The sequence below is a fragment of the Nocardia sp. No.11 genome, from assembly GCF_038752175.1.
Taxonomy (GTDB): domain Bacteria; phylum Actinomycetota; class Actinomycetes; order Mycobacteriales; family Mycobacteriaceae; genus Nocardia; species Nocardia canadensis.
Genome location: NZ_JBCGFB010000025.1, coordinates 17,364 through 67,030, shown reverse-complemented (window position 1 = coordinate 67,030; position 49,667 = coordinate 17,364). Strand labels below are relative to the sequence as shown.

General features: G+C 69.3%; 48 protein-coding genes and 2 tRNA genes. 23 read left to right on the top strand and 27 right to left on the bottom strand.

What is annotated here, in order from left to right:
- Nucleotides 1-1,656, bottom strand: a 1,656-nt coding sequence (locus V8688_RS10840; RefSeq protein WP_342800735.1) for a DAK2 domain-containing protein, incomplete at its 3' end; no start/stop codon positions are given.
- A gap of 315 nt (nucleotides 1,657-1,971) precedes the next feature.
- Between V8688_RS10840 and rpmB the strand changes: the two genes are divergently transcribed.
- From rpmB to V8688_RS10825, 3 genes are all read left to right on the top strand, one after another.
- Nucleotides 1,972-2,163 (top strand): 50S ribosomal protein L28, encoded by a 192-nt coding sequence (rpmB, locus tag V8688_RS10835; protein ID WP_011210730.1) that lies wholly within the window; start codon nucleotides 1,972-1,974, stop codon nucleotides 2,161-2,163.
- A gap of 81 nt (nucleotides 2,164-2,244) precedes the next feature.
- Entirely contained in the window at nucleotides 2,245-2,706 is a 462-nt protein-coding gene (locus V8688_RS10830) for a GNAT family N-acetyltransferase (RefSeq protein ID WP_218719248.1), read from the top strand.
- Between the two features lie 9 nt (nucleotides 2,707-2,715).
- On the top strand, nucleotides 2,716-3,504 hold the full coding sequence (locus V8688_RS10825; RefSeq protein WP_218719247.1) for an enoyl-CoA hydratase-related protein: 789 nt from the start codon (nucleotides 2,716-2,718) through the stop codon (nucleotides 3,502-3,504).
- 148 nt (nucleotides 3,505-3,652) lie between these two features.
- Here V8688_RS10825 and V8688_RS10820 read toward each other — a convergent pair whose 3' ends face one another.
- From V8688_RS10820 to V8688_RS10810, 3 genes are read right to left on the bottom strand one after another with little or no spacing between them, the layout of a single operon-like run.
- Nucleotides 3,653-3,904 carry a hypothetical protein gene (locus V8688_RS10820; protein ID WP_255587987.1) on the bottom strand — a complete coding sequence of 84 codons (252 nt, stop codon included), beginning with the start codon at nucleotides 3,902-3,904 and terminating at the stop codon, nucleotides 3,653-3,655.
- A gap of 49 nt (nucleotides 3,905-3,953) precedes the next feature.
- Nucleotides 3,954-4,637, bottom strand: coding sequence for a uracil-DNA glycosylase (locus V8688_RS10815; RefSeq protein WP_342800730.1), 684 nt, complete (start codon nucleotides 4,635-4,637; stop codon nucleotides 3,954-3,956).
- An 11-nt stretch (nucleotides 4,638-4,648) separates the two neighbouring features.
- Nucleotides 4,649-5,653 carry a thiamine-phosphate kinase gene (locus tag V8688_RS10810; RefSeq protein ID WP_342800734.1) on the bottom strand — a complete coding sequence of 335 codons (1,005 nt, stop codon included), beginning with the start codon at nucleotides 5,651-5,653 and terminating at the stop codon, nucleotides 4,649-4,651.
- 95 nt (nucleotides 5,654-5,748) lie between these two features.
- On the opposite strand from V8688_RS10810, the gene V8688_RS10805 reads away from it, so the two are divergent.
- Nucleotides 5,749-6,498: a DUF3515 family protein gene (locus V8688_RS10805; protein ID WP_255587986.1), complete on the top strand. Its 750-nt coding sequence runs from the start codon at nucleotides 5,749-5,751 to the stop codon at nucleotides 6,496-6,498.
- Nucleotides 6,499-6,644: 146 nt separating this feature from the next.
- Here the strand turns inward: V8688_RS10805 and V8688_RS10800 are convergent, their stop codons facing one another.
- Both V8688_RS10800 and V8688_RS10795 read right to left on the bottom strand, forming a co-directional pair.
- The gene (locus V8688_RS10800; RefSeq protein ID WP_218719244.1) at nucleotides 6,645-7,739 is read right to left on the bottom strand and encodes a D-alanine--D-alanine ligase family protein; all 1,095 of its coding nucleotides are present in this window, start codon (nucleotides 7,737-7,739) and stop codon (nucleotides 6,645-6,647) included.
- Nucleotides 7,740-7,782: 43 nt separating this feature from the next.
- On the bottom strand, nucleotides 7,783-8,778 hold the full coding sequence (locus V8688_RS10795; RefSeq protein WP_218719243.1) for an NAD(P)H-dependent glycerol-3-phosphate dehydrogenase: 996 nt from the start codon (nucleotides 8,776-8,778) through the stop codon (nucleotides 7,783-7,785).
- Between the two features lie 31 nt (nucleotides 8,779-8,809).
- Here V8688_RS10795 and cofC point away from each other — a divergent pair, with 31 nt between their 5' ends.
- From cofC to V8688_RS10780, 3 genes are all read left to right on the top strand, one after another.
- Nucleotides 8,810-9,490, top strand: a complete 681-nt coding sequence (gene cofC / locus V8688_RS10790; protein WP_218719242.1) for a 2-phospho-L-lactate guanylyltransferase — start codon at nucleotides 8,810-8,812, stop codon at nucleotides 9,488-9,490.
- Nucleotides 9,491-9,562: 72 nt separating this feature from the next.
- A complete protein-coding gene (locus tag V8688_RS10785; RefSeq protein WP_342800729.1) occupies nucleotides 9,563-11,731 on the top strand; it encodes an RNA degradosome polyphosphate kinase in 2,169 nt (722 codons plus the stop codon).
- Nucleotides 11,732-11,751: 20 nt separating this feature from the next.
- Nucleotides 11,752-12,672 carry a bifunctional NUDIX hydrolase/histidine phosphatase family protein gene (locus V8688_RS10780; RefSeq protein WP_342800733.1) on the top strand — a complete coding sequence of 307 codons (921 nt, stop codon included), beginning with the start codon at nucleotides 11,752-11,754 and terminating at the stop codon, nucleotides 12,670-12,672.
- Between the two features lie 120 nt (nucleotides 12,673-12,792).
- On the opposite strand, the gene V8688_RS10775 is transcribed toward V8688_RS10780, so the two are convergent.
- From V8688_RS10775 to leuC, 3 genes are all read right to left on the bottom strand, one after another.
- On the bottom strand, nucleotides 12,793-13,464 hold the full coding sequence (locus tag V8688_RS10775; protein WP_342800728.1) for an HU family DNA-binding protein: 672 nt from the start codon (nucleotides 13,462-13,464) through the stop codon (nucleotides 12,793-12,795).
- Between the two features lie 156 nt (nucleotides 13,465-13,620).
- Nucleotides 13,621-14,229 carry a 3-isopropylmalate dehydratase small subunit gene (gene leuD, locus V8688_RS10770; protein ID WP_218719239.1) on the bottom strand — a complete coding sequence of 203 codons (609 nt, stop codon included), beginning with the start codon at nucleotides 14,227-14,229 and terminating at the stop codon, nucleotides 13,621-13,623.
- A 34-nt stretch (nucleotides 14,230-14,263) separates the two neighbouring features.
- Entirely contained in the window at nucleotides 14,264-15,688 is a 1,425-nt protein-coding gene (gene leuC / locus V8688_RS10765) for a 3-isopropylmalate dehydratase large subunit (protein ID WP_342800727.1), read from the bottom strand.
- Nucleotides 15,689-15,751: 63 nt separating this feature from the next.
- Here leuC and V8688_RS10760 point away from each other — a divergent pair, with 63 nt between their 5' ends.
- Entirely contained in the window at nucleotides 15,752-16,453 is a 702-nt protein-coding gene (locus V8688_RS10760) for an IclR family transcriptional regulator (protein WP_218719237.1), read from the top strand.
- 44 nt (nucleotides 16,454-16,497) lie between these two features.
- On the opposite strand, the gene V8688_RS10755 is transcribed toward V8688_RS10760, so the two are convergent.
- The 4 genes from V8688_RS10755 to V8688_RS10740 form a co-directional block, all read right to left on the bottom strand.
- Nucleotides 16,498-16,570 (bottom strand) — tRNA-Glu (locus V8688_RS10755).
- Between the two features lie 28 nt (nucleotides 16,571-16,598).
- Nucleotides 16,599-16,670 (bottom strand) — tRNA-Gln (locus tag V8688_RS10750).
- A gap of 179 nt (nucleotides 16,671-16,849) precedes the next feature.
- Nucleotides 16,850-18,325, bottom strand: a complete 1,476-nt coding sequence (gene gltX / locus V8688_RS10745; protein ID WP_342800726.1) for a glutamate--tRNA ligase — start codon at nucleotides 18,323-18,325, stop codon at nucleotides 16,850-16,852.
- Between the two features lie 18 nt (nucleotides 18,326-18,343).
- A complete protein-coding gene (locus V8688_RS10740) occupies nucleotides 18,344-19,117 on the bottom strand; it encodes a fumarylacetoacetate hydrolase family protein (RefSeq protein WP_218719235.1) in 774 nt (257 codons plus the stop codon).
- Between the two features lie 332 nt (nucleotides 19,118-19,449).
- Between V8688_RS10740 and V8688_RS10735 the strand changes: the two genes are divergently transcribed.
- Complete coding sequence (locus V8688_RS10735; RefSeq protein WP_342800732.1) at nucleotides 19,450-20,607, top strand: MFS transporter; 1,158 nt, start codon at nucleotides 19,450-19,452, stop codon at nucleotides 20,605-20,607.
- Nucleotides 20,608-20,727: 120 nt separating this feature from the next.
- On the opposite strand, the gene V8688_RS10730 is transcribed toward V8688_RS10735, so the two are convergent.
- Nucleotides 20,728-21,735, bottom strand: a complete 1,008-nt coding sequence (locus tag V8688_RS10730) for a 3-isopropylmalate dehydrogenase (protein WP_342800725.1) — start codon at nucleotides 21,733-21,735, stop codon at nucleotides 20,728-20,730.
- A 210-nt stretch (nucleotides 21,736-21,945) separates the two neighbouring features.
- Nucleotides 21,946-23,544: a phosphoglycerate dehydrogenase gene (serA, locus tag V8688_RS10725; RefSeq protein WP_218719233.1), complete on the bottom strand. Its 1,599-nt coding sequence runs from the start codon at nucleotides 23,542-23,544 to the stop codon at nucleotides 21,946-21,948.
- Nucleotides 23,545-23,677: 133 nt separating this feature from the next.
- Between serA and V8688_RS10720 the strand changes: the two genes are divergently transcribed.
- A complete protein-coding gene (locus tag V8688_RS10720; RefSeq protein ID WP_342800724.1) occupies nucleotides 23,678-24,487 on the top strand; it encodes a nucleotidyltransferase domain-containing protein in 810 nt (269 codons plus the stop codon).
- A gap of 59 nt (nucleotides 24,488-24,546) precedes the next feature.
- Here the strand turns inward: V8688_RS10720 and V8688_RS10715 are convergent, their stop codons facing one another.
- Complete coding sequence (locus V8688_RS10715) at nucleotides 24,547-24,750, bottom strand: cold-shock protein (RefSeq protein ID WP_014987157.1); 204 nt, start codon at nucleotides 24,748-24,750, stop codon at nucleotides 24,547-24,549.
- Nucleotides 24,751-25,158: 408 nt separating this feature from the next.
- Between V8688_RS10715 and V8688_RS10710 the strand changes: the two genes are divergently transcribed.
- Nucleotides 25,159-25,941 carry an MHYT domain-containing protein gene (locus V8688_RS10710; RefSeq protein WP_218719231.1) on the top strand — a complete coding sequence of 261 codons (783 nt, stop codon included), beginning with the start codon at nucleotides 25,159-25,161 and terminating at the stop codon, nucleotides 25,939-25,941.
- 112 nt (nucleotides 25,942-26,053) lie between these two features.
- On the opposite strand, the gene V8688_RS10705 is transcribed toward V8688_RS10710, so the two are convergent.
- Complete coding sequence (locus V8688_RS10705) at nucleotides 26,054-26,257, bottom strand: cold-shock protein (RefSeq protein ID WP_218719230.1); 204 nt, start codon at nucleotides 26,255-26,257, stop codon at nucleotides 26,054-26,056.
- Nucleotides 26,258-26,542: 285 nt separating this feature from the next.
- Between V8688_RS10705 and V8688_RS10700 the strand changes: the two genes are divergently transcribed.
- Nucleotides 26,543-27,832 (top strand): hypothetical protein, encoded by a 1,290-nt coding sequence (locus V8688_RS10700; RefSeq protein WP_342800723.1) that lies wholly within the window; start codon nucleotides 26,543-26,545, stop codon nucleotides 27,830-27,832.
- Here the strand turns inward: V8688_RS10700 and V8688_RS10695 are convergent.
- Entirely contained in the window at nucleotides 27,829-28,254 is a 426-nt protein-coding gene (locus tag V8688_RS10695; RefSeq protein ID WP_342800722.1) for an NUDIX domain-containing protein, read from the bottom strand. The genes V8688_RS10700 and V8688_RS10695 overlap by 4 nt on opposite strands.
- A 65-nt stretch (nucleotides 28,255-28,319) precedes the next feature.
- Between V8688_RS10695 and V8688_RS10690 the strand changes: the two genes are divergently transcribed.
- Together V8688_RS10690 and V8688_RS10685 are read left to right on the top strand one after the other, a co-directional pair.
- Nucleotides 28,320-28,964, top strand: coding sequence for a hypothetical protein (locus tag V8688_RS10690; RefSeq protein WP_316575619.1), 645 nt, complete (start codon nucleotides 28,320-28,322; stop codon nucleotides 28,962-28,964).
- A gap of 33 nt (nucleotides 28,965-28,997) precedes the next feature.
- Nucleotides 28,998-29,969: an HNH endonuclease gene (locus V8688_RS10685; protein WP_342800721.1), complete on the top strand. Its 972-nt coding sequence runs from the start codon at nucleotides 28,998-29,000 to the stop codon at nucleotides 29,967-29,969.
- 238 nt (nucleotides 29,970-30,207) lie between these two features.
- Here V8688_RS10685 and V8688_RS10680 read toward each other — a convergent pair whose 3' ends face one another.
- Nucleotides 30,208-30,483 carry a hypothetical protein gene (locus V8688_RS10680; protein WP_218719291.1) on the bottom strand — a complete coding sequence of 92 codons (276 nt, stop codon included), beginning with the start codon at nucleotides 30,481-30,483 and terminating at the stop codon, nucleotides 30,208-30,210.
- A gap of 9 nt (nucleotides 30,484-30,492) precedes the next feature.
- Here V8688_RS10680 and V8688_RS10675 point away from each other — a divergent pair, with 9 nt between their 5' ends.
- The 4 genes from V8688_RS10675 to V8688_RS10660 all read left to right on the top strand — a co-directional run bounded on the left by V8688_RS10675 (nucleotide 30,493) and on the right by V8688_RS10660 (nucleotide 33,845).
- Nucleotides 30,493-31,698 (top strand): hypothetical protein, encoded by a 1,206-nt coding sequence (locus tag V8688_RS10675; protein WP_342800720.1) that lies wholly within the window; start codon nucleotides 30,493-30,495, stop codon nucleotides 31,696-31,698.
- A 319-nt stretch (nucleotides 31,699-32,017) separates the two neighbouring features.
- Nucleotides 32,018-33,019: a hypothetical protein gene (locus V8688_RS10670; protein WP_342800719.1), complete on the top strand. Its 1,002-nt coding sequence runs from the start codon at nucleotides 32,018-32,020 to the stop codon at nucleotides 33,017-33,019.
- A 76-nt stretch (nucleotides 33,020-33,095) separates the two neighbouring features.
- A complete protein-coding gene (locus V8688_RS10665; protein ID WP_218719217.1) occupies nucleotides 33,096-33,338 on the top strand; it encodes a hypothetical protein in 243 nt (80 codons plus the stop codon).
- 114 nt (nucleotides 33,339-33,452) lie between these two features.
- Nucleotides 33,453-33,845 carry a hypothetical protein gene (locus tag V8688_RS10660; RefSeq protein ID WP_342800718.1) on the top strand — a complete coding sequence of 131 codons (393 nt, stop codon included), beginning with the start codon at nucleotides 33,453-33,455 and terminating at the stop codon, nucleotides 33,843-33,845.
- Nucleotides 33,846-33,848: 3 nt separating this feature from the next.
- Here V8688_RS10660 and V8688_RS10655 read toward each other — a convergent pair whose 3' ends face one another.
- Nucleotides 33,849-34,805 (bottom strand): YafY family protein, encoded by a 957-nt coding sequence (locus V8688_RS10655; RefSeq protein WP_342800717.1) that lies wholly within the window; start codon nucleotides 34,803-34,805, stop codon nucleotides 33,849-33,851.
- Nucleotides 34,806-34,895: 90 nt separating this feature from the next.
- Between V8688_RS10655 and V8688_RS10650 the strand changes: the two genes are divergently transcribed.
- Nucleotides 34,896-35,429: a DinB family protein gene (locus V8688_RS10650; protein ID WP_316575630.1), complete on the top strand. Its 534-nt coding sequence runs from the start codon at nucleotides 34,896-34,898 to the stop codon at nucleotides 35,427-35,429.
- Here the strand turns inward: V8688_RS10650 and V8688_RS10645 are convergent.
- Nucleotides 35,389-37,896 carry a tetratricopeptide repeat protein gene (locus V8688_RS10645; protein ID WP_342800716.1) on the bottom strand — a complete coding sequence of 836 codons (2,508 nt, stop codon included), beginning with the start codon at nucleotides 37,894-37,896 and terminating at the stop codon, nucleotides 35,389-35,391. The genes V8688_RS10650 and V8688_RS10645 overlap by 41 nt on opposite strands.
- Before the next feature lie 178 nt (nucleotides 37,897-38,074).
- Here V8688_RS10645 and V8688_RS10640 point away from each other — a divergent pair, with 178 nt between their 5' ends.
- A complete protein-coding gene (locus V8688_RS10640; protein ID WP_218719210.1) occupies nucleotides 38,075-38,530 on the top strand; it encodes a carboxymuconolactone decarboxylase family protein in 456 nt (151 codons plus the stop codon).
- A 47-nt stretch (nucleotides 38,531-38,577) separates the two neighbouring features.
- Nucleotides 38,578-39,030 carry a nitroreductase family deazaflavin-dependent oxidoreductase gene (locus tag V8688_RS10635; RefSeq protein WP_218719209.1) on the top strand — a complete coding sequence of 151 codons (453 nt, stop codon included), beginning with the start codon at nucleotides 38,578-38,580 and terminating at the stop codon, nucleotides 39,028-39,030.
- Nucleotides 39,031-39,042: 12 nt separating this feature from the next.
- On the opposite strand, the gene V8688_RS10630 is transcribed toward V8688_RS10635, so the two are convergent.
- From V8688_RS10630 to V8688_RS10605, 6 genes are all read right to left on the bottom strand, one after another.
- Nucleotides 39,043-40,431 carry a VWA domain-containing protein gene (locus V8688_RS10630; RefSeq protein ID WP_342800715.1) on the bottom strand — a complete coding sequence of 463 codons (1,389 nt, stop codon included), beginning with the start codon at nucleotides 40,429-40,431 and terminating at the stop codon, nucleotides 39,043-39,045.
- Between the two features lie 16 nt (nucleotides 40,432-40,447).
- A complete protein-coding gene (locus V8688_RS10625; protein ID WP_342800714.1) occupies nucleotides 40,448-41,335 on the bottom strand; it encodes a MoxR family ATPase in 888 nt (295 codons plus the stop codon).
- A 27-nt stretch (nucleotides 41,336-41,362) separates the two neighbouring features.
- Nucleotides 41,363-42,727, bottom strand: coding sequence for a DUF2252 domain-containing protein (locus V8688_RS10620; protein ID WP_316575633.1), 1,365 nt, complete (start codon nucleotides 42,725-42,727; stop codon nucleotides 41,363-41,365).
- A 137-nt stretch (nucleotides 42,728-42,864) separates the two neighbouring features.
- Nucleotides 42,865-43,866 (bottom strand): ketol-acid reductoisomerase, encoded by a 1,002-nt coding sequence (gene ilvC / locus V8688_RS10615; RefSeq protein WP_186817432.1) that lies wholly within the window; start codon nucleotides 43,864-43,866, stop codon nucleotides 42,865-42,867.
- 50 nt (nucleotides 43,867-43,916) lie between these two features.
- The gene (gene ilvN / locus V8688_RS10610) at nucleotides 43,917-44,420 is read right to left on the bottom strand and encodes an acetolactate synthase small subunit (protein ID WP_019048314.1); all 504 of its coding nucleotides are present in this window, start codon (nucleotides 44,418-44,420) and stop codon (nucleotides 43,917-43,919) included.
- Nucleotides 44,417-46,357 carry an acetolactate synthase large subunit gene (locus V8688_RS10605; protein WP_218719206.1) on the bottom strand — a complete coding sequence of 647 codons (1,941 nt, stop codon included), beginning with the start codon at nucleotides 46,355-46,357 and terminating at the stop codon, nucleotides 44,417-44,419. Before V8688_RS10605 ends, ilvN begins: the two co-directional genes overlap by 4 nt.
- Before the next feature lie 346 nt (nucleotides 46,358-46,703).
- Between V8688_RS10605 and V8688_RS10600 the strand changes: the two genes are divergently transcribed.
- Entirely contained in the window at nucleotides 46,704-47,444 is a 741-nt protein-coding gene (locus V8688_RS10600; RefSeq protein WP_308248538.1) for a PH domain-containing protein, read from the top strand.
- A 299-nt stretch (nucleotides 47,445-47,743) separates the two neighbouring features.
- A complete protein-coding gene (gene ilvD, locus V8688_RS10595; protein WP_342800713.1) occupies nucleotides 47,744-49,585 on the top strand; it encodes a dihydroxy-acid dehydratase in 1,842 nt (613 codons plus the stop codon).
- Nucleotides 49,586-49,667: the final 82 nt, after the last annotated feature.

Below are 49,667 nucleotides of genomic sequence, written 5' to 3'. Positions count from 1 at the left end.
GGCGGGCACCGGGGGGCCGGCGCGGTGCCGACCGTCGCCGTTGGTCGCCGGCGCGCCATCGCGGGCGGCGTCGAGCGCGACGTGTTCGGCGTGTCCGCCGTGGGGCGCGGTCACCGCGAAGCTCTCGATGCGGATGCCGGTCACGGTGCCGATCGCCAGTCCGGCTTCGATCGCCGCGCCCGCGTCGCGGCAGTGCACATGCGCTGACCAGGTGCTGTCCCCGTCGCCGACCACGACGACCGAGTCACCGAGCACGGCGAGCCGGTCGCGCAATCCCGACGCGGCGGCCTCGTCCGTGTCGGCGATCACGTACATGACCTCGAAGTGGGGATCCGGGAAGTCGCGGTGGTCGTCCCAGGAGTCGGCGGGGCGCGTCGGCTCCGAATCGGCGGTTCGGGGAGGCGCCTGCCCGGACGGATGCTCTCGGCCATCGACGGGTCGGCGGGCGTCGGATCGGCCGCCATCGGCTCGGCTATCGGTGGATCGGATATCGGCGGATTGGCCGCNATCGACGGGTCGGCGGGCGTCGGATCGGCCGCCATCGGCTCGGCTATCGGTGGATCGGATATCGGCGGATTGGCCGCCGCCGGATCGGCCGTCATCGGATCGGTTGGCGTCGGGCCGGTTGGCGCCGGATCGGCCGTCATCGGATCGGTTGGCGTCGGGCCGGTTGGCGCCGGATCGGCTGTCGACGGGCGGGCCGTCGTCGACGCCAGGCCACCGCCGGGTCGCGCTCTGCCCGTCGGCCCGCAAGTAGCTGTCCCTGGCCGGGGCTTGCCCGCAGACCCGTCGCACCAGGCAATCGAGCAACACCAGCAGTCCCCTGGCACCGGCATCGACGACGCCCGCCGCCCGCAGGACGCCCAGCTGCGCCGGCGTCTCGTTGAGCGCACGCGCGGCGCCCTCGGCTGCCGACTGCGCGACGGAGATCAGCGAGACTTCCGCCGAGGCGTCGGCCGCGACGGCGGCCCGGTCGAGCACCGTCAGAATCGTGCCCTCGACCGGAGCGCTGAGTCCGGTGCGCACGAGCACCGCGGCCCGCCGCAGGGCCGTCCGCAACCGTTCCCCGGTCAGCGGACCCCCGACCACCGCCTCGGCGATCCCACGCAACACCTGCGACAGAATGATCCCCGAGTTCCCCCGCGCACCTGTGGTCGCTCCGCGCGCGAGCGCCTGCGCGACGAGATGGGCCGAAGGGCCGCCGCCGGTCTCCGTAGCTCCCGTGCCCATGCCGACGTCCATGCCGACCGCGCTGTCGACCGCGCCGAGTCCGACGCCCTCGGCACCCGCCCCGGCGCCGTCCGGCGCCGACGCGACACCCGCACCGGGGTCCATACCCCCAATGCCGCCTGCGCCAGGGTCCACACCCGCGATAGCGCCCGCGCCAGGATCGACACCCGCGACACCACCCGCACCGGGCTCCACACCCGCGAGGCCGACTCGATCGGCGGTGAGACCGGCACGTGTCGCGTCCGGAATCGCGTGCTCGGCGGCGGCGACGGCGGCGCGCATCGTGGCGAGCAGATTGGTTCCGGTGTCGGAGTCGGCGATGGGGAACACATTGAGCGCGTCGATCTCGGCGCGGCGGAGTTCCAGATCGGTGCGGCAGGCCCTGGCCCAGTCCAGCAGCTCGGCGCCGTCCAGCGCCTCCCGCACGTGCGACACCGTCACCTCGCTCACCGTTGGCGGCGCCCGCCCGCCGGGCACCGCACGCCAGGTTAGCGCCAGCGACCGACAGGGGTATGCTGACCGCGGACGGGCCCGTCATCCGGGCCGTGCCCGGCGTGTCGACCGGGACACCCGGTTTGGAAGTTCACGGCCCGGCCAGCTACCCTTGCAGGGTTGCCTCGTGCGGCCGATCCCGGTCTGCGCTGGCCGACGCGAGTCGGCAAGGCATTTGACGACATCAGTTTCCGGTTCAGCGGGCATACGTGCGCCGCTGTCCGCTTATGACATGAAGGAGCTCGCGACATGGCTGCCGTTTGCGACGTCTGCGCCAAGGGCCCCGGTTTCGGGAAGTCGGTCTCGCACTCGCACCGGCGCACCAACCGTCGCTGGAACCCGAACATCCAGACCGTGCGTGCGCAGGTTGCCCCTGGCAACACCCGCCGGATGAACGTGTGCACCTCCTGCCTGAAGGCGGGCAAGGTCGTCCGCGGCTGATTCTCAGCCCGTACATTCTGCCGATAACGCCCCGGCGCCCCTCGTGGGTGATCCGGGGCTTTGTCGTCGGTGGGGGTCGACGTGACTGACTGGCGCCTCGCGGCGCTGACCGCCGAGCGGGTCACCGCGCTGGCCGCCTGTCATATCGCGAGCTGGCGCGAGGCCTACGACGCCCTGGTGCCGGGCCATGTACTGTCCGGGTTCGATCTCGAACGCTCCGCGCTCACCTGGGAGCGCCGCCGCACCGACGGAACACACCGCCTGCCGATCGCGCTGTCCGGCGACCGGCTGATCGGCTTCGCCTCGGCGACCGAATTCGAACTGGAAGCGCTGTATGTCCGCGCCGCCTGGCACGGCACCGGCGTCGCCGACGCGCTGATCGAAGCCGCCGCTCCCGGCTCACCGTGCACACTGTGGGTCTTCGGCGACTATCCGCGTGCCCACGCCTTCTATCGCAGACACGGCTTCGCCGACACCGGAGTGCGCCGGGTCGACCCCTTCACCCTGCTGCCCGAACAGTGGTGGCGACGCGGCTCTCGCTAGGGTGACGCCATGAGTACCACCGAACCGGTCACCGCCGTCACTGTCGTCGACGGCGTCCTGCAGCTGCCGATCGCCACCGCCGCCGCGGGCACTTCGATGAATTTCGACCTGATCAACGCGGGCACCGAGGCCCTGCGCGCGCTCGATCCCGAGGTCGGCGCCGTGCTGCTGACCGGCACCGGCGCCAACTTCTGCGCGGGCGGCAACGTCCACCACTTCGCCGGCGCCGAGGACCGTGGCGCCTACCTGCACCAGCTCGCCTCCGAACTGCACGACTTCGTGCGCGCGCTGGCCGCGACGCCGGTTCCGGTCGTGGCCTCGGTGCACGGCTGGGCCGCAGGCGCCGGCATGAGCCTGGTGTGCGCCGCCGACATCGCGATCGGTGGCCCCTCGACCAAGCTGCGCCCCGCCTACCCGGGCATCGGCCTGAGCCCCGACGGCGGCATGTCCTGGCTGCTGCCCCGCATCGTCGGCACGAGCCGGGCCGCCGAGATCCTGCTCACCGACGCCGTCCTCGGCGCCGACGAGGCCGTGCGCCTGGGCATTCTGAGCCGCACCGTCGCCGACGACGAGGTCCGCGCCGAGGCACTGCGGGTCGCCCAGAGCTTCGTCACCGGACCGCGCGCCACCTACGCGGCCATGAAAAAGCTGCTGGCCCAATCGCCGACGGCGACTCTGGACCAGCAGCTCGATGCCGAACGCGACAGCATCTCCGCCGCCGCGAACAGCGAAACCGGCCGGGAGGGCGTGGATGCCTTCGTCGGCAAGCGCAAGCCTGCTTACCTCGGGCTCAACTGATCACCACTGTTTCGGCCGCCTCGCCGCCGAGGGGCGATACGGAACGCCGCAGGCGCAGTATCACCCCTCGGCGGCGAGGTCACGAGGCCGAAACCCGCGGCGCCAGCCGCCTAAGATACAGCCGAAACCCCGCGGCGCCAGCCGCCTACTAGCACTGTGCGCCGAGGGCGCTGAAGGTGTTCTGCAGCAGGCAGGTCACCTTCGCGTTCACGCCCGAGGAGATGGTGGAGGTGCCGGTGGAGGTCCATTCCTCACCGATCTGGGTGGTGGCCACCGGCGCGGCCTCCTCGTTGTAGGGCTCGAGCGCCAGGCCCGCCGCGTTGGCCGAGGCGGCGCCCGCGGTCAGGGCGGCGGCGACGGCGGCGGTCGCGACGGCGGCGCGAACGGTGGTGATGTGCATCGGGTTGTGCTCCTTCATCATTTTCTTCTGGTGCGGGCGACGCCCCGGGTCAGGGCAGCCGCCAGTCGACGGGTTCGGCTCCGAGTTCGTCGAGCAGCTCGTTGACCCGGGAGAAGGGCCGCGAACCGAAGAATCCGCGCGAGGCCGACAAGGGTGAGGGGTGGGCCGATTCGATGTAGGGGATCTCGGCCTCGGTCAGCGTCGGCTTGAGCGAGCCCGCGTCGCGTCCCCACAGCACGGCGACCAGCGGCTCGTCGCGGGCGACCAGCGCCCGGATGGCCTGCTCGGTGACCGCTTCCCAGCCCTTGCCGCGATGCGAGGCGGGCGTGCCGGGCGTCACGGTGAGCACCCGGTTCAGCAGCAGCACACCCTGATCCGACCACGGGCTCAGGTCACCGCTGCTGGGCGTATCGAAGCCGAGGTCCTTGGTGTACTCGGCGAAGATGTTGGACAGGCTGCGCGGCACCGGCGAGACCTCAGGGGCGACAGAGAAACTCAGACCCATCGCGTGGCCCGGCGTCGGGTAGGGATCCTGGCCGACGATCAGCACGCGCACGGCGTCGAACGGACGGCGGAACGCGCGTAGCACGTTCTCCCCGGCGGGCAGATAGCCCCGGCCCGCGGCGTTCTCGGCACGCAGGAATTCGCCCATCTCGCTGATCCGGTCGGCCACCGGCTCCAGTGCCCGGGCCCAGCCCGGATCGATGATCTCCGACAGTGGTTTGGCACCCATGACCGCACAACCTATCGGTTCCGGCCGCCGGGCGTGGCGTCCGCCCCACGGAACGATTCCCAGCCGGTGCCGCCGGTCGGCGCGGCACCGTCCACGGTGACGCCGCTGCCTGCGGTGACGACGCCGATCGGCCGCCAGCCCGGCGGCAACGCGGTGCCCGCGGGCCAGGTGCCCGCGAAGGCGTGATCCTCGCCGCCGGCCAGAATCCATTGCGCCGCATCGACATCGAGCAGTACGGCGAGCGCGGCCAGGTCGGGGTCGGCCAGCGCCGCGCTGTGCACGTCGATCGCCACGCCCGAGGCAGTCGCGAGATGGCCGAGGTCGGCGAGCAACCCGTCGGAGACGTCGGTGAGCGCGGTCGGCGTCGCACCACCGGCGACATCGAGCACCGCGGCGTAGGGCGGTTGCGGAACCCGATGCGTCGCAAGGGCATGCGCGAAAGCCGGGTCGGAAGTGTCGGCGTCGCCGGACAATACGGCCAGTCCGGCGCCGGACCAGCCGAGTTCGCCCGCCACCGCGACGATGTCACCGACGGTCGCGCCCGAGCGGGTCAGCGCCGCCCGGCCGCCCAAGTCACCGAACGCGGTCACCGAGACGACCAGCTGGTCACTGCGCACCAGGTCGCCGCCCGCGATGGACCCGCCCGCGCGGCTCGCCTCGGCCCACATGCCGTCGGCGATGCCGGTCACCACCGGCACCGGGGTGTCGGCCGGGCAGCCGAGCGCGACGACGAAGGCCGTCGGGCGCGCGCCCATGGCGACGATGTCGGCGGCGTTCTGCGCGATGGCCTTGCGACCGATGTCCTGCGGCGCCGACCAGTCGCGGCGGAAGTGCCTGCCCTCGACCAGCATGTCGGTACTCACCACGAACCGCCCGTCGGGCGCGGCGACCAGCGCGGCGTCGTCACCGGGGCCGAGCAGCACCTGCGGTCCCTGCTCCCGGTTCGCGGTGATCCGGTCGATCAGGGCGAACTCGCCCAGCTCACGCACCGTCTGCGGACGGCTGTCCTCGCTGATGACCGGCCCCTTCCCAGTGTGCTGCTGACCGACGAAATCGCCCCGACGGTACCCTTTCGGAGGCGATCGGACACAACGGAAAGGACCGGACGGTTATGGCGGCGGATTCGTCGGACCCGACAGCGGCGGACGACCGGGACGGCAAGTCTTCGGGCGCGGACGCCCCCGACACCGCGGCTGCGGCGACGACCGACCCGTCCGCGACCGGCTCGGCTGCCGCGTCGACGACGGACGAGCCCGCTGGGCCGACCGATCCGAACTCGGCCGACAGCGGCACGACGCCGGGCTCCGCCGCCGAACCCGATGCCGACGCGTCGACCCCCTACTCCCCCGCGCTGATCGCCACCGCGGTCGCCCTGCCGGTCATCCTGATCGTCGGCGTCCTCGTCGCGGCCTTCATCGCCCTGCGCGCCCCCGTCGAACGTGAGCCCCTCGCCCTCGGCCCGGTCCCGGCCCCGGCGGCCGACGGCCCGGCCTGCCAGGCCCTGCTGCCCGCCCTGCCCGCCGACCTCGGCGACTACACCAAGTCGACTCTGGTCGAGCCGGCGCCGCCCGCGACCCGCGCCTGGCAGCACCCCGACGGCGGCGAGCCGATCGTGCTGCGCTGCGGTCTGGATCGGCCGCTCGAATTCAACCGCGCGTCCCCGCTGACGGTGGTCGACGGTGTGAAGTGGTTCCAGGTCCGCGACGAGGTCGGCAAGGTCGGCACCTGGTTCGCCGTCGACCGCGAGACCTACATCGCCCTGACCGTCCCCGACGGGTCGGGCGCGGGCTCCATCCAGACGGTATCCGAGGTCATCACCGCGAATCTGCCCGCCCGCGAACCCACCCCGGGCGAGCTCTAGTTCGGAGCCTCGATACTCCGAGACGCGACCACCACGTTTTCGGCCGCCTCGCCGCCGAGGGGCGAGACGAAACGCCGAAGGCGCAGTATCGTCCCTCGGCGGCGAGGTCACGAGGCCGAAAACCCGCGGCACCAGCCGCCGAAAACTCAGCGCAGGCCGGTGCCGCGCGCCACGGCGGTGTCGATCAGGGTCGAGACGAGCGCCGGGTAGTCGACACCGGTCGCCTCCCACATCCGCGGGTACTGCGAGATCGGGGTGAAGCCGGGCATGGTGTTGATCTCGTTGATCACCGGGCCGTCGGCGGTGACGAAGAAGTCGACCCGGGCCAGGCCCTGGCAGTCCAACGCGCGGAAGGCACGCACCGACAGCTCGCGGATCTGGTCGGCGACCGCGTCGTCGAGCTTGGCGGGGACGTCGAATTCGCAGACGTCGTCGAGGTATTTGGTGGCGAAGTCGTAGAACTCCGGGGCCGCGGCGTCGGCGTCGGGCATCCGGATCTCGGAGACGACGCTGGCCCGTACCTGCCCGTCGGCGAATTCCAGCACGCCGCACTCGACTTCGCGGCCGACGATGCCCGCTTCGACGATCACCTTCGGATCGTGTTCGCGCGCGGCCGCGACCGCGGCGTCCAGATCGGCCCAGTCGGTGATCTTGGTGATGCCGATCGACGATCCGCCGCGAGCCGGCTTCACGAACGCGGGCAGGCCGAGGCGCGCGCGCTCGTCCTCGGTCAGCGTCGCCGTGCCGGGCCGCAACACCACCTGCACGCCGACGGGCAGACCCTCGGCGGCCAGCAATTTCTTGGTGAACTCCTTGTCCATACCCGCGGCACTGGCCAGCACGCCCGCCCCCACATAGGGGACGCCGGCTAACTCGAGCATGCCTTGGAGCGTGCCGTCCTCGCCGAACGGACCGTGCAGGATCGGGAACACCACATCGACACCGCCCAGGGCGGCGGTGGGATCGTCGAGCGCGACCAGCGCGCCGCCCCGGCCCGGATCGGCGGCCAGGGTGAGCGCGGTGCCCGCCGCGTCGACCGCGGGCAGCGCGTCATGGCTGAGTTCGAGCGCGCCGAGGCCCTCGGCCAGCACCCAGCTGCCGGTGGTGGTGATGCCGATCGGCACCGCCTCGTAGCGCTCGGGATCGAGGTTGCGCAGCACGCTGCTCGCCGACACACACGAGACGGCGTGCTCGCTGCTGCGCCCGCCGAAAACCACGGCCACCCTGATCCGATTCGTCATGAACGTCACCGTAACCGGTCGGCCGACCTGCGGCGCTATCGACCTACTCGGGCTTGATCCGCCTGCCGAGCAAACTGTCGACGGCCTCGCTGACCGAAAGACCCTCGTGACACACCCGGTGCACCGCGTCGGTCAGCGGCATCTCCACGTCGTGGGCGGCGGCCAGGGCCCGCACCGATGTGCACGACTTCACACCTTCGGCCACCTGCCCATTGGTCGCGTCCTGCGCGACCTGCATCGACCCGCCCGCGCCGAGGACATACCCGAAGGACCGGTTCCGCGACAGCGGCGAGGTACAGGTCGCCACCAGGTCGCCGACGCCGGCGAGCCCGGCCAGGGTGACCGGCTGCGCGCCGAGCGCGACTCCGAGCCGGATCACCTCGGCCAGTCCGCGGGTGATCAGGCTGGCGACGGTGTTGTCGCCCAGTCCCATCCCGGAAGCGATGCCGCAGGCCAGCGCGATGACGTTCTTACACGCGCCGCCGATCTCGCAGCCGATCACATCGGTGTTGGTGTACGGCCGGAAATAGCCCGTGGCGCAGGCCCGCTGCGCGACGCCGGCCCGCTCGCTGTCCGAACACGCGATCACGGTGGCCGCGGGCTGCCGTTCGACGATCTCCCCCGCGAGATTCGGGCCCGACAGCACCGCGATGCGTCCCGGCTCGGCACCGGTGACCTCGGCGATGACCTGACTCATCCGCAGCAACGTGCCGGTCTCGATGCCCTTGGCCAGGCTCAGCAGCGTGGCGTCGGCATCGATATCGCCCTTCCACTGCTCCAGATTCGCGCGCAGCGACTGCGACGGGACCGCGAGCACGACCAGGTCGGCGCCGGCGAGCGCGGCCCGGTGATCATCGGTGGCGTGTACCGGCGGCAACTGCACGCCGGGCAGGTAGATCGGATTGCGGTGCTCCGTGTCGAGCGCCTGCGCCACCTCGCTCCGTCTGGCCCAGATCGTGACCTCGGTCCCCGCCTCAGCCAACACCTTCGCGAACGCGGTGCCCCACGACCCCGCACCCATAACCGCCGCCCTCGTCATCAGCTCAATATGCCATGTAAGGATTGATGTCATGCGTCCGCACACCGTGCACGCCGTGATGGCGGTCAAGCACATCGATCGGGCCAAGAGCAGGCTGGCCGACGTGCTGACTCCCGAGCAGCGCGGTCAGCTCGTGTTGGCCATGTTCGCCGACACCGTCGTGGCCGCGACCGCGGTGCCCGAGGTGTTGTCGCTGACGGTGGTCACCCCCGATCCGCTCGTCGCGACCCGGGCCCGCGCGCTCGGCGCGCACGTCCTCGACGAACCGGTGGGCGCCCCCGATCCGCTCAACGCCGCGCTGTCGGCGGGCGCGGCCGAGGTGCGCGACCGGCACGGCCCGGCCCATCTGCTGGCCCTGCAGGCCGACCTGCCCGCCCTGCGCCCGGCCGAGTTGGCCGACCTGCTCACCGTCGCTCCCGACGGCGTCCGCTCGGTGGTGATCGACCACACCGGCACCGGCACCGCGGCATTACTGGTCCGCGACACGACCGCCGCGCTGGCTCCGCGCTTCGGCGTCGACTCCGCGCGCGCGCACCGCGCGGACGGCGCGCACGCACTCGGCGGGCACTGGCCCGGTCTTCGTTGCGACGTCGACACCCCCGCCGACCTGGCGACCGTCCACCGGCTCGGGGTCGGTGCGCACACCGCGCACACCCTCGCCGAATTCGGGCTGTCCTGTCACCTGGGTGATCCGGTTCGCACCGTGTGCTAGCCGATCGCCGCCACTGGTCAGGGTCGGGCGAACGCGGCAACGTCATACTGCGGACTGCCCGGTTCGTAGGGGATGATTGACAGCGTGAGCGATACGGAAACCATCAAGCACCAGCCTCCGATTTCCCCGCCACCTGCGGCCGCCACCGCCTCGGGCGGTGACCCGTCGACACAGCGATTGCCCAGGGATCGCTACCTCAACCGGGAACTGAGCTGGCTCGACTTCAACGCCCGCGTCCTCGCGCTCGCCGAGGACGCCTCGCTGCCGCTGCTCGAACGCGCCAAGTTCCTGGCGATCTTCGCCTCGAATCTCGACGAGTTCTACATGGTCCGCGTCGCCGGCCTGAAACGCCGTGCCGAGACCGGGCTGTCCGTGCGCTCCGCCGACGGCCGCTCCCCGTCGGAGCAACTGGAGATGATCGCCGCCCGCGCCCAGGAACTCGCCGAGCGCCACGCGCACGTGTTCCTCGACGAGGTGAATCCCGCGCTGGCCGAGGAGGGCATCGACCTCATCGGCTGGGCCGATCTCGACGACGATGAACGGCAACGGCTCTCGGGGTATTTCACCGATCAGGTGTTCCCCGTGCTCACCCCGCTGGCCGTCGACCCGGCCCACCCGTTCCCCTACATCTCGGGCCTGAGCCTCAACCTCGCGGTCACGGTGAAGGACACCGGCACCGGCGGCGAGCATTTCGCCCGCGTGAAAGTGCCCGACAACGTCGACCGGTTCGTGCGCGTGCGCCGCACCAAGGCGCCCTCGGCGATCGCGGCGTTCCTGCCGATGGAAGACCTCATCGCCGCGCACCTGGATCTGCTGTTCCCCGGCCTGACCGTAGTGGAGACGCATTCGTTCCGGATCACCCGCAACGCCGATTTCGAGGTCGACGAGGACCGCGACGAGGACCTGCTGCAGGCGATGGAACGCGAACTCGCGCGGCGCCGGTTCGGGAAGCCCGTGCGGCTCGAGGTCTCCGACGACATGACCGAGCACATGCTGGAGTTGCTACTACGCGAACTCGAGGTCGACCCCGGCGACGTCATCCAGGTGCCCGGGCTGCTGGATCTGTCGTGCCTGTGGCAGGTCTACGGCGTCGACCGGCCCGATCTCAAGGACGCGCCGTATGTTCCGGCCACCCCCGCGGCCTTCGGCGAACGCGAGACCCCGCGCAACGTCTTCGCGGCACTGCGCGAGGGCGACGTGCTGGTGCACCACCCCTACGATTCGTTCTCCACCAGCGTGCAGCGCTTCATCGAGCAGGCCGCGGCCGACCCGCAGGTGCTGGCGATCAAGCAGACGCTCTACCGCACCTCCGGTGACTCCCCCATCATCAACGCGCTGATCGAGGCCGCCGAGGCGGGCAAGCAGGTCGTCGCGCTGGTCGAGATCAAGGCCCGCTTCGACGAGCAGGCCAACATCAAATGGGCGCGCGCGCTGGAACAGGCCGGCGTCCACGTGGTGTACGGCCTGATCGGCCTCAAGACCCACTGCAAGACCTGCTTGGTGGTGCGCCGCGAGGGCTCGACCATCCGCCGCTACTGCCACATCGGCACGGGCAACTACAACCCGAAGACCGCGCGCCTGTACGAGGACGTCGGGTTGTTCACCGCCGCACCGGAGATCGGCGCCGATCTGACCGACCTGTTCAACTCGCTGACCGGGTACTCCCGCAAGGAGGACTACCGCAACCTGATGGTCGCCCCGCTCGGCGTGCGCGCGGGCATCATCGAACGGATCGACCGCGAGATCGAACTGGCCAGGGAGGGCTTCGACGCCCGGATCCGGCTCAAGGCCAACGCGATCGTCGACGAGCAGATCATCGACGCGCTCTACCGGGCGTCGCAGGCCGGCGTGCCGGTGCAGATCGTGGTGCGCGGCATCTGCGGCCTGCGCCCCGGCGTGCCCGGCCTGAGCGAGAACATCGAGGTGCGCTCGATCCTGGGCCGGTTCCTGGAGCACTCCAGGGTGATCGAGTTCCGCGCGCAGGAGCAGACCTGGATCGGCAGCGCCGACATGATGCACCGCAATCTCGACCGCCGCGTCGAGGTCATGGTGCAGGTGAAGGATCCGCGCCTGGTCGAACAGCTGGCCGTGGTGTTCGATTCGGCGCTCGACCCGATGACCCGCTGCTGGGTCCTCGGCCCGGACGGCACCTGGCAGGCCAGCCCGTCCGACGCCGACGCCGACCAGGTGCGCGACCACCAGCAGTTCCTGATGCGGCTGCGTCGTCCCGATCAGCCGTGAGCGAGGGCGTACAGACCGCGATGCACGATCCCAGGGTTCGACCCAACATCCATGCCGCGGGCGCGGTCCTGTGGCGCGACGGCGCCGCAGGACCGGAGATCGGCGTGATCCACCGGCCCAAGTACGGCGACTGGTCGCTGCCCAAGGGCAAGCTCGACCCCGGCGAGACCCCGGTGATCGCCGCGGTGCGCGAAGTCGGCGAGGAGACCGGGCTGCCGTGCACCCTCGGTCGCTATCTCGGGCACGTCACCTATCCGATCCCCGGCCACCGTCAGCTCAAGCGGGTCGACTACTGGGCCGCCGAGGCGGCGGTTGGCGAGTTCGCCGTCAACGCCGAGGTCGACCAGCTGCGCTGGTACCCGCTCGACCGGGTGATGGATCAGCTGTCGTATCCGATGGACCGCCAGGTCGTCCGGATGTTCGCCCGGCTGCCCGCCCGGACGAACACGGTACTGCTGGTCCGCCATGCCAAGGCAGGCAAGCGCTCGCGTTTCGACGGACCCGACGAGTTACGCCCGCTCGAGCCCGCCGGCGAGCAGCAGGCGAAGGCATTGACACCGAATCTGCTGGCGTTCGGTCCCTCCGAGATCCATTCGGCCGATCCGCTGCGCTGTATCCAAACCGTGACCCCGTTGGCAGAACAGTTGAACGCCGAAATCAATTGCGAGCCAATGTTTTCCGAGCAAGGTTACGATTCAGCGAAAAGCGCCGCGCGGCAACGATTTCTGTCGTTGGTAACGGATCGGGGTGTGCCGGTGGTGTGCAGTCAGGGCGGGGTGATTCCGGATCTGACACAGTGGCTCGCCGAGCAGGGTGGCCTCCCCCTGCCGCCCGCGCGCAATCGCAAGGGCAGCGTCTGGGCATTGTCGTTCGTTGCGGACCGATTGGTCGCGGCCGACCATATGGACCGGTCGCTCTCGACGGGAATCGTCACCGCCTGAGTCGCCCGCACCGCCTCGAAACAGCCGAAACGGCCCCGGAATCCCGGGGCCGTTCTCGGTCCAGTGGTGGGTGATGCGGCCTACGTGCACATTCCCCGACCCGATCCCGCTGCGGCGGGATCAACGAGCACGACGGGTGGCTGTCTTCTTCGCAGCAGTCTTCTTGGCAGGAGCCTTCTTGGCGGCCGTGGTCTTGGCCGCGGTGGTCTTGGCGGCCGTGGCCTTCTTGGCCGCCGTGACCTTCTTGGCCGGAGCCTTCTTGGCCGCGGTCACTTTCTTTGCCGCCGTGGTCTTCTTGGCGGCCGTGGTCTTCTTCGCCGCCGTCGTGGTGGTCTTCTTGGCGGCGGGCGCCTTGGTGGCTGCCTTACGGGCGGTGGTCTTGGCCGGACCCTTCGACGGCGTCGCCTTCTTGGCGGCGGTCTTCTTGGCCGCCGTCTTCTTGGCTGCCGCCTTCTTCGCCGCCACCGGGGCATTCACGCCACGCTTGACGGCAGGGCCGGACGCGGCCAGCTTCTGCTTACCCGCGATCACCGCCTTGAACTGAGCGCCCGGCCGGAAGGCAGGCACCGAAGTCGCCTTCACCTTCACGGTTTCCCCGGTACGCGGGTTGCGGGCAACCCTGGGGGCACGCTTGCGCTGTTCGAACACACCGAATCCGGTGATGGTGACGCTTTGACCTTTGTGCACGGCGCGAACGATGGTATCGACCACGTTCTCGACAGCCGCAGTTGCCGTGCGCCTGTCCGTACCCAACTTTTCGGTCAGAACGTCGATCAGTTCCGCCTTGTTCATTGAATCCTCCGCAGACTAATGGCCCGTCGTCGGACCGACTAGGTACCACGGTAAACCCAGTTTGAGCAAGAGTCTATGTGCCACGCCAAAATTCATGTGGTTTAGCACACGTCCAGCTACCGCCCCCAGGGAAGCGCCACTAAGCGTCCCAGGTGATTACGCCTGCGAAATAGGCTCCGGCAGCGTCACGGGTTTCCATGACGGCCTTCCCTTTTCGAACTCGCCGATGACGTCTGCCCGCCGCAGCGTGAGGCCGATGTCGTCCAAACCCTCCAGCAGACGCCACCGGGTGTAGTCGTCAATATCGAACGGCAACACGACGGTTCCCGCCGTCACGGTGCGCGCGGTCAGGTCAACAACCAATTCGAGGCCGGGCTGTTCCTCGATCAGCTTCCACAGCATTTCGACATCGTTCTGTGACATCTGCGCGGCCAACAGGCCGCCCTTCCCCGCATTCCCGCGGAAGATGTCGGCGAAACGCGACGAGATGACCACCCGAAAGCCGTAGTCCGACAGCGCCCACACGGCGTGCTCCCGGGAGGACCCGGTACCGAAATCCGGCCCGGCCACCAGCACGCTGCCATGGCTGTACGGCTCGGTGTTCAGAATGAAGTCCGGATCGGCCCGCCAACCGGCGAACAAGCCGTCCTCGAAACCAGTGCGGGTCACCCGCTTCAGGTAAACAGCCGGGATGATCTGGTCGGTGTCGACATTGGACCGGCGCAGCGGGACCCCGATGCCTTTGTGAACAGTGAAGGCTTCCATAACGATTCTCCTTCGATCGTGGTGGTCGGGGCGCTCAGGCCAGATCGGCGGGCGAGGACAGGGTGCCGCGGACCGCCGTGGCGGCCGCGACCAGGGGCGAGACCAGGTGCGTACGGCCACCCTTGCCCTGCCTGCCTTCGAAATTGCGGTTCGACGTCGACGCGCAGCGCTGGCCCGGCTCGAGCTGATCGGGATTCATGCCCAGGCACATCGAGCAGCCCGCCTGGCGCCATTCCGCGCCGGCGGCGGTGAAAATCTCGCCGAGTCCTTCTTTTTCCGCCTGGGCGCGCACCTTCATCGAGCCGGGAACGACCAGCATTCGCACGCCGTCGGCCACGTGGCGGCCCTTCAGCACATCGGCGACGGCCCGCAAATCCTCGATCCGGCCGTTGGTGCAGGAACCGACGAAAACGGTGTCGACGGTGACCTCACGCAGCGGCATTCCCGGCGTCAGGTCCATGTAGCGCAAGGCCTTCTCGGCGGCCTCGCGCTCGCTCTCATCGACGATCTGGGCCGGATCCGGCACGTTCGCGCCCAGCGGCAGGCCCTGACCGGGGTTGGTGCCCCAGGTGACGAACGGGGTCAGCTGGTTCGCGTCGATGTGGACCTCGGCGTCGAAAACCGCGCCCTCGTCGGTCTTCAGCGCCTCCCAGGCGGCCACCGCGGCGTCCCAGTCGGCGCCCTGGGGCGCGTGCGGACGGCCCTTCAGGAATTCGTAGGTCACCGCGTCCGGGGCGATCATGCCGGCGCGAGCACCCGCCTCGATGGACATGTTGCAGATGGTCATCCGCGCTTCCATCGACAGCTTGCGAATCGCCTCGCCGCGGTACTCCAGCACATAGCCCTGGCCGCCGCCGGTGCCGATCTGGGCGATCACGGCCAGGATCAGGTCCTTGCTCGTGACGCCGGGCGCCAATTCGCCGTCGACGGTGATGGCCATCGTCTTGAACGGGCGCAGCGACAGCGTCTGGGTGGCCAGCACGTGCTCGACCTCGCTGGTGCCGATGCCCATCGCCAGCGCGCCGAACGCGCCGTGGGTGGAGGTGTGGCTGTCACCGCAGACCACGGTCATGCCCGGCTGGGTCAGGCCCAGCTGCGGGCCGACCACGTGCACGATGCCCTGCTCGACGTCGCCCATCGGGTGCAGGCGCACGCCGAACTCGGCGCAGTTGCGCCGCAGCGTCTCGACCTGGGTGCGCGAGATCGGGTCGGCGATCGGCTTGTCGATGTCGACGGTGGGGACGTTGTGGTCCTCGGTCGCGATGGTGAGATCGGGCCTGCGCACCGGACGGCCCGCCGCGCGGAGCCCGTCGAAGGCCTGCGGGCTGGTCACCTCGTGCACGAGGTGCAGATCGATGTAGATCAGGTCGGGTTCGCGGGAGGAACCTTCGCCTTCGCCAGGGACGACGACGTGCTGTTCCCACACCTTCTCGGCCAGTGTGCGGGCGCGCTCGGCCATTGCTTGATCACCTTTCGACGGACATACTTGGAATCTCAAGATATGAGACGTTAGTATCGTTCTATGAGACAGCATAGCGGTATCGGGGTCCTCGACAAAGCCGTGGCGGTGCTCTACGCCGTCGCGGACGAGCCATGCGGTCTCAACGACCTGTGCACCCGCACCGGCCTGCCCCGCGCCACGGCGCACCGGCTGGCGGTCGGGCTGGAGACGCACCGGCTGCTGGCACGTGACGGCAACGGGCTGTGGCGTCCCGGCCCCGCGCTCACCGAACTGTCGGCGGGGGCCGCCGATCCACTGGTGGAGGCCGCAGGGGCCATTCTGCCCCGGCTGCGGGAGATCACCGGCGAGAGCGTCCAGTTGTACTGCCGCGACGGCAACGCGCGCGTCTGCGTGGCCGCGCTGGAGCCGCCCGTCGGCCTGCGCGACACCGTGCCCGTCGGCTCCCGGCTCCCGCTCACCGCGGGCTCGGCGGCCAAGGTCCTGATGGCGTGGGCGGACCCGGAGCTCCAGCGCACCGTCCTGGCCGACGCGGTGTTCGGCGATCGCGCGCTGGCCGAGGTCCGCAAGCGCGGCTGGGCGCAGAGTGCCGCCGAACGCGCGCAGGGCGTGGCGAGCGTCTCGGCGCCGGTGCGTGACGCGGCGGGCGTCGTGGTGGCCGCGGTGTCGGTGTCGGGCCCGATCGATCGGATGGGCAGGCGGCCGGGCGCGCGCTGGGCGGCCGATCTGGTCGCCGCCGCCGAGGCGCTGCACAAGCGGCTGTGAACGAAGAAGACCCCCGGTCGAATTCGACCGGGGGTCTTTCTTTGTAGCCCCGACGGGATTTGAACCCGCGCTACCGCCTTGAGAGGGCGGCGTCCTAGGCCGCTAGACGACGGGGCCAGGACGATCTCACCGAAGTGAAATCTTGCTGGGGTACCAGGACTCGAACCTAGAATGGCTGAACCAGAATCAGCTGTGTTGCCAATTACACCATACCCCAAGGATGGAAACGCTCGGCCTCCGTCTCACCGGCTGGTTGTCGGTGTTGCGAGGCCGTGTTCCGCGGCGAGGAGAAGATTACCAAACACAGTGGGGTAAACTACAAATCGCCTGGTCAGAAGCCTATTTTCGGCTGTTTTGACCGTTCCGGGGCGGTGCGGACACCGCCCCGGAACGCACTCACTGCGCGGCGGGCACCCAGCCACGGGCGGCGCGGAGCCGGTCGAGCGAGACCGCGCGGCCGAGCAGCTCCATCGACTCGTAGAGCGGCGGGCTGATGTGCGAGCCCGTCACCGCGACGCGCACCGGCGCGAACGCCTTGCGCGGCTTGAGCCCCAGATCGTCGATCAGCGCCTTCTTCAGAGCCTCTTCCAGGGCCGGAGTGGTCCACTCGGTCAGCGGCTCCACGGCAGCGATGGCGGCGTCGAGCACCGGGTCGGCCTCGGCGCCGAGGTTCTTGGCGCCGGCGGCCTGATCGATCGCGAACGACTCGGGCGCCACAAACAGGAATTTCAGCAGGTCCCAGGCATCGCCGAGCACCACGATGCGGGTCTGCACCAGTTCGGCCGCGGCGAGGAAGATCTTCTCGTCGATTTCGGCGCCGATATGGCCCTGCGCGGTCAGGAACTCCCGCAAACGGTGGCCGAAATCACCCGGCTCGAGCAAACGAATCTGCTCGGCATTGATCGCGTCGGCTTTCTTCTGGTCGAATCGGGCCGGATTGGAATTGACCGTCGAAATGTCGAACGCGGCCACCATCTCGGCCATGGAGAACACGTCGCGGTCCTCGGCGATACTCCAGCCGAGCAGGGCCAGGTAATTCAGCAAACCCTCGGGGACGAATCCCCGATCCCGGTGGACGAACAGATTCGATTCCGGGTCGCGCTTGGACAGCTTCTTGTTGCCCTGACCCATCACGAACGGCAGATGACCGAACTCCGGGGTGAACTCCGCGACCCCGATACGCTGCAGCGCCGCGTACAACGCGAGCTGGCGCGGGGTCGAGGACAGCAGATCCTCACCGCGCAGCACATGGGTGATCTTCATCAGCGCGTCGTCGACCGGATTCACCAGCGTGTAGAGCGGATCACCGCTACCGCGGGTGAGCGCGAAATCGGGCACCGTGCCGGCTTTGAACGTGGTTTCCCCGCGCACCAGATCGTTCCAGCTGAGATCTTCGTCGGGCATCCGCAGCCGGATCACCGCGGGCCTGCCCTCGGCCTTGTAGGCCGCGATCTGCTCGGCGGTGAGGTCGCGATCGAAGTTGTCGTAGCCCAGTTTCGGGTCGCGACCGGCCGCGCGATGGCGCGCCTCGACCTCGTCCGGGGTGGAGAAGGACTCGTAGGCCTCGCCCGCCTCGACCAGCTTGCGCACGACCTCGAGGTGCTGATCGCGGCGCAGCGACTGCCGGTACGGCTCGTAGGGGCCGCCGACCTCGGGGCCCTCGTCCCAGGTCAGGCCCAGCCAGCGCAGCGCGTCCAGGATCGCCCGGTAGGACTCCTCGGAATCGCGTGCGGCGTCGGTGTCCTCGATGCGGAAGACGAAGCTGCCGCCGTGGTGGCGCGCGTACGCCCAGTTGAACAGTGCCGTGCGGATCAGGCCGACGTGCGGCGTGCCGGTCGGCGACGGGCAGAAACGGACCCGTACTTCAGTCATGACTCTCTCTCCGCGGTATCAGCGCTTGGTGGCAACAGGATTGGTGAGGGTGCCGATGCCCTCGACGGTGACCGACACGTTCTGCCCGGCCCGCAGCGGGCCGACGCCTTCCGGTGTGCCGGTGAGGATCACGTCACCGGGCAGCAGGGTCATCACGGTCGACACCCATTCGATGATCTTGGGGATGTCGTGCAGGAACAGCGACGTGCGGCTGCGCTGGCGGACCTCACCCTCGACCTCGGTGACGATCTCCAGATCGCTTGGATCGATGGCGGTTTCGATCCACGGGCCGAGCGGGCAGAACGTGTCGTAGCCCTTGCCCCTGGTCCACTGCCCGTCGTGGCGCTGCTGGTCACGGGCGGTGACATCGTTGGCGACGGTGTAGCCCAGGATGACCTCGGCGGCCTTGGCGGCGGGCACGTCCTTACACGGACGGCCGATCACCACGGCCAGCTCGCCCTCGTAGTCGACCTGGGAAGAGCTGGGCGGCAGGATGATCGGGGCGTTCGGGCCGACGATCGCGGTGTTCGGCTTCAGGAAGATGACCGGATCGGCGGGCGCCTCGCCGCCCATCTCGGCCGCGTGCGCGGCGTAGTTCTTGCCGACGCAGATCACCTTGCTCGCCAGAATCGGGGCCAGCAGGCGGACATCGGCCAGCGGCCAGCTCCGGCCGGTGAACGTCGGCGAACCGAACGGGTGTTCGGCGATCTCCTTGGCGGTGGCATCGCTGCCGTCACCTTCGATGCTGACGAACGCGACTCCATCGGGACTGGCAACTCGACCTAAGCGCATGCCCCGGAGTCTATCGAGACACGCCCACCTGCCCGAACGCGCCCGGGATGCGGCACAGCGGCGGTCATGCGCCCGCGCTCGGAATGCGGGAAAGCTCACACCACTGTGATTCGAAGGCGCTGCCCGCCTACGACATTCGCCACCCGCGCCGGGACCGCCGATTGTGATCTGTCAGACACCGAAGCGGAGGGCGCCATTCAACGGTCACGGGTGTACCGTGAGTCCAGATGTTCACCAAATGAGACATCCATCTCAAATATTGAGATGCAATAGTGCAACCCGGCGAGGTGAGAATCGTGACAGAGGTGCGGCCGACGGCCGAGACGACCAGGATGAGCGACGGCAGACGCTGGCTGATGCTCGCCCTCGGCGTCTTCGCGCAGACCTCGAGTTCGATCTTCATCCACGGCACCCCGTTCCTGCTGCCCGCGCTGACGGCCCGGGGAGATTCGCTGGCCGCCGCCGGTGCGCTGGTCGCCCTGCCGACCGTCGGCCTGGTGTGCACGCTGATCGCGTGGGGCTATGTCGTCGACCGGATCGGTGAGCGGATCGTGCTGGTGGCGGGCACGGCGCTGATGTTCATGGCCGGCGTCGCCGCCGCGGTGGTAAACGATCCGATCGCCTTCGGCGCGCTGCTGTTCCTGGGCGGCGTCGGCGCGGCCAGCTCCAACGGCGCGAGCGGACGGGTGATCGTCGGCTGGTTCCCGCCGGACCGGCGCGGCCTGGCCATGGGCATCCGCCAGACCGCGCAGCCGCTGGGCGTCGGCCTGGCCGCGCTGAGCATCCCGTGGGTCGCCGCGCACCACGGCATCCCCGCCGCACTGCTGGTGCCCGCGCTGATGGCCGGCATCGCCGCGCTCGGCTGTCTGGTCGGCATCGTCGACCCGCCGCGCCCGCCCGCCGAGGCAGCCGACCGCGCCAACCCCTACCGTGGCGATTCCACCCTGTGGCGCATCCACGCCGTATCGATCCTGCTGGTCGTCCCGCAGGCGACCCTGTGGACCTTCGCCCTGCTGTGGCTGCACCGCGACCTGGGCTGGTCGCTGGCGGCCGCGGGCGCGCTGATGACGGCCACCCAATTCCTGGGCGCCGCCGGGCGGATCGGCGCGGGCGCCTGGTCCGACCGGGTCGGCAGCAGGCTGGGCCCGTTGCGCCGGGTGGCCGTCGCGGCCGTCGTCGTGATGGCCGCGCTGACCGTCACCGCCTGGACCGACTGGTGGTGGGCGGCTGTCCCGCTGATGGTCGCCGCCTCGGTGATCTCGGTGTCGGACAACGGCCTGGCCTTCACCGCCGTCGCCGAGATCGCGGGCCCATTCTGGAGCGGTCGCGGCCTGGGCGTCCAGAACACCGGCCAGAACCTCGCCATCGCCGCTGTCCCACCGGTCTTCGGCCTCCTGATCACCGCCACCGGCTTCCCCGCCGCTTTCGCCGTAGCCGCCATCGCCGCCGCCGCGGCCGTTCCCCTGGTCCCGCGGGTCACCGGAAAGTAGCTGTGCCGCAGCATTTTTCACGAAATCGAAATATGCTGCGGCACAACATAACAGCGAATGTCCACCCAACGCGAAGGCCCGCCCCGCAAAACCGGGACGGGCCTTCGGTCGTTGCTGTCCTCAGACGATGGCGGCGATCCGGTCGCCGACCTCGACGGTGGAGGCGGTCCCGGTGCGCGAGGCCAGGTCCTTGGCGACGGCGGACTCGATGCGGGCCGCGCCCTCGGTGTTGCCGAGGTGGGTGAGCAGCAGCGAGACCGACAGGATCGCGGCGGTCGGGTCGGCCTTGGACTGGCCCGCGATGTCGGGGGCACTGCCGTGGACCGGCTCGAACATCGACGGGTTGACACCCGAGGCATCGATGTTGCCCGAGGCGGCCAGGCCGATGCCACCGCTGACGGCGGCGGCCAGGTCGGTGATGATGTCGCCGAACAGGTTGTCGGTGACGATCACGTCGAAGCGGCCCGGATCGGTCACCATGTGGATGGTGGCGGCGTCGATGTGCTGGTAGGCGGTCTGCACCTCGGGGAACTCGGCGGCGACCTCGTTCACGGTGCGCTGCCACAGCGACCCGGCGAAGGTGAGCACATTGTTCTTGTGCACCAGGGTCAGGTGCTTGCGGCGCGCCTGCGCGGTCGCGAAGGCGTAGCGCACGACACGCTCGATGCCGAAGCGGGTGTTGGTCGAGACCTCGGTCGCGACCTCGTGCGGAGTCTCGACGCGGATCGCGCCGCCGGTGCCGGTGTAGGGGCCCTCGGTGCCCTCACGTACGACCACGAAGTCGATGTCGGGGTTTCCGGCCAACGGGCTGGTGACACCCGGGTACAGCCGCGACGGGCGCAGGTTCACGTGGTGGTCGAGCGCGAACCGGGTCTTGAGCAGCAGACCGCGCTCGAGCACACCGCTGGGGACCGACGGGTCCCCGATCGCGCCGAGCAGGATCGCGTCGTGCTGCTTGAGCTCGGGCAGCACCGACTCCGGCAGGATCTCGCCGGTGCGGTGGTAGCGCGCGGCGCCCAGGTCGTATTCGGTCTTCTCGACACCGGGCGAGACCACGTCGAGCACCTTGAGTGCCTCGGCGATGACCTCGGGACCGATGCCGTCACCGGCGATGACTGCGAGTTTCATGAAATTCTCCGTTCGGGGTGAGGCGGATCTTGCGGTGCCGCCTCACCCAACCCCGTCGGGGCCGACCTCGAGGAGGCCCGCACGCGAAGCGTGCGTCGCGGCCGTCCCGCCGTTCAGGCGCCGTTGCGTCAGCGACGAAGGAGCAAGCAACGGTGCCTGAACGGCGGGACAGGAGGGGCCGCGACCTCGAGCGCGCCAGCGCTCACAAACTCAGGCCAGGTCGACCAGGACGACCTTGGCGGCGCCGACGGCCTCGGCGATCGCGGACTGCACCTCGGCGGGCACCTCGCGGTTGACGCGCAGCACCACGGTGGCGCCCTCGGCGTCGACGTCCTGGCTCAGCTGCGCGGCCAGGATGTCGATCTCGGCCTCGCCCAGCTTGGTGCCGATCTTGCCCAGCGCGCCCGGCTTGTCGCCGTAGTTCAGCACGGCCAGGTTCAGGCCCTCGGCGCGCATGTCGTAGTTGCGGCCGTTGATGTTGACGATCTTCTCGACCAGGTTCGGCTCGGTCAGCGTGCCGGCCACGTTCAGGGTCGAGCCGTCGCCGAACACGGCGCGCAGGTCGACGACGCTGCGGTGGTTCGGGCTCTCGGTGGCCGTGGTGACCTCGGCGGTGATGCCGCGCTCCTTGGCCAGCGCCGGGGCGTTGACGAAGGTGACCTGGTCCTCGACCAGCGCCGAGAACACCCCGCGCAGCGCGGACAGCTCCAGCACGGCCACATCCTGCGAGGCCAGCTCGCCGCGCACCTGCACCTCGACGCTGACGGGCAGCTCGTTGGCGATGGCGCCGAGCAGCGCGCCCTGCTTGCGCACGACATCCAGCCACGGCGCGACGACATCGTTGACCGCGCCACCGGTGACGTTCACCGCACCCGGCACGAACTCACCGGCCAGCGCCAGCAGCACCGACTTGGCGACATCGGTGCCTGCGCGGTCCTGGGCCTCGGCGGTGGAGGCACCCAGGTGCGGGGTCACGACGACCTCGGGCAGGTCGAACAGCGGGCTGTCGGTGCACGGCTCGGTCTCGAACACGTCCAGGCCGGCGGCGCGCACGTGGCCCGACTTGATGGCGTCGGCCAGCGCCTGCTCGTCGATCAGGCCACCGCGGGCGGCGTTGACGATGATGACGCCCGGCTTGGTCTTGGCCAGCGTCTCGGCGTTGAGCATGCCCTTGGTCTCGGGCGTCTTCGGCAGGTGGATGGAGATGAAGTCGGCGCGCTCGAGCACCTCTTCCAGGCTCAGCAGCTCGATGCCCAGCTGGGCGGCGCGCGCGGGCGAGGTGTAGGGGTCGTAGGCGACGATCTTGGTCTCGAACGCCGCCAGACGCTGCGCGAACAGCTGGCCGATGCGGCCGAGGCCGATGACGCCGACGGTCTTGCCGAGGATCTCGACGCCGTTGAACTTGCTGCGCTTCCAGGTCTTCTCACGCAGGGTCGCGTCGGCCGCCGGGATCTGGCGGGCGGCGGCGAGCAGCAGGGTGACGGCGTGCTCGGCGGCGGTGTGGATGTTGGAGGTCGGCGCGTTGACGACCATCACGCCACGCTCGGTGGCGGCGGGCACGTCGACGTTGTCGAGGCCGACGCCGGCGCGGGCGACGATCTGGAGCTTCTTGCCCGCCTCGAGCACCTCGGCGTCGACAGTGGTGGCGGAGCGCACGAGCAGCGCGTCGGCCTCGGGGACCGCGGCGAGCAGCGCCGGGCGGTCGGGGCCGTCGACCCAGCGAACCTCGACACCGTCACCGAGCGCGTCGACGGTCGACTGGGCGAGCTTGTCGGCGATCAGAACTACAGGACGGCCTGCTTGGCTCACTGTGGGGTACTCCTGGGGAAGAAAGGGGGTCGGCAGTTACCGCCGACCAGAATAGTCGCCGGGGTTCGGATGCCCTTACCCCCCTGCCAAAAACCGGGTGAACCCTGGGCGTCGCCCCGCCTACCATCACGCCATGTCCTTGCGCACCGTCCCCGACTCGATGGATCCGGCCGTCGTGGCCGCCGTCGACGCCGAGCTCGACCGGGTGGCGGCCGAGCACGGCGTAGCGATCCGCCTGGCCATCGAAAGCGGCAGCAGGGCTTGGGGTTTCCCCTCACCGGACTCCGACTACGACTGCCGTTTCGTCTACGTGGCGAGCCTCGAGACCTATCTGTCGCCGTGGACGACCCGCGATGTCATCGAGACCCCGCTGCTGGGACTGCTGGACGTGAACGGCTGGGACCTGGCCAAGGCCCTGCGCCTGCTGGTGCGGGGCAACGCGGTGCTGGTGGAGTGGCTGATGTCACCCATCGTCTATCGCGGCGACGAGGCGTTTCGCGCCCGGCTGCGCGAGGTGGCCCACCAGGTGGCCGATCGCGACCGGATCGCCCGGCACTATCTGCACCTGGGCGCGCGCCAGTGGGCGCTGTTCGAGCGCAACGGCGGCTTGAAGAAGGTGTTCTACTCGCTGCGCCCGGCGATGGCGCTGCGCTGGCTGCGTGAGCACCCCGGCGCGGCGGTGGCGCCGATGCACCTGCCGACGCTGCTGGCCGAGTGCGAGCTGCCCGCCGACCTGGTCGCCGCGATCGGCGAGCTGACCGCGCTCAAGTCCAGGACCAGGGAGATGGGGTCGGGCGAGCCGCCGCGCCTGATCACCGATTTCATCACCGCCGAGTTCGGCGTGGCGACCGCGGAGTTCGTCGCGCGCGGGCCGCGGGACCTGACGGCGGCGCGCGCCGTGACCGACGAGTTCTTCCGGGCGGAGGCGTTGGCCCCCAGATAGCAGAAACTCCGCACCTACTGGTGCGGAGCTTCACGTTCGTACGCTGGTCAAGCGCAGAATCAGAGGACGCGGACGTCCTGAGCCTGCGGGCCCTTCTGACCCTGACCGATCTCGAACTCCACACGCTGACCCTCGTCGAGGGAGCGGAAGCCCGAGCCGCTAACAGCCGAGTAGTGCACGAAGACGTCGGGTCCGCCGCCGTCCTGCGCGATGAAGCCGAAGCCCTTCTCGCTGTTGAACCACTTCACAATGCCCTGAGCCATTTCAAAACCTTCTGTAGACGAGCCAGGTCCTAATAGTCCGGTCCCGGTCTCGGCTTCAACAATGCCATGATCCGACGAATTCCTCCACACTCGAGCTCGCGGACTGTGAGGAACCCAACCCCCCGATGCTGCCACCTGGTGCTGTCACACAGCGGGCGCGGCGGGCAACGAAGCGGATGCTCGGCGTATGCCGAGGCAGTTGCGGCACGGATGCCGGATTAGCTGGGTAGCGCCGAGCAAACCGACTGGCACGGTTCACCATCGACATCTCTACGGCACGGTGACGTATCACCGTCAGCAACCCTAGACATTTTCGAGAAACCCAGTACGGCAAATTTTCTACCAGCGTATTTTCCGAGATCGTGAGGGATCGCACACCTCGCGGAGAAATCACGCAAGGAGTAGACAGTGCTGGACATCAACCATTTCACCTACGGCTGGGTAACCCCGCTGCTGGCGTATCTCATGTCGGTCCTCGGGTCGATGCTGGCACTGCGTTGCATGGTTCGCTCGCGCGCTTCCGGTACTCACGGCGGCTGGCTCACCGCGGCCGCGATCGCCCTCGGCGGGACCGGAATCTGGGTCATGCATTTCATCGCGATGCTCGGGTTTTCCGTCCACGGCGCGACCATCCGCTACAACGTCCCGATCACCTTGTTCAGCGCCGCCGTCGCGATGGGAGTGGTGTGGCTCGGACTGTCCATCGTGGTGCGGCGCAGCTGGGACAGCGCGGCTCTCCCGGTGGGCGGGACGATCACCGGACTCGGGGTCGGCGCGATGCACTATTCCGGCATGTACGCGATGAAGACCGACATCGAGATCGTCTACGACCCGTTCGTGGTGGCCGTGTCGATGGTCATCGCCGTCGTCGCCGCCACCGCCGCGCTCTGGTTCGCGCTGCACGTTCACGGCATCGTCGCCACCATCGGCGCCGCCCTGCTGATGGGCGTCGCCGTCTGCGGCATGCACTACACCGGCATGTTCTCGATGAGCGCGCACACCAGCGCCCACGTCGCCCACGCCACCGGCGCCACCGCGACCCAGCTGCTCACCCCGCTGATCATCGGCATCAGCATGGTCACCATGATCCTGCTCATGCAGGTCGGCATCACCGAGGCCGAGGACCCCAACCTGGCCCGGCCCGTGCACGGTCAGCGCGCGAGCCGGTTCTGGCCGAGCGGCCAGAACTAGGCCGAATCTGTCGTACCCCGGGGAGACACTCCGGCTCAGCGCCCGGCTGCTGATCGTCAGCGCGGTCGTCTCGCCGGCCGCGACCACACGGCGATCTATGCCGTCGGGGTCACTAGACGACCCGCACGTGCTGTGCTTCCGGTCCGCGCCGGGTCTCCCTGACCCCGAATTCCACCCGCTGACCCGCCCGTAGCGTGCGGAACCCCGCACCGACCAGCTCGGTGTATTCCACGAACACCTCGGGCCCGCCCGCGTCGGGGGTGATGAACCCGAATCCCTTACCGCTGTCGAACCAGCTCACAACGCCGTTCGGCATCGACCGACCTTCCGAATCATTTACCTGACATGCAGATTCGTTCATCGTCGCATGCCTGGGTCCGGCACCGGCAGCAGGGCGGCGGCGACCGGCGGCACCACCGGGCAGGTGACCGGCCCGCGACACGGCGGCGGCGGACCTCACGTGCGCCCGCGCGCGCATCGGCCCTGGATAGACTCCCTCGCAGGTCCGCCCGGACCCAGCCGGTCGCGAGAACGGAGATTCGGTGCACGCCCCCATCGCGCGACGCCCGAAGAGCCCGCGACCACCCGTGCGGGCCGCCCGATGACCCGGCGGCCCAACGTCACCGAGCTGCGGACCGCTGCCGAAGCGGTCACGGTGTTCGTGGCCGCCGCGGTCGCCGTCCTCGCCATCATGCTGCCGATCAGCTTCGCCGCTCTGGCCGAATCGCGCCACGTCGACCTGCTGGTGTTCAACATCCCGCGCGCGATGACCGGCGGCGCGTTCGTCGCGGTCATCACCGCCGCGGTCACCGTCGCCGTCGGCAGCGTGCGCACGGCCCGGTGGACGGCACTGGTCGCGCTCGCGGGAATCCTGCTCAGTCATCTGGTCCTGGCCCGCAATGCCGACAGCACGCATTTCACCGGCCTGTCCCTGCCGACCCTGAACTTCGTCGACGCCCTCCTGGCCGGAATGGCGGTGGGCGCCTTGGCCGTCGCGGTCTGGCCCGCCCCGCTGTTGCGCGGGGTGTACCTGTTCGCCGTGCCCGCCGCGACCGTGCTCGGTGACCTCACCGAGGCGCCCACCGACGAGACCTCGGCCGGTTTCGACGGCGTCCTCGCCGGCACCCTGCCGCTGTGGTTCATCGCGGCCACCGTCCTGGCCCTCGGCTACTTCGCGGCGACGACCACCACCTCGCCGCGCCCGGTCCTCGACACCGCGATCCCGTTGGCGCCCGTGTTCGCCGCCGTCATCGCCTTCTCGGCGATCCTGGCGGCGTCACTGGCGGTGGCCGTGCGCGAGATCACCGTCCCGTACGTGCTCGTCGGCGCGATCGTCGTCGTGGCGGCCGCGACGACGGCCGCGCTGATCCTGCCCGACCGCGACGGCGTCCTGCTGCTGTTGATGACCACATTCGCCGTGGCGGGCAGCCTCGTCATCACCCTGCCCCGCTCGGGCCTGGTCGACGTGGGCACCATGATCGCTCTCGGCGCCGGGCTGCTGGTCGGTCTGCGCGCACCGCGCGCGATCCTCGCCGCGGCCACCGTGGTCGCGCTGTCGGTGTTCGTGCTGGCCACCGACCTGCTCGACCCGCCGGCGGCCCTCAACGCCGCCGTCGGCTGTCTGGCGCTGGGCGCGGTGTGCGGATACTGCGTCGGCTCGGCGGTCCCCGGGAGTCCCACCTCCGCCGTCGTCGGCCTGTCGATCCTGTTCGTGCCCTCACTCGGAGTCGCGTTGAGCGACGACGAATTCGGCCACCTCGCCTACTCCTCGTCGTGGTACCGCACCGCCGACGTCGACCGCGGTCCGATCCCCGCGACGGCCTCGATCGGCATCGCGCTCGCCTGCACCGCCGCGATCGCGCTGATCCAGCGCCGCCGACCAGCCGTCTAGTCCCAGCCCAACTCGGAGAACACCCGCCCGGCCAGCGCCGCCCGCACCCCGACCTCGCAGTATTCGACGATCTCCGCCGGGAACTGTGCCGGATCGAACCACCGCAGCTCCGAACACTTCTCCGGTTCCCGATTGACAACCTCCCCACGCCAGCGCCGCACGACGAAGAACATCTGCACCCGCTCGTCGCTGTGCAGCACATGCGCGAATGCCACATCCCCGGCGTCGATCTCGACGCCCACCTCTTCGCGCGCCTCCCGGATCAACCCCGCCACCGCCGACTCCCCCGCCTCGAGATGCCCCGCGGGCACATGGAACAACCCGTCCCCGAAGCCGGTAGCGAGCCTGCGCCCCAACAACACCCGCCCGTCACCGTCGAGCAGCACCAGATGAACGCCGACGAGTACCCGATACTTGTCCACGAATTCACCCTACCGAGATGCCGAGACCACCCCTGTTACAGCCGAATTCGGGGTACAACCGGTACATGAGTTTCCCGGTGACCTTCGGGTTCGCCCAGATCGGCCTGCTCGCCCTGCTCGCACTCGCCGTAGCCCTGCTCGTCTCCGCCGCCCTCGCGGCCCGCCGCCGCGGCGGCCTCAAGACCATCCTGGGCCGTGGCGCCCCCGGCCTGGCCCTGCTCCTCGTCGCCACCCTCCTGCTCTGGATCGCCACCCTCCTCCAGACCTACCTGGGCCTGACCGGCGAGATCACCGCCGCCCACGTCACCGCGAAACCCGTTGCCGGACAGTCCGACCAACTCGACATCGAACTGACCCTCTTCGACGACGACGGCGCCGTCGACACCCGCACCACCCACCGCGTCGAAGGCAACCTCTGGGCCCTGCAAGCCAACATCGTCGAACTCCACCCCTGGGTCAACGCCCTCGGCTTCCACTCCGGCTACAAGATCACCCGCCTCTACGGCCAGCGCCTCGACGGCAAAGCCACCCACCAGGACCACATCATGCTCAACGGCAGCGACCGAGACTTCTTCGAAGACATGAACACCGGCACCTGGTACACCTCCCCCTTCGTCAAATCCGCCTACGGCAACGCCGTCATCGCCACCCCCGGCGAATACGACGTCCTCATCTCCCACGACGCCATCAAGGTCCGCGCGACGAATTGACGCCATCCCGTCGCAATGTGGCAAACTTCCGGTGTGGACCTCGGGGCAGAGCGAGCATTTCGCGAACAAATCTTCATTCAGTTGGCAGAACTGCTCGTAGTGAAGCCGATCCTGCAGCGTCGCGATCTCGAGTATTTCGAACTTGATGGTGCGCATTGCAGGATTGCAGATCGTAGCAAGGGCATCTGGAACCCGCGGGACCTCATGGCCACGCTGTCCATCCTATCGACGCCGGATAGTAGCTATCCGGACGTAGATCTGGGAGATGGGCTGTTCGCGTATGCCTACCGAGAGGGTTCCACCGACGGTGACAACACGAAGCTACGCAGAGCATTCGAGCTGAAACTCCCGGTCATCTGGCATCGCGGATTCAAGGCTGGGTCAGTGGTCCGCTACAAGCCCGTGTTCCCGGTCTACATCGTCGAGGACGACCCCGAGAACCGTCGAGTCATCATCTCTCTCGATACCGGAGATGAGCCCGTCGACCTTGACGCACTCACCGAAGATCCGGAGATCAAGAAGCGGTACTCCGTGGAAACAAAGCGGCGTCGACTACATCAGCGACAATTCCGGAGTCGACTGCTGGTTGCCTACCAATGGCGATGCGCCGTATGCCGATTGGATTTTCCGCCTTTGCTGGATGGCGCGCATATCATCGGTGATGCCGAATCCGACGGCAACCCCGTGGTCGACAACGGACTGGCCCTCTGCAAAATCCACCACGCCGCATATGACGCGGACCTTTTGGGCATCTCTCCCGACTACCGAGTGCACATCAGCGAGACATTGAGAGATTCCACCGACAGCGGACCGGTCATCACCCACGGGTTCCGTGAACTCGATGGTCACCCTTTGGCCGTACTACCGGACCAGGAATCTCATCGGCCGTCGAAGGATCGCCTTGGACTCCGGTTCGAGCGCTTCGCCGGCAGCCTGGACGTGGCGTGGCCGATCCACCCGGTGCAGACGAGCCTCGCGTCACCAGGCAACGACGAGGTCGACTGACGAGACCCTGCGCGGCTGTCGAAACCGCCTCATTCGCCTGCGTGACGGGCTGAACCATCGAGGACGGGCATTCTGGGCATTGTCAAGAGGCGAATCCCGCGGAAACTTCGTCGGTGGGACGTCGGTTCACATGTATTCGTGTCGTTGTTTTCGTTGTTGTGCACAGATCTTCGTGAAGTTGGGGGTCGGGGGCGGGTGGAGGCGGCATCCTCGGGGGTGAGTTCGCGTTACCCAGGAGTCACATGACGAATCGAAGTGACCGTGAGGGTGGCGTGCCCGTGGCGCTGCCCTCGCTACAGAGTTTGCCTGCTGATGAGGCCAGGGACTTGTTCGAGTTGATGCGGGCGGCGGTGACGTTCGAGGCGAAGGCGTTGGACAAGTCGATCGACTCGATGTTGGGGGCGTTGCCCCGGCCGTTTCGCGCGGTGACGAAGAAGATCATGTTCGGCGGCAGATGACGGATCTGACTACGCGGGCGCAGTTGATTCTGCTGGCTCGCACGCTGCATGTTCATCCTCAGCGGGTGCAGCATCTGCGGTATCTGGGGGCCGATCGGTTGCACGAGTTGCAGCAGCAGATCGCGGGGGTGCTGTTCGATCAGCACACCGAGACGTTTCGGCGGATCAGCGCACTGGTGCCGTTCATTCCGCTGTCGATCTCGATTCCGTTGGTGCAGCGGCTGGTTCCGCCGATGACGACCGGGCGGGCGGCGGGGTCGGTGGGGGTGGAACATCCGGTCAAGGCCGCGGAGACGTTGATGATGCTCGATCCGGGGTACGCGGCGGATTGCGCGCCCTACCTGGATCCGCGGGCGATCGCGCAGCTGGCGGATGTGGCGCCGCCGGGGCCGGTGGTCGAGATCGTCAACGAGCTGCTGCGGCGGTGTGACTACGTGACGGCGGGGCCATTCCTGGCGTGCGCCACACCGGAGCTGATCGCCGCGGTCGAGGCGGACGTGCACGACGACGCGGGGCTGATCCACTCCGCCGCGTACTCCTACGATTCCGAGATCCTGAGCTCGGTGATCCGGCAGTTGCTCGATGGGCCGCATCGGCGGATTCCGCGGATGGCGCAGGCGGTGATGGCGGGGCGGCCCGCGCTGCAACACGCCGCGCTGTCGGTGTTCTCGCGGTGTGCGCCGGATGTGATCAGCCAGGTCGGCGACGTGCTGTTCGGTAGCGCGCCGCAGCGGGAGGTCGCGAATCTGGTGCGCAACGCGATCGAGGTAGGTGCGGTGCCCGAGTTCCTCACGGTAGTCGGGCATCTCACGCCGCTCGGGTTGTGGACGCTGGTGGGGAATTCGGTGTTCACCGATCCGGGGGTGGGCGTCGGGTTGGTCGCGCCGCTCGACGATCGCAGTGATGTGGGGAGCTGGCGGGGGCTGTTCACGTTGATGTCGCGGATGGACGACACCATCCGGGGTGTGGTCGGGTACGCGCTGGCGGCACTGTCGGACGCGACGGTCGCGGAATTGCCGGCGCACGCCACCGAGACCAGTTCCTGGCCTGCGCTTCTCGATCTGGTCGCGGTGTCGGGGCCGGAGGCGCAGGGGCGTTTCGGCGCGGTGTGGTCGGATCTGGTGCCGGAGCGGCGGGCACATCTGCATCGGTGCATCCACGAGCATCACTACGACACTCGGTTGGCGGACATCACGGCCGCGGTCGATCCGGTCGCGGTCGATCAGTTGTTCTTCCGGCGGCGACGGATGCAGCGGTATCGCAACGGCTGATGACGGAGGTGCCTCGCCCGCCGCCTCGTTCCACCGGAGGCCGCCGCGACGGCCTCCGGAGAACCCACCAACAGGACGATCGCCCACATCAGCGACTTCTCCGAACTCGCCTTCGCGAGTACACGAAGCCCCTCACCGAGGTCTATCGGCGAACGGAGGTGGTCGCATTCGACGGACTTCGCTCCCGCAGGGCACGCGAAACAGAGCGAGTGCACCGCCACACCATCGTGGCTACGGGATCCGGGGCTTCGTGTATTCGACCGCCAGTCCGGGTAACTGGGTAGGGCGGCGGGCTCACTCGAGGGCTGGATGCGTGTCGGTGGACGAGACAGCGGGGCGAATCCGGGAGAGGGTGGGGTCGACCGGAAACAGCGAGGAGGAGCGGATGAACAGGGTTGCCGATCAGCGGCCGGCCAGTGGCGGGACGGCCGTGGTGGCGGCGGTGCTCGCGCTGCTCGGGGGAATCGCCGGGGCCGTGGGGGTGCTGTTCGGGCTGTTCAGGATGGCGCGGAGCGAGACCGGGGTGTTCGGGTGGGGGATCGCGCCGGGGTGGGTGTCGGTGGTATCCGGGGCGACCTTGCTGGTCGATGTGCTGTCCGCGGTGTCGCTGTCGGTGGGGGCGATTCTGCTGTTCCGGCGACGTGGGGCGGGGCCCACACTGGTGGCGCTGGGAAGCGTCGGGACGTTGGGCGCGTATGTAGTGACGGCGATGTCGACCGCGGTCCAGCTGATCCAGTACGACCTGTCGATCGGGCGTCACCTGGACGCGGTGCTGGGTCAGTCGGTGTTCAACGGGCTGTTCTCGGTGGAGCGCAGTGTGCCGTGGATGGTGTCGGTGCTGCTGTTGGTGTTTCCGGTGGTGACGTTCGTGCTCGCGGTGCTGCCGTCGACCCGGCGGTGGTGCAAGGCGGCCCGACCACCCGGCGGTAGGGGGACGCGGGAGCTGGGCGGGCATCCCGGCATACCGTCGACGGCCGGTGTGCCGGGCCGACCAGGGCCGGGCGCACCGCATCAAGCGCTCCACGCCCAGCCTCCGGGGGCCCAGTTCACCGGCGGTGCACCATATCCCGGCATGCCGCCCGTTCCCGACGCACTTGATGCAGGAGGGCAGCAAGCTCCCGGCGCCCCGCATGCGGGCGCCCAATCGGCGCTCGGTGCGCTGCACTCGGGAGCCCAGCCCACGCCCTACCCCAGCGCACCGCTGCGGCCCGACGCGCAGCGCCCCGACAGCCTCGCACCGAATCAGGCTGCACCACAGGGATATCAGCGCCCCGCCGAGCCACCGCGGGATCATCGTCCGCAGGACGGATACCGGGCCTGACAGATCAGGGGACGACAGCGGCGCGAATCTGGGGCAGGGTGTAGGCCTGCACGATCTGGTTCGAAAGGATTCACCTGTGAGCTCGAAACAATCCCACCGTCGCCTGCTCCGACTCGCGCTGACCGGCGCGTTCCTCGCCCTCCCGCTCGTCGGTATCGCCGGTCCGGCCGGCGCGCACGCGGCGCAGCCGCCCGCTGCGGCCGAGTTCGTCGACCGCGGCTGGCACGACCACGACAACGGGCTGCACCTCGGACACAACCCGCTGCGCAAGTGGCTGCATCAGCTGCTGCCGCACGGCGCTTTCGGTAGCTGCGACTGATCGATCGGGGCCTGCTCTCCCCGTGGGGGCAGGCCCCTGCTGTGCGCGGAATTGCCAGCGGCGGTGTGGGATACCCAGAATGAGCGCATCGTTTCGATGCGAGGAGTTCGGGTAATGACACGCGGGCCGTTGGTCTTCTTCGGTGCCGCGGTGGCGGCATTCTGTGGCGCGGTCGGCGCGTTGATCGCGGCGGACCATCTGCTGGGCGAGCGAGAGCGAAAGCTGCTCGCGACGCACTGCGCGGTGGCGGTCGACGTTCCCGGCGGGGCGGTGCTGCTGAACTCGCTCGGGGCCGGGTTGCTGATCGGCACCGTGGTGTTGCTGGCCGGGCTGATCGTGTCGCTGACGCGCGGCGACGCGCGGTGGAAGGTGGGGGCGATTCCGGTGGCGGGGCTCACGCTCGTCGGGGTCGGCCTGTACGCGGCGCTGGTGACGCTGGCGACGGTGTCGCCCGATGCCATCGAGCCCGGTTCCGCCGACTATCACCCCTGCGTGACCCGAAGCTGAGGACTACGACACGGCGCGGAACCGTGATCCCCATTCCGCCAGCCGCTCGGTCAGTTCCGGCGGGCCGAGGACGCGGAACTCGGCTTCCACCTTGCCCAGCAACAGGATCGGCCAGTCGAGGTTGTCGACGGTCATCTCGATGTGGGAGCGGTCGGCGGGCAGCGCGGTGACGGCGCACCAGCGGCCGACGCGGGCGTGGACGTCGAGGGCGGGCGCTTCGATCTCGGCGGTGACGGTGTACCCCGTTCGGCGCGAACCCATTCCGTCGCGGACGAAGGTGACGGCGTCCGGAGCGGGCAGGTCGCGGGGGCGGAACCGGATGCCGGTGGCGCGGGAGTCGGTGAGACGGTCGACGCGGAAGTTGCGCCAGTCGTGGCGGGTCAGGTCGTAGGCCACGAGATACCAGCGGCGGCCCAGCGAGACCAGGCGGTGCGGTTCCACCTCGCGCGCGCTGGTGCGGCCGTCGGCGGCGGTGTAGGTGAAAGTGAGACGTTCCTCGCCGCGGCAGGTCAGCGCGAGGTCGGTGAGCACGGCCGGGTCGACGTCGGAGAGCGGGACGGCGTTCCAGCCGGCGGAGACGGTCATGGCGCGCAGCGCGTCGACCCGGCGGCGCAGGCGGGTGGGCAGGACAGTGACGAGTTTGGCCAGGGCGCGGACCGACGGTTCGGCCAGGCCGTCGCCCGCGCCCTGGGAGCCGGCTTGCAGGCAGACGGTGATGGCGACGGCCTCGTCGTCGTCGAGGACCAGCGGCGGGAGCGCGGCGCCCGCGGCGAGCTGGTAGCCGCCGTCGACGCCGGGCCGGGCGTCCACCGGATAGCCGAGCTCACGCAAACGATCGATGTCGCGGCGCAGCGTCCGTGGCGAAACACCGAGCCGCTCGGACAGTTCCGTGCCCGGCCAGTAGCGATGGGTCTGCAGCAGAGACAGCAGACGGAGGGTGCGAGCGCTCGTGTCGGCCATGTTTTCCATTCTCCCGCACATTGCGGACAGAAAGTGACCGCAATGGGTTCTACCTTGGCTTTCATACCGACAACGAAGGGAAACCAGCTCATGACCACCACCGCGTCCCCCCTCCTCGACACCGAGCGCACCGACCTGCTGGAGATGCTGGCCAAGCACCGCCACTTCCTGCGTTTCACCACCCGCGAGCTGACCGACGAGCAGGCCCGGATGCGGACCACCGCCAGCGAGCTCACCCTGGGTGGGCTGATCAAGCACGTGGCGGCGGTCGAGGCGAACTGGGCGAAGTTCATCGTCGAGGGGCCCGCGGCCGGACCCGATTTCTCCTCGATGAGCGAGGCGGAGATCGCCGAGTGGAGCAACAAGTTCGTGCTGCTGCCGGACGAGACCCTCGCGGGCGTGCTGGCCGAGTACGAGCAGGTGGCCGCGCGCACCGACGAGCTGGTGCGCACGCTGCCGGACCTGAACGTGTCTCAGCCGCTGCCGGAGGCGCCGTGGTTCGAGCCCGGCGGACGCTGGAGCGCGCGCCGGGTGTTCATGCACATCATGACCGAGACGGCGCAGCACTCCGGCCACGCCGACATCATTCGGGAATCGCTGGATGGAGCGAAGTCGATGGGCTGAGCTCGGACTGGATGGCCTGGGCCGCCGCGCGATGCTCGGCGGCGGCGTTCGGGTCGGTGGGTTCGAGCACGTCGGCGATACCCTGGTGCGCGAGCGCCTCGGCGAGGCGGTAGCCGAGTTTCGGTGCCAGCTCCAGGGTCTGCCGGTACAGGCGCAACGCCTCGTCGGGAAGACCGGCCAGCCGGCAGGTTTCGGCGTAGCCGTTGAGGAAGTGGATCTTCCAGTGCTCCTCGAACAGGTCGTCGAGCAGGGCGAACGCCTCCCGATGGCTGGCGAGGGCCTGTTCGTAGCGGCCCATCCGGCGCAGCGCGACGCCCTGGCAGTTCAGGCACCAGGCCTCGTTGTGCTTGTGGCCGTCGGCGCGAGCCGAGGCCAGCGCGCTGCTCAGGTGCGCGAGCGCCTCCTCCGGCGCGTCGGCGGCGATCGCGACACCGAGGGTGATCTGGGCCTGCAGCGACGGCGGCCAGGTCGGATTGTCGGCGGGGACCGCCAGCGCCTCGCGGGCCAGCTCGGCGGCCTGCTCGCGATGGCCCAGCTGCAGCATGGCCCACGCCTCGCTGGCCATGGCGTCGGCGGCGCTCATCGGGCAACCGCTGCTCGCGTAGAGGTCGCGGGCCTGGCGGAACAGTTCGAGTGGTTCCTCGGTATCGCCTTCGTCCCAGCGTAATTGGGCGCAGCGCATGGTCAGCTCGGCGCGCGGCAGCGGGTCGCCCGCGGCCGCGACCAGCGGGGCGGCGGCGGCGTAGGCGGCGGCCGCCTCGGTCATCCGGCCCGCGTTGTAGCGGGCGAAACCCAGGTCGCTGTGCGCTTCGGCGAGCTGGCGGGGGTCACCGAGATGCTGTGCGGCGGTCAGGGATTGCTCGAACAGGGCATTGAGGTGGGTGGTGCCGCACCGCCGGGCGAAGAACGCGCGCATGAAGCGCGGCAGCTCGCACACGTGGACGTTCGCGCCCACCTCGACGGCCGCGTAGAACACCGCCATCAGGTTGGTGTACTCGGAGACGAACCAGAAGAACGCGGCGTCGCGGCCGGGGAAGGTCGGTAGGTCGGCCGGGGGCGAGCCCGCCGAGACGGGGCGGGTGGGCGACAGGAACGGCATCGCGGCGTCGGCGGCGGCCGCGGTGTGCACGTAGTAGTCCAGGACCCGGCCCAGCGCGCGCTCGCGGTCGGCGTCGGAATCGTGTTCGAAGGTGGCGTGGCGGGCGTGCTGCCGGACGAGATCGTGCAGGCGGTAGCGGCCCTCGGCCGGCTGCTGGACCAGGTGGGCGTCGAGGAGATCCTCGAGCATGGTGCGCGCGGTGCGCAGCGGCACGTCGGCGACCGCGGCGGCGACATAGTCGGTGAAGGTGGAGCCGGGGATCAGGCCGAGCAGCCGGAACAGACGGCGCTGATCCCGGTTGAGCTGACGCACCGACATGCCGAACGCGGTGTCGAATTCGGTGGCGCCCTCGGCCATTCGCTCGACGAGGATGCCGACCGACCAGCCCGGACGGTGCCGCAACCGGGCCGCGGCCAGCCGCAACGCCAGCGGCAGATTGCCGCACAGCCGCAGCACCTCCGCGGCCTGCTCCGGCTCCCGCGCGAGCCTGCCGTCGGGTCCGCGCGCGTCACCACTGGCCCGGACCAGCAGTTCGGCGCTCTCCTCGGCGGTGAGCACGTCGAGGGTCACCGGCGGCACCTCGTCGAGCTCGAGCAGCCGATTGCGGCTGGTGATGATGGCGACCGACTCGCCCGCGCCCGGCAGCAGCTGGCTGACCTGCGCCGCGTCGGCGACGTTGTCGAGCACGACCACCGCGCGCAGCCGGGCCAGCTCCGAGCGCCAGCACGCCGCCCGCAACTCGACACCACCGTCCTGCGGCACCTTCTCCGAGGGCACCTGCAGGGCGGCCAGCAGGGCACGCAGGGCGGCGTCGGGGTCCAGCGGCTGGCGGCCGTCGGTGAAACCGTGCAGGTCGAGATAGAGCTGGGCGTCGGGGTAGTCGGCCGTCAGCTGGTGCGCGGCGTGCACGGCGAGGGAGGTCTTGCCGACGCCGGCCATGCCGTCGATGGCGACCACGCGGTCGGCTCGCACGGCCGCCAGCACATCGGCCAGCGCCTGTTCCCGGCCGGTGAAGTCGGGGACGTCGCGGGGCAGGTCGTTACGCGGCGGCGGTGGGGCGTCGGCGGGCGGGCTCGGCGGCGCGACCTGGCGACTGGTCTTCGGCGGCGCGGGCAACGGGTTGTTGGCGCGCTCCCAGAGCGGGCGCAGCGGACGCGGATCGCGTTTGACCAGGCGGCACAGTTCCAGCACGGCGGGCCACGGCGGCACCGTCTGCCCGCTGAGGTAGCGCGACAACGACGACGAGCTCAGCCCGGTGTCGCGAGCCAGCGCACGCACGCCGCGGCCCGACAGCTCCTGGATCAGGCGCAGGCGCGCCGCGAGTTCGTCCTGCGGGTAGGCCTTCGCCGTCTGCTGTTGCACAACCACCGTTTCCCACTGTCGCTGTCCCGGCCCGGATCAGGAAGTTTCCCGAGGACAATCGGGAGGTCAGGGCCGTTTTCCACTGTCCCACAGTGTCCCACAGCCATCGTTTTCCGGCGCACGACGGGCTGTTATTGGGTCACACCGCAAGCAGCGGAGAACAACGGGAAACAAGGAGAACGACATGCAGTCTCGGATGCAGAACCCGGCCATGGTCCTCACCGACGCGATGGGCCCGATCCAGCAGGTCCTCAAGGCCGTGCAGACCGGCGGCGTCGACGGCGAGATCCTGGAGCTGGTGCACCTGCGGGTCAGCCAGATCAACGGCTGCAGCGCCTGTGTCGACGGCGGCACCAAGACCGCCCGCAAAGCCGGCGTCAGCGAGGATCGCCTCGCCACCGTCGTCGCCTGGCGGGAGACCCCGTACTTCACCGACGAGGAGCGCGCCGCCCTCGAGCTGGCCGAGGCGGCGACCCGCCTGGCCGACCGTCCCAACGCCGTCACCGACGAGATCTGGGACGCGGCCGCCAGCTACTTCGACGAGCGCCAGCTCGCCTCGATCGTGCTGATGATCGGCGTCACCAACATGTTCAACCGGCTCAACGCCACCACCCGCCAGATCGCCGGCGCCTGGGGCTGAGCCCCGTCCGACCCCCACCCCCTGATCCACCGAAAGGAACCTTCGAGATGACCACCAACCAGTCCCACAAGAAGAGCTCGCACGGGGGTTTCTCCCGGTGGATGCAGCACCGGATGAACGCCAGGATGAACCGCAAGGTCCGCTCGGGCCACGGCACCTTCATGGGCATGGACGTGCTGATCCTGCACACCATCGGCCGCCGCAGCGGCGAACCGCGACAGACGCCGATCTCCTGGTTCGCCGACGGCGACTCCTGGCTGCTGGTGGCCTCGGGCGGCAAGAACGGCCACCCCGACTGGCACCTCAACCTGATGGCACACCCGGACCAGGCCACCATCGAGCTGCCCGGCGAGGCACCGCTGCCGGTCACCCCGCGCGTGCTGACCGGCGCGGCGCGGGCCACGGCCTGGGAGTCCATCACCGCCGCGCAGCCCCGGTACGGCAAGTACCAGGCCAAGAGCGAGCACGAGTACGCGGTAGTGCGGCTCAGCCCGCGCTGACCGGACGCGAACTCACGCGGGCAGCAGCCGGCCGATCACCTCGGCCAGCTGCCGCACCGTGCGGCATTCGTGCATGGTGACGATGTCGGTGTAGACGTGGGCGGCCGAGTCACCGGTCGACCACGAGCGCGACGGCTCCGGATTGAGCCAGTACACCGCCTTGGCCCGTTCGGTCATCGCTTGCAGCGCGGCCAGATTCGGGTCGGTGCGGTTGGTGCGGGCATCGCCGAGGATGAGCACGCAGGTACGTGGGCCCAGGGCGTCGAGGTAGTGGTCGACGAAACCCTGGAAGGCCTCGCCGTAGTTGCTGGAGCCGAAGCGGGCCACGCCGGCGTCGCGGACGATCTCGCGCGCGAAGCCGGCCGGGGGCGGTTCACCGGGGGTGAAGTAGTCGGTGATCTCGGCGCACACGTCGACGAAGCCGAAACTGCGGACCCGGCTGAACTGGTCCTGCAGGGCCTGCACCAGTTGCAGGGTGAACTCGGCGAAACCGGTCACCGAACCCGAGACATCGGCCAGCACGACGAGATCGGGGCGGCCGTGGCGGCGGGCCCGCAGCACCGGATCGATGGGGACACCACCGGTGGCCATCGAACGGCGCAGGGTGCGGCGCAGGTCGATCTGCCCGCGCACGGCCTTCTTGCGGCGCACCGCCAGGCGGGTGGCGAGCTTGCGGGCCAGCGGATGCACCAGACGCCGCATCTCGGCCAGGTCCTGCTCGCGAGCACCGAGGAAATCGGTACTGTCCGCGCCGGATTCGACGCCGCGGCGCGCGATGTAGTCGGTGCCGCGCAGCTGCGCCGAGCGCAACCGGGCCTCGGCCTGCACCTGCGCGCGGAACTGCTCCACCCGGCGACGTGCCTCGATCGTGTGCACCGCCGCGTCGAACTGGCCTGTCCCGCCCATGGTCTGCGCGACCTGTTCGGAGATCTCGTCCGGGCGCAGCGATTTCATCGTCAGATACGACGACCAGCCCGCGCCCGACGCCGAGGTGACCCGGCCCGCGCTCTCCCCCGCGCCGCCGTAGGCACCGAAGGTATTGAGCGCCTCCCTGGCGAGTTCGGCGGTGTCGGCGCCTTGAATCAGCGCCGCGATGACCCGCTCGCGCAGCGGATCGGCATCCTCATCCGCCACGGCGACCGGCCGGGCGCCGTCGAGGAAGTAGAGATCGAAGAGCTGATCGAACACCGCGCGCTGGCCGTTGCGGCGCAGCAGGCAGGCGGCCAGGCCCGAGCGCAGCACCCGGGAGTCTGCGGTGCCGAGGGCGACGATCGTCGCCGCGGCGTCGACGGTCTCGCTGGGGCCCGCGTGGATGCCGTGTTCGCGCAACAGCCCGACGAAGCCGACCAGGCGATCCGACATCGGTGCTTCGACACCGCCGTGCGCCGCCACGATGGTCACCACGCCACGGCGCCGGTCATCGGGCCACGCTGCCGTCGGTCCGATCGTCGAGACCGAGCCGTTCGATCGCCACCCGATGATCGGACTGGTACTTCAGCAGCACGCCCAGGGTGGCGCGGACAACGCCCGCGCTGAGCGTGCGGCTACCCAGCGCGACCAGGGTCTTGGCCCAGTCCACGGTCTCGGCGATCGAGGGTGCCTTGCGCAGCGACAGCTGCCGCAACGCGCTCACGGTCGCCACGACCGGCTCGGCCAGGTCCGCGTCCAGTTCGGGCACCTTGAGCCGGACGATCGCCTTCTCCAGTTCGGCCGCCGGATAGTCGATGTGCAGGTACAGGCAGCGCCGCTTCAGCGCTTCGGACAGGTCGCGGTTGGCGTTGGAGGTGAGGATCACGAAGGGCTTGCGCACGGCGGTGACCGTGCCGAGCTCGGGAATGCTCACCTGGAAATCGCCGAGCACCTCCAGCAGCAGGCCCTCCAGCTCCACGTCGGCCTTGTCGAGCTCGTCGATCAGCAGCACCGTCGGATCGGGGTTGCGGATGGCGGCCAGCAGCGGACGGGCGAGCAGGAACTCCTCGGTGAAGACGTGGTCGCGGGTGCCCTCCCAGGTCTCCCCCGAGGTCGCGGTGATCCGCAGCAGCTGTTTGGCGTGGTTCCACTCGTAGAGCGCGCGGGCCTCGTCGATGCCCTCGTAGCACTGCAGGCGGATGAGCTCGGCCGAGACCGCCGCGGCGACGGCCTTGGCGAGCTCGGTCTTGCCGACGCCCGCGGGCCCCTCGATCAGCAGGGGCTTGCCGAGGTGATCGGCCAGGAAGACCGCGGTCGCGATGTCGAGGGACGGCAGGTAGCCGGCCGCGGTCAGCCGGTCCTGCACCTGGTCCACCGAGGCAAAGAACTTACTCATCGGTAACCAGTGTAGGCGGCGAGGACCTCAGTAGGCGTGCGGGGCCGCGGTGATGCGGCCGGAGTCGATGGCGGCGAGCAGAGAGTGGCGGTCGGCGAGGGTCTGGTCGCCGTAGGCGAGGCCGAACTCGCCCATCGCGCGATCGAAAACGTCGCCCTTGCCGAGGTAGGCGGCGATGGCGACGCGATCGCCGGAGCGCGCGTGCGCACGGGCCAGCACCGAGCCGCACAGCTCCGCGTACTGGGCCAGCTCGCTGTGGGTCTGATTGGCGACGTCGGCGGAGCCCTTCATGTCGCGCAGCTGCCGCATGTAGAAGAACCGGCCGGCCGGCCCGGTCGCCCAGGCCAGGAAGACATCGCTGGCCGACTGCATCAATCGCTGCCCGACCACCACCCGATGCCCCTGGTGGTGATACTTGCTCGGATTCAGGTGCGGCGCCAGCACCGAGGTCTCGGCCTCCTTGAGCTGCAGGAACAGCGGGCTGCCCGTCTCCTTGTCCATCATCAACGCGATGAAGCACCGGGTGCCGACGCTGCCGACACCGACCACCTTCATCGCCTGATCCACCAGGCGGTGCCGGTCGAGCAGGATCCGGCGCTCGTCGGGCAGGCTACGGCGGAAGTCGGCGAAGACCTCCTTGATGATCTTCTCGTCCGGCACCTCGATCGGCACCAGCAGCGGCGGCTGGTTCTTGATACGTGGAATACCGTTCGCGTCGGGCTCGGTGAGCTTGTTCAGCGCCTGCAGACTCGTCTTACCGCGGGCGGTGCTGATGGCACGGTCGAGCTTCTTGCGCACCTTCGGCTTCTGAATCAGGTCGTAGACCTGCTCGGCGTCGACCCGCTCGTACCAAACCGACATGCTGTCGGCCTCGGCGAGCATGTGCATGGCCTCGCGGTAGCCGCGGGCGGCGGCTTCGACGGCGGTGGCGGCCCGATCGTCCTCGCACCCGTTGTCGCGAGCGGCCACGGCGACACTGGCCGCGAGGCGTTTGACGTCCCACTCGAACGGACCGGGCAGGGTCTCGTCGAAATCGTTGACGTCGAAGACCAGGTTGCGCTCCGGCGAGGCGTAGAGCCCGAAGTTCGACAGGTGGGCGTCACCGCAGAGCTGCACCGTCAGGCCGGTGTTGGCGCTCTTGGCCAGATCCGCCGCCATGATCGCGGGCGCGCCGCGCAGGAAGGTGAACGGGGACAGACTCATCCGGGCATACCGGATGGGCACCAGCTCCGGCACCCTGGTCATGGCCTGACGCTCCAGAATGGTGACCGGATCCTCCCGGTCCGGCCCCGCGCCCCACTCCCCCAGTTCCGAGCGCGAGATCCGTTTGCGCGCCGCCTTGCCCTGTGCGACCGCTTCGTCCGCGAAGTCCTCCACCGTCTGATTCGTCATCGAGCAAGTCTCGCGCTATCGGTGATCAACAGCAAGGACGCGCGCCGAACCCGACCTCAGCGGCCGAGCGGCAAATCGATGGCGAAGGGCCCGCTCGCGCGCGGCGAACGGGCCCTTCGACAGCGAACAGCGAGAACTTACGCGGTCTCGGTGATCGGGCGATCGACCCAGCTCATCAGGCCGCGCAGCTTGGCGCCGGTGACCTCGATCGGGTGCTCGGCGTTCTCCTTGCGCAGACCCTCGAGCTCCTTGTTGCCGCCCTCGACGTTGGCGACGAGGCGCTTGACGAAGGTGCCGTCCTGGATGTCCTTGAGGATCGCCTTCATGCGCTCCTTGGTGTCGGCGTCGATGACGCGCGGACCGGACAGGTAGCCACCGAACTCCGCGGTGTCGGACACCGAGTAGTTCATGCGCGCGATGCCGCCCTCGTACATGAGGTCGACGATCAGCTTCAGCTCGTGCAGGACCTCGAAGTAGGCCATCTCGGGGGCGTAGCCCGCCTCGACCATGACCTCGAAACCGGTCTTGACCAGCTCCTCGGTGCCACCACAGAGGACGGCCTGCTCACCGAACAGGTCGGTCTCGGTCTCTTCCTTGAAGGTGGTCTTGATGACGCCGGCGCGGGTGCCGCCGATGCCCTTGGCGTAGGACAGCGCCAGCGCCTGGCCCTCGCCGGTCGGGTCCTGGTCGACGGCGATCAGGGCCGGAACGCCCTTGCCGTCGGCGAACTGACGGCGCACCAGGTGGCCGGGGCCCTTCGGGGCGACCATCGCGACGGTGACGTTGGCCGGAGCCTTGATCAGACCGAAGTGGATGTTGAGGCCGTGGCCGAAGAACAGCGCGTCGCCGTCCTTCAGGTTCGGCTCGATGTCGTTGGTGAAGATCGACGCCTGGGCGGTGTCGGGCGCCAGCACCATGATCACGTCGGCCCACTCGGAGACCTCGGCGGGGGTGCCGACGGTCAGCCCGGCCTCTTCGGCCTTCGGCCGCGACTTCGAACCCTCAGCGAGGCCGACGCGGACGTCGACACCGGAGTCGCGCAGGCTCAGCGAGTGCGCGTGGCCCTGGCTGCCGTAGCCGATCACGGCGACCTTGCGGCCCTGGATGATCGACAGGTCAGCGTCGTCGTCGTAGAACATCTCGACTGCCACTGTGGAGTCCCTTCTGGATAATTTCTGGTGGGTAAAAGTTAGCGGGTGGCCGTGATCGACTTCGGACCGCGTCCGACTGCGACCACGCCCGACTGCACGATCTCGCGAATGCCGTAGGGCTCGACCATGCGCAGCAGGGCATCCAGCTTGGACCGGGTGCCGGTGGCCTCGATGGTCAGCGCGTCGGGCGAGACGTCGATCACCTTGGCGCGGAACAACTGCACGGCTTCGATCACCTGGGTGCGCACCGACGCGTCGGCCCGCACCTTCACCAGGATCAGTTCGCGGGCCACCGAGGCGTCGGCGTCCTGCTCCACGATCTTGATGACGTTGATCAGCTTGTTGAGCTGCTTGGTGACCTGCTCGAGCGGCAGATCGTCGACGGTCACGACGATCGTCATGCGCGAGATCTCGGGGATCTCGGTGCCGCCGACCGCCAGCGACTCGATATTGAAGCCGCGGCGCGAGAACAGGCTCGCGACACGCGCCAGCACGCCCGGCTTGTCCTCGACGAGAACGCTCAGGGTGTGGGTGGTGCTCATTCCTGGGAACCCTTCTCGAAGGCCGCCTGCTCGCGCTCCATCGCCTCGTGGATGACGGCGGGCTCGGAGACCTGCTCGTCCTCGTCGAAGAGCGGGCGGATGCCGCGGGCGAACATGATCTCGTCGTTGCTGGTGCCCGCGGCGACCATCGGCCACACCTGGGCGTCCTTGCCGACGATGAAATCGATCACGACCGGGCGGTCGTTGATCGCCTGCGCCTGCCGGATCGCGGCCTCGACATCCTCTTCCTTCTCCACCCGGATGCCGACGCAGCCCAGGGCCTCGGCCAGCTTCACGAAGTCGGGGATGCGCAGGGTGTGCGTGCCGAGATCGGTGTTGGAGTAGCGCTGCTCGTAGAACAGGGTCTGCCACTGGCGGACCATGCCGAGGTTGCCGTTGTTGATCAGCGCGACCTTGATCGGCACGCCCTCGACGGCACAGGTGGCCAGCTCCTGGTTGGTCATCTGGAAGCAGCCGTCACCGTCGACCGCCCAGACCTCCTTCTCCGGGGTGCCCATCTTGGCGCCCATGGCCGCGGGAACCGCGTAGCCCATGGTGCCGAGGCCACCGGAGTTCAGCCAGGTGCGCGGCTTCTCGTACTTGATGAACTGCGCGGCCCACATCTGGTGCTGACCGACGCCCGCGCAGTACACGGCGTCGGGACCGGCCAGCCGGCCCAGCGTCTCGATGACGAACTCCGGCGAGAGCGAACCGTCGCTGGGCGTCTTCCAGCCCAGCGGGTAGTTGTCGCGGATCCCGCTGAGGTAGGCCCACCACTCGGTCAGGTTCAGCAGCGGGGCGGCGCCGGACTGCGGATCGGCCTTGAGGGTCTCGATCAGCTCGACGATGACCTCACGCGCGTCGCCCACGATCGGGACGTCGGCGTGGCGGTTCTTGCCGATCTCGGCCGGGTCGATGTCGGCGTGGATGACCTTCGCGTCGGGGGCGAAGGAGTCCAGCTGACCGGTCACGCGGTCGTCGAAGCGGGCGCCGAGGGTGATCAGCAGGTCCGACTTCTGCAGCGCGGCCACGGCGCCGACGGTGCCGTGCATGCCGGGCATGCCCATGTTCAGGGTGTGGCTGTCGGGGAACGCGCCCCGCGCCATCAGAGTGGTGACCACCGGGATACCGGTCAGCTCGGCCAGCTCCAGCAGCTCGGCCGAGGCGTCGGACTTGATGACACCGCCACCGACATAGAGCACCGGCGACTTGGACTCCAGGATCATCCTGGCGGCCTCGCGCACCTGCTTGCCGTGCGGCTTGGTGACCGGACGGTAGCCGGGCAGCCGCATCTCCGGCGGCCACGAGAACGTGGTCTGGGCCTGCAGAGCGTCCTTGGTGATGTCGACCAGGACGGCGCCGGGACGGCCCGAGGCGGCGAGGTAGAACGCCTCGGCCAGGATGCGCGGGATGTCGATCGGGTCCTTGACCAGGAAGTTGTGCTTGGTGATCGGCATGGTGATGCCGGAGATGTCGGCTTCCTGGAACGCGTCGGTGCCGACCAGGCTCGACGGCACCTGACCGGTGATCGCCACGATCGGGACCGAGTCCATCTGGGCATCGGCCAGCGGGGTCACCAGGTTGGTGGCGCCGGGGCCCGATGTGGCCATACACACACCGACCTTGCCCGAGGACTGCGCGTAGCCGGTCGCCGCGTGACCGGCGCCCTGCTCGTGACGCACCAGGACGTGGCGGACCTTGGTGGAATCGAACAGCGGGTCGTAGACGGGCAGGACCGCGCCGCCGGGAATGCCGAATACGGTGTCGACGTCGAGCTCTTCGAGGGACCGGACCACCGACTGCGCGCCGGTGACGCGCTCGGGCGCGACCTGGCGGCGGGTGGGGTTGGTCGCCGGGCTACCAGTCTGGTTCGACTGTCCCGCTGAAGGCGCTGACCTGCGGGCCGATGGCCCGGGCCGTGCGGTTGGTGCACTCACCGTCTTCGTTCCTAACTTTGTCGTTCTGACCCCGGACAACACTTGGTGTGCCTGACACGCGGTGCCTTGCGACCCGCCGCGTCGGGTAATGCCCGAACACAAAAAAGCCCCCGACCAGCCATGGCTGTTCGAGGGTGGCGCGTCGCAACGCGAGCTGACGTATTCGACTCAGGCAGTCAGGCTCAACGCTGGACGCGCCGGCCGATTACGAGCAACTCGGTTCGATTCACGAGCACGACGTTAGGCGCGCGTGAGCCGAAGAGTCAAACAGACTACTCTCTGCGTCCCATTATGTGGGACGTGAGTGGTTGCGTGGGTCCGTGTACCAGGATGCGAGGATAGGAGGGTGTCATCACCGCATCAGTCCGTGCCACCGGCTAAATCGTCCCACACCGCCGCCGAGGGAACCGATACGGGTCGCTCCTCGCGACCCGGCGGCCTGCGCTCGGCGAGCCCGGGCAGGCTCGCGGCCATCGCCGCGGTGGTGCTCGCGTACCTGATCTTCGTCGTCGTCGGCACCGTGCAGGACTGGTCGCTGGGCCTGCGGATCGGGCTGATCGTGCCCACCGCGGTCGTCGTCTGGCTGCTGGTGCCGCGCAGGTCGACCACGCCCACGCCGGGCGTGCACGTCATCGGGGTGCCGCGCCTGGCCTACATCGGCGTGCTGGTGCTCGCGTTCTGCGTGTTCTTCCCGTTCGTCGGCTGGCCGGCGGGACTGTGGTGGCTGCTGCTGCTCCCGCTCGTGGCGATCTGGTGGGTCGTGCGGACGCACACCACGATCTCCGACGCGGGCCTGGACCTGAGCACGATGGTCGGCACGAAACACCTCGACTGGGCACAGGTCAAGGGCATCAGCATTCCCAAGCGTGGCGCGGTGAAGGCACGGCTGGCCGACGACTCCGAGGTCCGGCTGCCCGCGGTGGGCTACGACCGGTTGCGTGAACTGATCGACGCCTCCGGTGGCCGCCTGCCCGATGTGTTCGCCGCCGCCGAGCAGGCCGAGGCCGAGCGCGTCGCCGCCGAGCGGGCGGCCGAGGCGAAGAAGGCCGAGCAGTCCGAAGCCGAGGAGCCCGGCACCGCGGAGTGAGGGTCGGCTCCGTCACTGTGGGAATCGGCACGGCGCCGCCTGCGGTTGCAGGGGTACGCTGACGGCACCCGGGCACCCCGCGCCGACGGCACCACCGCGGCGACACCTTCCGGAGCGACACTCCCGCCTCGAGCCCGGTTCCGGCACCCACCCGCACCCACCACCGGCGCGACGCGACCACCGCGCGCCGGAGTAACGTGCAGGCTTGCCGGACGCACCGCGCACTCGCCTTGTGCGGCGCAGGTCAGCCCCCTGCGCGCACGCTTGGACGCACCCAGCGACACTACGAGGACTCCCCCATGCCACCGCTTCGCTCACGCACCACCACCATCGGCCGCAATGCCGCGGGCGCCCGCTCGCTCTGGCGCGCCACCGGCATGACCGACTCCGATTTCGGTAAGCCGATCATCGCGATCGCGAACTCCTACACCCAATTCGTTCCCGGCCATGTGCACCTCAAGAACATGGGCGACATCGTCGCCGAGGCCGTGCGCGCCGCGGGCGGCGTGCCGCGCGAGTTCCACACCATCGCCGTCGACGACGGCATCGCCATGGGCCACGGCGGCATGCTCTACTCGCTGCCCTCGCGCGAGATCATCGCCGACTCGGTCGAGTACATGGCCAACGCGCACACCGCCGACGCGCTCGTGTGTATCTCCAACTGCGACAAGATCACTCCCGGCATGCTCAACGCCGCCATGCGGCTCAACATCCCGGCCGTGTTCGTCTCCGGCGGCCCGATGGAGGCGGGCAAGGCGGTGGTCGTCGACGGTGTCGCGCACGCGCCGCTGGACCTGGTCAGCGCCATCTCGGCGAGCGCCAGCCAGGCCGTCTCCGAGGAAGGCCTCGACGAGGTCGAGCGCTCGGCCTGCCCGACCTGCGGTTCGTGTTCGGGCATGTTCACCGCCAACTCGATGAACTGCCTCACCGAGGCGCTGGGCCTGGCCCTGCCGGGCAACGGCTCCACGCTGGCCACGCACTCGGCGCGCCGCGCGCTGTTCGAGCGGGCGGGCACCGTCATCGTCGACATCGCCAAGCGCTGGTACCAGGACGACGACGCCTCGGTCCTGCCCCGCAATATCGCCAACGCCAAGGCCTTCCGCAACGCGATGGCCCTCGACGTCGCCATGGGCGGTTCCACCAACACCGTGCTGCACACCCTCGCCGCCGCGCAGGAGGGCGAGATCGACTTCGATCTGAGCACCATCGACGAGATCAGCCGCCGGGTGCCGTGCCTGTCGAAGGTCTCGCCGAACTCGGACTACCACATGGAGGACGTGCATCGCGCCGGCGGCATCCCCGCCATCCTCGGCGAACTGCGTCGCGGTGGGCTGCTCGAGACCGACGTGACCACCGTGCACACCGCCGACTACGAGGAATTCCTCGACACCTGGGACATCCGCTCGGGCAAGGCTTCCGAGGAAGCGATCGAGCTGTTCCACGCCGCGCCCGGTGGCGTGCGCACCGTCGAGCCGTTCTCCACCAGCAACCGCTGGTCCTCGCTGGACACCGACGCCGCGGGCGGCTGCATCCGTGACATCGAGCACGCCTACACCGTCGAGGGCGGGCTGTGCGTGCTGCGCGGCAACATCGCCCCGGACGGCGCGATCCTCAAGACCGCGGGCATCGACGAGGAACTGTTCACCTTCGAGGGACCGGCCGTGGTGGTCGAGTCCCAAGAGGAAGCGGTCTCGATGATCCTGGGCAAGAAGATCCAGCCCGGCGACGTGATCGTCGTCCGCTACGAGGGCCCCTCCGGCGGCCCCGGCATGCAGGAGATGCTGCACCCCACCGCCTTCCTGAAGGGCGCGGGCCTGGGCAAGGTGTGCGCGCTGATCACCGACGGCCGCTTCTCCGGCGGCACCTCGGGCCTGTCGATCGGCCACATCTCCCCCGAGGCCGCCCAGGGTGGCGTGATCGGCCTGATCGAGAACGGTGACCGCATCCGCGTCGACGTGCACACCCGCGCGCTCGAGGTCCTGGTCTCCGACGAGGTGCTGGCCGAGCGCCGCGCCAAGATGGAGGCCTCGGAGCGGCCGTGGCAGCCGGCGGACCGCGTCCGCCCGGTGACCACGGCCCTGCGCGCCTACGCGGCGCTGGCCACCTCGGCCGACAAGGGTGCCGTCCGCAAGGTGCCGTAATCGCCTTACCCGCCAGAGCGAGCAGTGCGCCGCCGGTCGCGTTTCGCGACCGGCGGCGCACTGCTCGGTCAGCTCGACTCGG

What these genes read in the sequence shown, in the direction of transcription:
- rpmB (WP_011210730.1), top strand. Translation starts at nt 1,972, where the DNA reads ATGGCTGCCGTTTGCGACGTCTGCGCCAAGGGCCCCGGTTTCGGGAAG.
- V8688_RS10825 (WP_218719247.1), top strand. Translation starts at nt 2,716, where the DNA reads ATGAGTACCACCGAACCGGTCACCGCCGTCACTGTCGTCGACGGCGTC.
- V8688_RS10820 (WP_255587987.1), bottom strand. Translation starts at nt 3,904, where the DNA reads ATGCACATCACCACCGTTCGCGCCGCCGTCGCGACCGCCGCCGTCGCC.
- V8688_RS10815 (WP_342800730.1), bottom strand. Translation starts at nt 4,637, where the DNA reads ATGGGTGCCAAACCACTGTCGGAGATCATCGATCCGGGCTGGGCCCGG.
- V8688_RS10805 (WP_255587986.1), top strand. Translation starts at nt 5,749, where the DNA reads ATGGCGGCGGATTCGTCGGACCCGACAGCGGCGGACGACCGGGACGGC.
- V8688_RS10800 (WP_218719244.1), bottom strand. Translation starts at nt 7,739, where the DNA reads ATGACGAATCGGATCAGGGTGGCCGTGGTTTTCGGCGGGCGCAGCAGC.
- V8688_RS10795 (WP_218719243.1), bottom strand. Translation starts at nt 8,778, where the DNA reads ATGACGAGGGCGGCGGTTATGGGTGCGGGGTCGTGGGGCACCGCGTTC.
- cofC (WP_218719242.1), top strand. Translation starts at nt 8,810, where the DNA reads ATGCGTCCGCACACCGTGCACGCCGTGATGGCGGTCAAGCACATCGAT.
- V8688_RS10785 (WP_342800729.1), top strand. Translation starts at nt 9,563, where the DNA reads ATGATTGACAGCGTGAGCGATACGGAAACCATCAAGCACCAGCCTCCG.
- V8688_RS10780 (WP_342800733.1), top strand. Translation starts at nt 11,752, where the DNA reads ATGCACGATCCCAGGGTTCGACCCAACATCCATGCCGCGGGCGCGGTC.
- V8688_RS10775 (WP_342800728.1), bottom strand. Translation starts at nt 13,464, where the DNA reads ATGAACAAGGCGGAACTGATCGACGTTCTGACCGAAAAGTTGGGTACG.
- leuD (WP_218719239.1), bottom strand. Translation starts at nt 14,229, where the DNA reads ATGGAAGCCTTCACTGTTCACAAAGGCATCGGGGTCCCGCTGCGCCGG.
- leuC (WP_342800727.1), bottom strand. Translation starts at nt 15,688, where the DNA reads ATGGCCGAGCGCGCCCGCACACTGGCCGAGAAGGTGTGGGAACAGCAC.
- V8688_RS10760 (WP_218719237.1), top strand. Translation starts at nt 15,752, where the DNA reads ATGAGACAGCATAGCGGTATCGGGGTCCTCGACAAAGCCGTGGCGGTG.
- gltX (WP_342800726.1), bottom strand. Translation starts at nt 18,325, where the DNA reads ATGACTGAAGTACGGGTCCGTTTCTGCCCGTCGCCGACCGGCACGCCG.
- V8688_RS10740 (WP_218719235.1), bottom strand. Translation starts at nt 19,117, where the DNA reads ATGCGCTTAGGTCGAGTTGCCAGTCCCGATGGAGTCGCGTTCGTCAGC.
- V8688_RS10735 (WP_342800732.1), top strand. Translation starts at nt 19,450, where the DNA reads ATGAGCGACGGCAGACGCTGGCTGATGCTCGCCCTCGGCGTCTTCGCG.
- V8688_RS10730 (WP_342800725.1), bottom strand. Translation starts at nt 21,735, where the DNA reads ATGAAACTCGCAGTCATCGCCGGTGACGGCATCGGTCCCGAGGTCATC.
- V8688_RS10720 (WP_342800724.1), top strand. Translation starts at nt 23,678, where the DNA reads ATGTCCTTGCGCACCGTCCCCGACTCGATGGATCCGGCCGTCGTGGCC.
- V8688_RS10715 (WP_014987157.1), bottom strand. Translation starts at nt 24,750, where the DNA reads ATGGCTCAGGGCATTGTGAAGTGGTTCAACAGCGAGAAGGGCTTCGGC.
- V8688_RS10705 (WP_218719230.1), bottom strand. Translation starts at nt 26,257, where the DNA reads ATGCCGAACGGCGTTGTGAGCTGGTTCGACAGCGGTAAGGGATTCGGG.
- V8688_RS10700 (WP_342800723.1), top strand. Translation starts at nt 26,543, where the DNA reads ATGACCCGGCGGCCCAACGTCACCGAGCTGCGGACCGCTGCCGAAGCG.
- V8688_RS10690 (WP_316575619.1), top strand. Translation starts at nt 28,320, where the DNA reads ATGAGTTTCCCGGTGACCTTCGGGTTCGCCCAGATCGGCCTGCTCGCC.
- V8688_RS10680 (WP_218719291.1), bottom strand. Translation starts at nt 30,483, where the DNA reads ATGAACATGCAGCGTGCGAGCCAGCAGAATCAACTGCGCCCGCGTAGT.
- V8688_RS10660 (WP_342800718.1), top strand. Translation starts at nt 33,453, where the DNA reads ATGACACGCGGGCCGTTGGTCTTCTTCGGTGCCGCGGTGGCGGCATTC.
- V8688_RS10655 (WP_342800717.1), bottom strand. Translation starts at nt 34,805, where the DNA reads ATGGCCGACACGAGCGCTCGCACCCTCCGTCTGCTGTCTCTGCTGCAG.
- V8688_RS10650 (WP_316575630.1), top strand. Translation starts at nt 34,896, where the DNA reads ATGACCACCACCGCGTCCCCCCTCCTCGACACCGAGCGCACCGACCTG.
- V8688_RS10640 (WP_218719210.1), top strand. Translation starts at nt 38,075, where the DNA reads ATGCAGTCTCGGATGCAGAACCCGGCCATGGTCCTCACCGACGCGATG.
- V8688_RS10635 (WP_218719209.1), top strand. Translation starts at nt 38,578, where the DNA reads ATGACCACCAACCAGTCCCACAAGAAGAGCTCGCACGGGGGTTTCTCC.
- V8688_RS10625 (WP_342800714.1), bottom strand. Translation starts at nt 41,335, where the DNA reads ATGAGTAAGTTCTTTGCCTCGGTGGACCAGGTGCAGGACCGGCTGACC.
- V8688_RS10620 (WP_316575633.1), bottom strand. Translation starts at nt 42,727, where the DNA reads ATGACGAATCAGACGGTGGAGGACTTCGCGGACGAAGCGGTCGCACAG.
- ilvC (WP_186817432.1), bottom strand. Translation starts at nt 43,866, where the DNA reads ATGTTCTACGACGACGACGCTGACCTGTCGATCATCCAGGGCCGCAAG.
- ilvN (WP_019048314.1), bottom strand. Translation starts at nt 44,420, where the DNA reads ATGAGCACCACCCACACCCTGAGCGTTCTCGTCGAGGACAAGCCGGGC.
- ilvD (WP_342800713.1), top strand. Translation starts at nt 47,744, where the DNA reads ATGCCACCGCTTCGCTCACGCACCACCACCATCGGCCGCAATGCCGCG.